The organism is Mycolicibacterium sp. XJ662 (assembly GCF_053484035.1).
Map to the genome: position 1 here is coordinate 167,985 of NZ_JBEFTL010000001.1, position 56,406 is coordinate 224,390.

At 67.8% G+C, this 56,406-nt stretch carries 57 protein-coding genes and 1 riboswitch (2 of these 58 running past the window's edge); of the genes, 36 read left to right on the forward strand and 21 right to left on the reverse strand.

All coding sequences use genetic code 11. From position 1 onward, the window contains the following. Window positions 1–75, reverse strand: partial view of a chaperonin GroEL gene (groL, locus tag ABQE93_RS00910; protein WP_448405379.1) — the start only. It extends 1,551 nt beyond the left edge of the window; 75 of the gene's 1,626 nt are visible here — the first part of the coding sequence; its start codon is at window positions 73–75; the stop codon falls past the left edge of the window. A gap of 203 nt (window positions 76–278) precedes the next feature. Here groL and ABQE93_RS00915 point away from each other — a divergent pair, with 203 nt between their 5' ends. Together ABQE93_RS00915 and ABQE93_RS00920 are read left to right on the forward strand one after the other, a co-directional pair. Continuing rightward, on the forward strand, window positions 279–545 hold the full coding sequence (locus ABQE93_RS00915) for a hypothetical protein (RefSeq protein ID WP_448405380.1): 267 nt from the start codon (window positions 279–281) through the stop codon (window positions 543–545). Between the two features lie 66 nt (window positions 546–611). Beyond that, window positions 612–2,291, forward strand: coding sequence for a DEAD/DEAH box helicase (locus ABQE93_RS00920; protein ID WP_448405381.1), 1,680 nt, complete (start codon window positions 612–614; stop codon window positions 2,289–2,291). A gap of 4 nt (window positions 2,292–2,295) precedes the next feature. Here the strand turns inward: ABQE93_RS00920 and ABQE93_RS00925 are convergent, their stop codons facing one another. The 4 genes from ABQE93_RS00925 to ABQE93_RS00940 are packed head-to-tail and all read right to left on the reverse strand — an operon-like array spanning window position 2,296 to window position 5,366. Further along, window positions 2,296–2,571, reverse strand: a complete 276-nt coding sequence (locus ABQE93_RS00925; protein WP_448405382.1) for an addiction module protein — start codon at window positions 2,569–2,571, stop codon at window positions 2,296–2,298. Beyond that, the gene (locus ABQE93_RS00930) at window positions 2,568–3,389 is read right to left on the reverse strand and encodes an HAD-IIA family hydrolase (protein WP_448405383.1); all 822 of its coding nucleotides are present in this window, start codon (window positions 3,387–3,389) and stop codon (window positions 2,568–2,570) included. The genes ABQE93_RS00925 and ABQE93_RS00930 overlap by 4 nt, the downstream gene beginning before the upstream one ends. Window positions 3,390–3,414: 25 nt before the next feature. Further along, window positions 3,415–4,887 (reverse strand): PH domain-containing protein, encoded by a 1,473-nt coding sequence (locus tag ABQE93_RS00935; RefSeq protein WP_448405384.1) that lies wholly within the window; start codon window positions 4,885–4,887, stop codon window positions 3,415–3,417. Beyond that, window positions 4,884–5,366 (reverse strand): PH domain-containing protein, encoded by a 483-nt coding sequence (locus tag ABQE93_RS00940; RefSeq protein ID WP_448405385.1) that lies wholly within the window; start codon window positions 5,364–5,366, stop codon window positions 4,884–4,886. Before ABQE93_RS00940 ends, ABQE93_RS00935 begins: the two co-directional genes overlap by 4 nt. A gap of 41 nt (window positions 5,367–5,407) precedes the next feature. On the opposite strand from ABQE93_RS00940, the gene ABQE93_RS00945 reads away from it, so the two are divergent. The 14 genes from ABQE93_RS00945 to ABQE93_RS01010 all read left to right on the forward strand — a co-directional run bounded on the left by ABQE93_RS00945 (window position 5,408) and on the right by ABQE93_RS01010 (window position 21,176). Beyond that, complete coding sequence (locus tag ABQE93_RS00945; RefSeq protein ID WP_448405386.1) at window positions 5,408–6,319, forward strand: SDR family NAD(P)-dependent oxidoreductase; 912 nt, start codon at window positions 5,408–5,410, stop codon at window positions 6,317–6,319. Beyond that, window positions 6,319–7,515, forward strand: a complete 1,197-nt coding sequence (gene moeA / locus ABQE93_RS00950; RefSeq protein WP_448405387.1) for a molybdopterin molybdotransferase MoeA — start codon at window positions 6,319–6,321, stop codon at window positions 7,513–7,515. Before ABQE93_RS00945 ends, moeA begins: the two co-directional genes overlap by 1 nt. A gap of 40 nt (window positions 7,516–7,555) precedes the next feature. Continuing rightward, a complete protein-coding gene (locus tag ABQE93_RS00955; protein ID WP_448405388.1) occupies window positions 7,556–8,254 on the forward strand; it encodes a phosphatidylserine decarboxylase in 699 nt (232 codons plus the stop codon). Continuing rightward, a complete protein-coding gene (locus ABQE93_RS00960; protein WP_448405389.1) occupies window positions 8,251–9,102 on the forward strand; it encodes a CDP-alcohol phosphatidyltransferase family protein in 852 nt (283 codons plus the stop codon). The genes ABQE93_RS00955 and ABQE93_RS00960 overlap by 4 nt, the downstream gene beginning before the upstream one ends. A gap of 1 nt (window position 9,103) precedes the next feature. Next, window positions 9,104–11,281 (forward strand): AAA family ATPase, encoded by a 2,178-nt coding sequence (locus ABQE93_RS00965; protein WP_448405390.1) that lies wholly within the window; start codon window positions 9,104–9,106, stop codon window positions 11,279–11,281. Window positions 11,282–11,417: 136 nt separating this feature from the next. Beyond that, window positions 11,418–11,855, forward strand: coding sequence for a DUF1707 domain-containing protein (locus tag ABQE93_RS00970; protein WP_448405391.1), 438 nt, complete (start codon window positions 11,418–11,420; stop codon window positions 11,853–11,855). Window positions 11,856–11,914: 59 nt separating this feature from the next. Continuing rightward, a complete protein-coding gene (locus tag ABQE93_RS00975; protein ID WP_448405392.1) occupies window positions 11,915–13,990 on the forward strand; it encodes an acyltransferase family protein in 2,076 nt (691 codons plus the stop codon). Window positions 13,991–14,151: 161 nt separating this feature from the next. Then, on the forward strand, window positions 14,152–17,046 hold the full coding sequence (locus ABQE93_RS00980; RefSeq protein ID WP_448405393.1) for a Na+/H+ antiporter subunit A: 2,895 nt from the start codon (window positions 14,152–14,154) through the stop codon (window positions 17,044–17,046). Next, window positions 17,043–17,516 (forward strand): Na(+)/H(+) antiporter subunit C, encoded by a 474-nt coding sequence (locus tag ABQE93_RS00985; RefSeq protein WP_448405395.1) that lies wholly within the window; start codon window positions 17,043–17,045, stop codon window positions 17,514–17,516. The genes ABQE93_RS00980 and ABQE93_RS00985 overlap by 4 nt, the downstream gene beginning before the upstream one ends. After that, on the forward strand, window positions 17,513–19,111 hold the full coding sequence (locus ABQE93_RS00990; protein ID WP_448405396.1) for a Na+/H+ antiporter subunit D: 1,599 nt from the start codon (window positions 17,513–17,515) through the stop codon (window positions 19,109–19,111). Before ABQE93_RS00985 ends, ABQE93_RS00990 begins: the two co-directional genes overlap by 4 nt. After that, complete coding sequence (locus ABQE93_RS00995; protein ID WP_448405397.1) at window positions 19,108–19,641, forward strand: Na+/H+ antiporter subunit E; 534 nt, start codon at window positions 19,108–19,110, stop codon at window positions 19,639–19,641. The genes ABQE93_RS00990 and ABQE93_RS00995 overlap by 4 nt, the downstream gene beginning before the upstream one ends. Next, complete coding sequence (locus ABQE93_RS01000; protein WP_448405398.1) at window positions 19,638–19,925, forward strand: monovalent cation/H+ antiporter complex subunit F; 288 nt, start codon at window positions 19,638–19,640, stop codon at window positions 19,923–19,925. Before ABQE93_RS00995 ends, ABQE93_RS01000 begins: the two co-directional genes overlap by 4 nt. Continuing rightward, entirely contained in the window at window positions 19,922–20,284 is a 363-nt protein-coding gene (gene mnhG / locus ABQE93_RS01005) for a monovalent cation/H(+) antiporter subunit G (RefSeq protein WP_448405399.1), read from the forward strand. The genes ABQE93_RS01000 and mnhG overlap by 4 nt, the downstream gene beginning before the upstream one ends. Continuing rightward, window positions 20,271–21,176: an SAM-dependent methyltransferase gene (locus tag ABQE93_RS01010; RefSeq protein WP_448405400.1), complete on the forward strand. Its 906-nt coding sequence runs from the start codon at window positions 20,271–20,273 to the stop codon at window positions 21,174–21,176. The genes mnhG and ABQE93_RS01010 overlap by 14 nt, the downstream gene beginning before the upstream one ends. Before the next feature lie 188 nt (window positions 21,177–21,364). On the opposite strand, the gene ABQE93_RS01015 is transcribed toward ABQE93_RS01010, so the two are convergent. From ABQE93_RS01015 to ABQE93_RS01035, 5 genes are read right to left on the reverse strand one after another with little or no spacing between them, the layout of a single operon-like run. Beyond that, window positions 21,365–22,003 (reverse strand): LON peptidase substrate-binding domain-containing protein, encoded by a 639-nt coding sequence (locus tag ABQE93_RS01015; protein ID WP_448405401.1) that lies wholly within the window; start codon window positions 22,001–22,003, stop codon window positions 21,365–21,367. Window positions 22,004–22,005: 2 nt separating this feature from the next. Beyond that, entirely contained in the window at window positions 22,006–23,139 is a 1,134-nt protein-coding gene (locus ABQE93_RS01020) for a glutamate--cysteine ligase (RefSeq protein WP_448405402.1), read from the reverse strand. Further along, a complete protein-coding gene (sodC, locus tag ABQE93_RS01025) occupies window positions 23,120–23,818 on the reverse strand; it encodes a superoxide dismutase[Cu-Zn] (RefSeq protein ID WP_448405404.1) in 699 nt (232 codons plus the stop codon). Before sodC ends, ABQE93_RS01020 begins: the two co-directional genes overlap by 20 nt. Window positions 23,819–23,828: 10 nt before the next feature. Next, window positions 23,829–24,293, reverse strand: a complete 465-nt coding sequence (locus ABQE93_RS01030; protein WP_448405405.1) for a LytR C-terminal domain-containing protein — start codon at window positions 24,291–24,293, stop codon at window positions 23,829–23,831. A gap of 36 nt (window positions 24,294–24,329) precedes the next feature. Beyond that, window positions 24,330–24,638 (reverse strand): nucleoid-associated protein NapA, encoded by a 309-nt coding sequence (locus tag ABQE93_RS01035; protein ID WP_448392363.1) that lies wholly within the window; start codon window positions 24,636–24,638, stop codon window positions 24,330–24,332. A gap of 135 nt (window positions 24,639–24,773) precedes the next feature. On the opposite strand from ABQE93_RS01035, the gene ABQE93_RS01040 reads away from it, so the two are divergent. Beyond that, window positions 24,774–25,367 (forward strand): peptide deformylase, encoded by a 594-nt coding sequence (locus ABQE93_RS01040; protein ID WP_448405406.1) that lies wholly within the window; start codon window positions 24,774–24,776, stop codon window positions 25,365–25,367. Next, the gene (locus ABQE93_RS01045) at window positions 25,367–26,266 is read left to right on the forward strand and encodes an N-acetylglutamate synthase, CG3035 family (protein ID WP_448405407.1); all 900 of its coding nucleotides are present in this window, start codon (window positions 25,367–25,369) and stop codon (window positions 26,264–26,266) included. Before ABQE93_RS01040 ends, ABQE93_RS01045 begins: the two co-directional genes overlap by 1 nt. Here the strand turns inward: ABQE93_RS01045 and ABQE93_RS01050 are convergent, their stop codons facing one another. Continuing rightward, window positions 26,267–26,557, reverse strand: coding sequence for a CDGP domain-containing protein (locus ABQE93_RS01050; RefSeq protein ID WP_448405408.1), 291 nt, complete (start codon window positions 26,555–26,557; stop codon window positions 26,267–26,269). Window positions 26,558–26,615: 58 nt separating this feature from the next. On the opposite strand from ABQE93_RS01050, the gene ABQE93_RS01055 reads away from it, so the two are divergent. The 8 genes from ABQE93_RS01055 (at window position 26,616) to ABQE93_RS01090 (ending at window position 34,675) form a co-directional block, all read left to right on the forward strand. Beyond that, entirely contained in the window at window positions 26,616–27,416 is an 801-nt protein-coding gene (locus ABQE93_RS01055; protein WP_448405409.1) for an exodeoxyribonuclease III, read from the forward strand. A gap of 34 nt (window positions 27,417–27,450) precedes the next feature. Then, entirely contained in the window at window positions 27,451–29,061 is a 1,611-nt protein-coding gene (locus tag ABQE93_RS01060) for an HNH endonuclease signature motif containing protein (RefSeq protein WP_448405410.1), read from the forward strand. 39 nt (window positions 29,062–29,100) lie between these two features. Then, window positions 29,101–29,210, forward strand: a riboswitch (TPP riboswitch). Beyond that, window positions 29,204–30,799, forward strand: coding sequence for a phosphomethylpyrimidine synthase ThiC (gene thiC / locus ABQE93_RS01065; protein WP_448405411.1), 1,596 nt, complete (start codon window positions 29,204–29,206; stop codon window positions 30,797–30,799). Its footprint overlaps the riboswitch before it by 7 nt. Continuing rightward, entirely contained in the window at window positions 30,796–31,638 is an 843-nt protein-coding gene (gene thiD / locus ABQE93_RS01070) for a bifunctional hydroxymethylpyrimidine kinase/phosphomethylpyrimidine kinase (protein ID WP_448405412.1), read from the forward strand. Before thiC ends, thiD begins: the two co-directional genes overlap by 4 nt. Then, a complete protein-coding gene (locus ABQE93_RS01075; RefSeq protein WP_448405413.1) occupies window positions 31,635–32,252 on the forward strand; it encodes an alpha/beta hydrolase family protein in 618 nt (205 codons plus the stop codon). Before thiD ends, ABQE93_RS01075 begins: the two co-directional genes overlap by 4 nt. After that, window positions 32,249–32,836, forward strand: a complete 588-nt coding sequence (locus ABQE93_RS01080) for a septum formation family protein (RefSeq protein WP_448405414.1) — start codon at window positions 32,249–32,251, stop codon at window positions 32,834–32,836. The genes ABQE93_RS01075 and ABQE93_RS01080 overlap by 4 nt, the downstream gene beginning before the upstream one ends. A gap of 54 nt (window positions 32,837–32,890) precedes the next feature. Continuing rightward, window positions 32,891–34,378 (forward strand): flavin-containing monooxygenase, encoded by a 1,488-nt coding sequence (locus tag ABQE93_RS01085; protein WP_448405415.1) that lies wholly within the window; start codon window positions 32,891–32,893, stop codon window positions 34,376–34,378. A gap of 18 nt (window positions 34,379–34,396) precedes the next feature. Then, window positions 34,397–34,675 (forward strand): DoxX-related protein, encoded by a 279-nt coding sequence (locus ABQE93_RS01090; RefSeq protein WP_448405416.1) that lies wholly within the window; start codon window positions 34,397–34,399, stop codon window positions 34,673–34,675. On the opposite strand, the gene ABQE93_RS01095 is transcribed toward ABQE93_RS01090, so the two are convergent. Next, window positions 34,642–35,877, reverse strand: coding sequence for a TetR/AcrR family transcriptional regulator (locus ABQE93_RS01095; protein WP_448405417.1), 1,236 nt, complete (start codon window positions 35,875–35,877; stop codon window positions 34,642–34,644). The two genes, ABQE93_RS01090 and ABQE93_RS01095, sit on opposite strands and share 34 nt — an antisense overlap. 103 nt (window positions 35,878–35,980) lie before the next feature. Here ABQE93_RS01095 and ABQE93_RS01100 point away from each other — a divergent pair, with 103 nt between their 5' ends. Genes ABQE93_RS01100 through ABQE93_RS01115 form a run of 4 tightly spaced genes read left to right on the forward strand, consistent with a single transcriptional unit; the run spans window position 35,981 to window position 39,037 of the window. Continuing rightward, a complete protein-coding gene (locus tag ABQE93_RS01100; protein ID WP_448392375.1) occupies window positions 35,981–36,205 on the forward strand; it encodes a hypothetical protein in 225 nt (74 codons plus the stop codon). A gap of 11 nt (window positions 36,206–36,216) precedes the next feature. Further along, complete coding sequence (locus tag ABQE93_RS01105) at window positions 36,217–36,558, forward strand: hypothetical protein (RefSeq protein WP_448405418.1); 342 nt, start codon at window positions 36,217–36,219, stop codon at window positions 36,556–36,558. Window positions 36,559–36,572: 14 nt separating this feature from the next. Continuing rightward, on the forward strand, window positions 36,573–37,739 hold the full coding sequence (locus ABQE93_RS01110) for an APC family permease (RefSeq protein ID WP_448405419.1): 1,167 nt from the start codon (window positions 36,573–36,575) through the stop codon (window positions 37,737–37,739). 11 nt (window positions 37,740–37,750) lie between these two features. Next, window positions 37,751–39,037 (forward strand): uracil-xanthine permease family protein, encoded by a 1,287-nt coding sequence (locus tag ABQE93_RS01115; RefSeq protein WP_448405420.1) that lies wholly within the window; start codon window positions 37,751–37,753, stop codon window positions 39,035–39,037. Here the strand turns inward: ABQE93_RS01115 and ABQE93_RS01120 are convergent. The 6 genes from ABQE93_RS01120 to thiO are packed head-to-tail and all read right to left on the reverse strand — an operon-like array spanning window position 38,991 to window position 44,759. Further along, on the reverse strand, window positions 38,991–40,448 hold the full coding sequence (locus ABQE93_RS01120; protein ID WP_448405421.1) for a M28 family peptidase: 1,458 nt from the start codon (window positions 40,446–40,448) through the stop codon (window positions 38,991–38,993). The genes ABQE93_RS01115 and ABQE93_RS01120 overlap by 47 nt on opposite strands. Then, window positions 40,445–41,953, reverse strand: coding sequence for a M28 family metallopeptidase (locus ABQE93_RS01125; RefSeq protein WP_448405422.1), 1,509 nt, complete (start codon window positions 41,951–41,953; stop codon window positions 40,445–40,447). The genes ABQE93_RS01120 and ABQE93_RS01125 overlap by 4 nt, the downstream gene beginning before the upstream one ends. A 47-nt stretch (window positions 41,954–42,000) precedes the next feature. Further along, window positions 42,001–42,762 (reverse strand): SGNH/GDSL hydrolase family protein, encoded by a 762-nt coding sequence (locus ABQE93_RS01130; protein WP_448405423.1) that lies wholly within the window; start codon window positions 42,760–42,762, stop codon window positions 42,001–42,003. After that, window positions 42,759–43,517, reverse strand: coding sequence for a thiazole synthase (gene thiG, locus ABQE93_RS01135; RefSeq protein WP_448405424.1), 759 nt, complete (start codon window positions 43,515–43,517; stop codon window positions 42,759–42,761). The genes ABQE93_RS01130 and thiG overlap by 4 nt, the downstream gene beginning before the upstream one ends. Further along, complete coding sequence (gene thiS, locus ABQE93_RS01140) at window positions 43,510–43,707, reverse strand: sulfur carrier protein ThiS (RefSeq protein WP_448400335.1); 198 nt, start codon at window positions 43,705–43,707, stop codon at window positions 43,510–43,512. Before thiS ends, thiG begins: the two co-directional genes overlap by 8 nt. Then, complete coding sequence (gene thiO, locus ABQE93_RS01145; RefSeq protein ID WP_448405425.1) at window positions 43,704–44,759, reverse strand: glycine oxidase ThiO; 1,056 nt, start codon at window positions 44,757–44,759, stop codon at window positions 43,704–43,706. Before thiO ends, thiS begins: the two co-directional genes overlap by 4 nt. A gap of 115 nt (window positions 44,760–44,874) precedes the next feature. Between thiO and thiE the strand changes: the two genes are divergently transcribed. Further along, the gene (thiE, locus tag ABQE93_RS01150; RefSeq protein ID WP_448405426.1) at window positions 44,875–45,543 is read left to right on the forward strand and encodes a thiamine phosphate synthase; all 669 of its coding nucleotides are present in this window, start codon (window positions 44,875–44,877) and stop codon (window positions 45,541–45,543) included. Here thiE and ABQE93_RS01155 read toward each other — a convergent pair. Further along, window positions 45,536–46,033: an NUDIX hydrolase gene (locus tag ABQE93_RS01155; RefSeq protein WP_448405427.1), complete on the reverse strand. Its 498-nt coding sequence runs from the start codon at window positions 46,031–46,033 to the stop codon at window positions 45,536–45,538. The two genes, thiE and ABQE93_RS01155, sit on opposite strands and share 8 nt — an antisense overlap. Window positions 46,034–46,146: 113 nt before the next feature. Here ABQE93_RS01155 and glnX point away from each other — a divergent pair, with 113 nt between their 5' ends. From glnX to ABQE93_RS01175, 4 genes are all read left to right on the forward strand, one after another. Continuing rightward, window positions 46,147–47,463 carry a protein kinase G-activating protein GlnX gene (gene glnX / locus ABQE93_RS01160; RefSeq protein WP_448405428.1) on the forward strand — a complete coding sequence of 439 codons (1,317 nt, stop codon included), beginning with the start codon at window positions 46,147–46,149 and terminating at the stop codon, window positions 47,461–47,463. 7 nt (window positions 47,464–47,470) lie between these two features. Continuing rightward, window positions 47,471–48,436, forward strand: a complete 966-nt coding sequence (locus tag ABQE93_RS01165; RefSeq protein WP_448405429.1) for a glutamate ABC transporter substrate-binding protein — start codon at window positions 47,471–47,473, stop codon at window positions 48,434–48,436. Further along, entirely contained in the window at window positions 48,436–50,730 is a 2,295-nt protein-coding gene (locus tag ABQE93_RS01170; protein WP_448405430.1) for a serine/threonine-protein kinase PknG, read from the forward strand. The genes ABQE93_RS01165 and ABQE93_RS01170 overlap by 1 nt, the downstream gene beginning before the upstream one ends. A gap of 217 nt (window positions 50,731–50,947) precedes the next feature. Beyond that, window positions 50,948–51,373: an STAS domain-containing protein gene (locus tag ABQE93_RS01175; protein WP_448405431.1), complete on the forward strand. Its 426-nt coding sequence runs from the start codon at window positions 50,948–50,950 to the stop codon at window positions 51,371–51,373. Window position 51,374: 1 nt separating this feature from the next. Here ABQE93_RS01175 and ABQE93_RS01180 read toward each other — a convergent pair whose 3' ends face one another. Continuing rightward, a complete protein-coding gene (locus ABQE93_RS01180; RefSeq protein WP_448405432.1) occupies window positions 51,375–52,586 on the reverse strand; it encodes an acetate kinase in 1,212 nt (403 codons plus the stop codon). After that, a complete protein-coding gene (pta, locus tag ABQE93_RS01185) occupies window positions 52,583–54,658 on the reverse strand; it encodes a phosphate acetyltransferase (protein WP_448405433.1) in 2,076 nt (691 codons plus the stop codon). Before pta ends, ABQE93_RS01180 begins: the two co-directional genes overlap by 4 nt. A gap of 272 nt (window positions 54,659–54,930) precedes the next feature. Here pta and ABQE93_RS01190 point away from each other — a divergent pair, with 272 nt between their 5' ends. Continuing rightward, window positions 54,931–56,406, forward strand: the 5' portion of a protein-coding gene (locus tag ABQE93_RS01190) for a TgpA N-terminal domain-containing protein (protein WP_448405434.1). The gene runs 27 nt beyond the window's last position; the window shows 1,476 of its 1,503 coding nt (coding positions 1–1,476); its start codon is at window positions 54,931–54,933; the stop codon falls past the right edge of the window.

The window sequence follows — 56,406 nt, forward strand, 5'->3', positions numbered from 1 at the left end:
CGCGTCGGCGAGGGCGTTCAGGCCCCGCTCGAGGCCGCGGCGGGCCTCTTCGTCATACGCAATTTGCTTGGCCATTGCGAAGTGTTTCCTCCGGATTGGGGATGGCACATCTGTTGGCCGGGTGCAGTGCCCGCGACGGACGGCTTGGGTGTGCTCCGCGGGGTGCGGCCCCTTGCCTCACCGTCCCGACCTAGCACTCACCGGTCGCGAGTGCCAACTGCATTCTTAGCACTCGACCAGGGAGAGTGCAAGGTCGCCGAGGGCTAGGCTCGACGCCGATGTCACTTATCGTGCCGCCCCATCCTTCGCCCCGGTACACCGAGGACGACTACGCCTCGTTCGGCCTGGTGAAATACCACTATCTGGCCCATCAGGAGGCCACCGCCGGCACGACGCCGACGCGCCGGGGTTCGCTGTTGATGTTGTTTGCTCCGGGCGCCCCGCGTGAACACTATTTCGAAGGTATCGCGCAGCTCGGGGACATGACCGAGGACGAGCGGCGCGAGTGGTTCGTTCGCAACGACAATCTCTTCGTCGACACGTGACGCGGGAAAGATGCGTACGCGTAATCCGTTGCGTTAGGCTGCTTACCGATCAGTGAGGAGTCTTGGGTGCGGGCTAATTCAGCGCCCGACACCCAGGCTTTGCGAGGCTGGCAGCGTCGGGCTTTGGTGCGGTACCTTGGCGCCCGGCCGCGCGATTTTCTGGCGGTCGCGACGCCCGGTTCCGGTAAGACGGCGTTTGCCCTGCGCGTAGCCGGTGAGCTGCTCGGCGACGGCACCGTCGAGCGCATCACCGTCGTCGTGCCGACCGATCACCTCAAGGTCCAGTGGGCACTGGCGGCCGCGAGGGTCGGCCTTGCGCTGGACCCGAAGTTCAGCAACTCGTCGGCGCAGACGTCTTCGGAGTACCACGGGGTCGTCGTCACCTACGCGCAGGTGGCCAGCCACCCGACCCGCCACCGGGTCCGCACGGAGAACTATCGCACGCTCGTGGTGTTCGACGAGATCCACCACGGCGGGGACGCCAAGAGCTGGGGCGAGGCCATGCGCGAGGCGTTCAGCGACGCCACCCGCCGGCTGGCGCTGACCGGTACGCCGTTCCGCAGCGACGACAACCCGATCCCGTTCGTCGCCTACGAGCTCGACGGAAACGGCGTGCAACGCTCGGTGGCCGACCACACCTACGGCTACGCCGAGGCGCTGGCCGACGGCGTGGTGCGGCCGGTGGTCTTCCTGGCCTACTCCGGTGAGGCGCGCTGGCGCGACAGCGCGGGCGAAGAACACTCGGCGCGCCTCGGTGAGCCGCTGACCGCCGAACACACCGCGCGCGCCTGGCGCACCGCGCTGAACCCGGCGGGCGAATGGATGCCGGCCGTCATCGCCGCCGCCGACAAACGGCTGCAGCAGAAGCGCCAGCACATGCCCGACGCCGGCGGCATGGTGATCGCCTCCGACCAGACCGCCGCGCGGGCCTACGCCGAACTGCTCACCAAGATCACCGGCGAGGCGCCGACCGTGGTGCTCTCCGACGACCCCGGCTCATCAGACCGGATCAGCCAGTTCGCCGCGGGCACCAGCCGCTGGCTGGTCGCCGTCCGGATGGTGTCCGAGGGGGTCGACGTGCCGCGGCTGGCCGTCGGCGTGTACGCCACCAGCGCGTCGACGCCGTTGTTCTTCGCCCAGGCCATCGGCCGCTTCGTGCGCTCCCGCAGACCCGGGGAGACCGCGAGCATCTTCCTGCCCTCGGTGCCCAACCTGCTGTTGCTGGCCAGCGAGATGGAGGCCGAGCGCAACCACGTGCTCGGCAAACCCCACCGCGACACCGACGGCGACGACGAGTACGTCGAGCCCCGCAAGTCCGAACCCAGCGAGCTCGACAACGGCTTCGAATCGCTGGGCGCCGACGCCGAGCTGGATCAGGTGATCTTCGACGGCTCGTCGTTCGGCACCGCGACGCCCGCAGGCAGCGACGAGGAAGCCGACTTCCTGGGGATCCCCGGGCTGCTCGATGCCGAACAGATGCGAGATCTATTGCGGCGCAGGCAAGAAGAGCAGCTGACCAAACGCACCGCAAGCGGCGAGGTGCAGCGGGTCTCGACGCACGGGCAGCTGCGTGAGCTGCGCCGCGAACTCAACGCGCTGGTGTCGATCGCGCATCACCGCACCGGTAAACCACACGGCTGGATCCACAACGAGCTGCGCCGGATCTGCGGCGGCCCGCCGGTCGCGGCGGCCACCACCGAGCAGTTGCAGGCGCGTATCGAGGCGGTCCGCACGCTCAAGGCGTGACCGGCTAGGTGAGCAGCCCGCAACCGGCCACACCGCATAGCAGCGAGCTGGCCAGCAGCGCCGGCCAGAACGCCACGGTGACCACGAGCGCCGCGATGTTGGCGAACACGGTGAACTGGGCGCTGAGCGCATGCTTGAGTTGGCCGATCAGCTCGATGTGCAACATCGCATATCCGACACCAATCACGGTGTACAACAACGCAACCCACAACACGAGTTCGAATACCGTGTTGATGCCCCGCCGTAGCAACACCTGCTGCATCCGCTCCCACACGATCATCGCCCCAGCCCGAGAAGCTCCGGCAGATCGGCCACCGAGTCGATCACGTGGTTGGGCTGCATCGCGAACTCGTCTGCGGCCCAACGGTCCAGCGTGTCCTGCCGAAACTTGCCCGTGCGCACCAACACCCCCGTCATCCCGACCACCTGCGCTGCCAGCACGTCGTTGTTGAGATCGTCACCGACCATATACATCTCGTCGGGTTCCACACCCAGACGCCCAGCGGCAGCCAGGAACCCCTCGGGGGCGGGCTTGCCGACGGCGGTCGCCTGCCGGCCGGAGGTCTGCTCCATCCCGATCAGGTACATCCCGGTGTCGATCCGCAACCCGTCGGTGGTGGTCCATGCGGTGCTGCGGTGCATGGCGACCACCGGCACACCCTGGGCCATCCAGTCATAGACCCACGACAGCGTCAGATGGCCGAACTCCGGTCCCGCGCCGCCGAGCAGCACGACGTCGGGTTTGTCGGGCGTCTCGGGTCCGCTGAACTCGCTCGAGGACACGATGTCGATCCCGGGCATGTCCTCGGCGATCTGGCCACTGTTGACCAGAAAGCACCGAGCGTCGGGGAAACGGTCGCGGACGTACTCCGCGGTCAACACCGCCGCGGTGATCACCTCGTCGGGGCGCACCACCATGCCTGCCTCGGTGAGCAGTTCGGCGATCTGCACCCGGGTGCGCGTCGTGGTGTTGGTCAGATACGAGCAGGCGACCTGGTGGTCGTTGAGCGTGCGCAGCGTCGCCGCCGCCCCCTCGATCGGTTTCCACGAGGTCACCAGGACACCATCGATGTCGAAGAGCACTCCACCGATTGCCATTGCCCGACATTAAACGGCAATCGTTTCAGCGCAACTCGGACCCCGCCCCGGCCCACTCGGTGTCGTCGAGCCACGGCGACGCCTGCGCGGCGATCGACCACGCCAACTCCGCAGGTACGTCGATCACCTGATAGTGCTTGACGCCCGCCGCCGTCGCCGCGATCAGCGTGGCCACCCCCGCGTGGCGTTGCATCAGCGTCTGCCGCACGGTCCAGGCGATGATGCCCGACGCCTCGATGCAGTCACGACGCCGCTGCAGGCTGCCGGTGCGCGCGACCAACCAGCCGTCGGTGACCCGGTGCCCCAGCGACCGGGACCGGTCGTGGGCCAGCAGCGCGCAGCACACTGCGAACATCACCCACAACACCCAGGCCCATATCGGCGCCGCGGCGACGGCCAGCACGACCGCGAGGACCACCGGGGCCACCATGGCCCGCGTCCACCGCCGTCGCGTGGCCGCCGGGCCGTGCGCGCGCAGCGGTCCGCTCACCACCTCGGGGCGCTCGATCAGATCCGACAGCACCGCCTCGGCCGTCGGCCTGGGACACGGCGGCAGTAGCAACGACGCCTCCCCCTCGCCACCGACACCGGTCATCACCGCATCCAGGCGCGCACCACCGAACAGCCGCACCAACAACGGCTCCCGCAGCGTGCCCCCGCGCAGCCGCCGCATGTCGAAGGTGTGCTCGCGCACCCGCACCAGGCCCAGCCGAAGGTGCAGCACCTCCGCGTCGCGCCGCAGAACCAGGTTCGCGTAGCTCAGCAGCGACTGCAGCACCGACAGCACCACCGATGCGATCAGCACGGCGACGACCGTCACCGCGACCGTGGCCACCACACCCCACTGCGCGACAGTGTCCAGGCCGGAGCGGGCGACCTCCGAATCCTGCAGCGCCGCACCCGCTCCCATCTGATAGATCAGGCCGGCGGCCGCCGCGATCATCGCCAGGCCGGTGAAACTCAGCGGGCTGTAGCGCAACCAGGACGGATCCCAGCGCGCCAACACCCGGCCCGCGGGCATCTGTTCCTCGTCGGCGACGGCCAACGACTCGGCCAACAGGACAGCGCGGAGCCGCGGCACCTCCTCGGCTTCGACGGCGTCGAGCGCGAACACCGTGTCGCCCCTGGCCTCCTGTCCGGTGCTCACCCGCAGCACGGTCAACCCCAGCAGCCGGTGCAGCAGCCGGGCCTCAGTGGACACCGACCGAATTCGGTTGCACGGCACCGCCAGGACCTTGCGCTGCAGTACCCCGGTGCGCAGTTGCACATCGCTGGGCCCGATGCGGTAGGTCGTGGTGAACCAGCGCGCCACGCCGAACGCGACCGTCGCCGCGACGACCATCACCACCACCGTCGGGTTGCCGGTCGCCGAGCCGAGCACCAGCGAGCCGACGATCACCGGTATCTGGCGCATCACCTCGTGCACCGGATGCACCAGCAGCATGCGCGGGCTCAGCCGGTGCCACACTTCGTTGGGGGCGGTGGGCGGCGCGCTCATGTGGCGTCCTCCGCGCCGAGCGCCGCGACGTCGGTGAGTTGGGCGACGATCAGGTCGGCCACCTCGGCGTCCAGCGCCACGATGCGCACCGCACCCGCCGACGACGCCGTCGTCACCGTGACGGTGGACAGGCCGAACAGCCGGTCCAGCGGGCCGCGCTCGGTGTCGACGGTCTGCACCCGCGATATCGGCGCGATCCGGCGCTCCTGCACCAGCCAACCCGACCGGGTGTAGACGGCTCGGCTGTCGATGTCCCACCGGTGCACCCGGTAGCGCCACAGCGGCACCACGATGACGAACACCGCAATACCCACCGCCGTGAGCACGGCCGCCAATGCGTGCAGCCACCACACCCGGAAGTCGACGATCAGCCACACCAGCTGGGCGAACGCCAGGCCCAGCCACGGAATCGCCGCGCCGATCGCCCAGACCAGAGGGGCTTTGCGGCTCGGCGGATGGGCGGGTTCAAGCAGATCCATGATTCGAGCATGACGCACGACGGGCGCAGTATGTTGATGCCATGACCGCCAAATGGACCGCAGCCGATGTGCCGGATCAGTCAGGGCGGGTGGCAATCGTCACCGGCGCCAACTCCGGATTGGGCTATGACACCGCGGCGGTGCTGGCCGACAAGGGTGCACATGTCGTGCTCGCCGTGCGCGATCTGGACAAGGGCCGCCAAGCCGTCGAGAGGATCAAGTCGGCCAGCGCCAACGCCGACGTCACGCTGCAAGAGCTCGACCTGTCGTCGCTGCGCAGCGTCCGCAAGGCCGCCGACGAGCTTCGCACGGCCCATCCCCGCATCGACCTGCTGATCAACAACGCCGGGGTGATGTACGTGCCGACGCGCGAGACCACCGAAGACGGCTTCGAGATGCAGTTCGGCACCAACCACCTCGGCCACTTCGCGCTGACCGGGCTGCTGCTGGAGAATTTGCTGTCGGTCGGCGGGTCGCGGGTCGTGACGGTCAGCAGCATGGGTCACCGGGTCATCGCCCGCATCCACTTCGAGGATCCGCACCTGCAGCGCAAGTACAACCGGGTGGAGGCCTACGGCCAGTCCAAGCTGGCCAACCTGCTGTTCACCTACGAGTTGGCGCGCCGGCTGAAGACCAAGGAGGCCCCTACCATCGCGGTGGCCGCCCACCCCGGCCTGTCGGACACCGAACTCATGCGGCACCTGCCCGACTACATCCCGAACTTCATCTGGAAGATCGTCGCCCAACCCGCCAGCATGGGTGCATTGCCGACGCTGCGCGCGGCCACCGATCCTGCCGTGCACAGCGGTCAGTACTACGGACCCGACGGCATCGGTGAATCCCGGGGACACCCGAAAGTCGTTGCGTCCAGCGCACAGTCGCAAAACCAGGACATCCAACGTCGGCTGTGGACCATGTCCGAAGAGCTGACCGGCGTCACCTTCCCCATCTGATGCGCCCGGTCGAGGAGCATCAGCGCGCCGTCGCGGACCTCATCGCGCCCCGCTTCCCGGTCGCGGTGCCGCTGGCCGACGCGCTGGGGCTGGCGCTGGCCGATGACGTCGTCGCGCCGCTGTCGTTACCGGGGTTCGACAACTCGGCCATGGACGGATACGCCGTCGTCGCCGGCGACGTCGCCGCCGCGACCCCCGAGCAGCCCGTCGTGCTGCCGGTCGCCGAGGACATCCCGGCGGGGCGGACCGACGTGCTGACGCTCAAACCCGGTACGGCACACCGGATCATGACCGGCGCGCCGGTGCCGTCCGGCGCGACGGCCGTCGTACCGGTGGAGGCGACCGACGGCGGCGTCCACACCGTCACCGTGCGCGCCAGCACGACGCCCGGCAAGCACATCCGCCGAGCGGGCGAGGACGTCACGGCGGGCACCACGGTGCTGCGCGGTGGACATGTGGTCACCCCGGCGGCGCTGGGTCTGGCGGCGGCGCTCGGATTGGGTGAGCTGACCGTGATTCCGCGGCAACGGGTGCTGGTGATGTCGACGGGCACCGAACTGGTCGCGCCGGGCACCCCGCTGCAGCCCGGCCAGATCTATGAGTCCAACGCGGTGATGCTGGTGGCCGCCCTGCGCGACGCCGGCGTCGAGGTGGTGGCCTCGGCGATGTCGGGCGACGACGTCGACTCGTTCCGTGACACGCTGGCCCGCCACGTCGGTGACGCCGATCTGATCGTCACCACCGGCGGCGTCAGCGCGGGCGCCTACGAGGTCGTCAAGGACGCGCTGGGCGGCTCCGTCGATTTCGTCAAGGTGGCGATGCAGCCGGGTATGCCGCAGGGCTGCGGGCGGGTCGACACCGGCACGCCGATCGTCACGCTGCCGGGCAACCCGGTCAGCGCGCTGGTGTCGTTCGAGGTGTTTTTGCGTGCGCCGCTGCGCGCCGCGATGGGGTTGCCGCACCCGGAGCGTCCGCGCCGCACCGCGGTGTTGACCGAGGACCTGACCTCGCCGCGCGGTAAGCGGCAGTTTCGCCGCGGCGTGTTCGATGCCGACGCCGGCACGGTCACCAGCTACGGCCCGCCGGCCTCGCACCATCTGCGCTGGCTGGCCTCGGCGAACTGTCTGCTCGAGATCGACGAGGACGTCACCGAGGTAGCTGAAGGCACGCAGGTGCGGGTCTGGGACCTGGCATAGCCGCCTTAGCCGCAGCGCCCGCCCGTAGAATCGCGGGACAATGGCCAGACGCCCCGACCTCAAATCAGGCCCCGAGCGGCTCGCGGCGCTGGTGCGCACCACGATTCCACCGATGCACCGCGCCGGGCTGCCCTTCGTGGGCACCAGCCTCGCCGTCGCTGCGCTCGGGTGGAAGAACCCGTGGCTGCGGCGCGCGGGGCTGACATCGGCCGCCGCCAACGCAGCGTTCTTCCGGCATCCGCCCCGGGTGGCGCCGACCCGCCCCGGTCTCGTCGTCGCACCCGCCGACGGTCTGATCTGCCTCATCGAGGAGAAACCGCCGCCGGCCGAACTCGGTTTACCGCCAACACCTTTGCCGCGCATCAGCATCTTCCTCTCGGTGTTCGACGCGCACGTGCAGCGCGCACCGATCGGCGGTGAGGTCACCGCGGTCGTGCACCGGCCGGGCCTGTTCGGCTCGGCCGAGCTCGAGGCGGCCAGCGAGGACAACGAACGCAACAGCATGGTGATCCGCGACCCCGAGGGGGTGGAGGTGATCGCCGTGCAGATCGCCGGGCTGATCGCGCGCCGCATCGTCTGCGACTCCAAGGTCGGCGACAAGGTATCGATGGGCCAGACCTACGGGCTGATCCGCTACGGATCGCGGCTGGACACCTACCTGCCCGCAGGCGCCAACGTCCTGGTGACCGTCGGGCAGCGGGCGCTGGCCGGCGAAACGGTATTGGCCGAGCTGCGATGATCAAACCTCGGGTCAAACCCGGCGTGGTCAGCCTGCGCATCCTGCCCAGCGGTATGACCGTGGCCGCGATCTGCCTGGGCCTGAGCGCGGTCAAGATGGCGCTGGACGACCGGCCGACCGAGGCGATGGCATTCCTCGCGGTCGCCGCGATCCTCGACGCGCTCGACGGGCGCATGGCCCGCGCGCTGAAGGCGACCTCGCGCATGGGCGAGGAGATCGACTCGCTGGCCGACGCGGTCAACTTCGGTGTGGCACCGGCGTTCATCGTGTACGCCACGCTGCTTTCAGAGTCGCGGGTCGGCTGGATGGTGGTGTTGCTCTACGCGGTGTGCATCGTGCTGCGGTTGGCCCGCTACAACGCGATGCTCGAAATCGACCAGCCCGCCTACGAAAAGAAGTACTTCGTCGGGATGCCCGCCCCGGCGGGCGCGATCGGTTCGATCGGACCGCTTGCCGCCAAGATGCAGTTCGGCGAGGGCTGGTGGACGTCGGAGTGGGCCGTGGTCATCTGGATGATCGGCGTCTCACTGCTGGTGGTCAGCACCATCCCGATGCGCAAAATCCACACGTTCTCGGTCTCGCCGAACATGGTCGCGCCGCTGCTCGCACTGCTGGCAATGGGTGTGGCGGCCGCGATCTTCTTCGGCTACCTGGTGATCCTGTTGATCATCGCCGCCTACGTCATCCACATCCCGTTCGCCGTGCGAACCAAACGGTTCCTGGCGCAGCACCCCGAGGTGTGGGACGAGCGGCCACGCCAACAGCGCGCGGCGCGCCGGGCCATCCGCCGCGCACACCCGCACCGGCGCTCGATGCTGCGACTCGGACTACGCAGGCCCGGCTCCTGACGTGGCGGACCAGCAACTCAGCCTGACCGCCCGGCTGAACACGTCGGCGCTGGACTCCCGACGCGGCGTGGTCCGGCTGCATCCAGAAGCGATCGCGGCGCTGGGCCTGCGGGAATGGGATGCGGTGTCGTTGACCGGTTCCAGGACCACCGCAGCGGTCGTGGGTGCGGCGCCGTCGGGCACCCCGGCGGGCACGGCGCTGCTCGACGACGTCACGCTGTCCAACGCCGGGTTACGCGAAGACACCACGGTGCTGGTCGCTCCGGTGACCGTCTACGGCGCACGATCGGTGACGGTGACGGGTTCCAAGCTGACGTCACAGTCGATTTCACCGCAGACGCTGCGACAAGCGTTGCTGGGCAAGGTGATGACCGTCGGCGATACGGTGTCGCTGCTGCCCCGTGAACTCGGGCCCGACATCCCGACCTCGCGGGCCACCGCGGCGCTCGCGTCATCGGTCGGCATCACCTGGACCTCGGAGTTGCTGACGGTGACCGGCACCGATCCCAGCGGACCGGTCAGCGTCCAACCGAATACGGCGGTGGCATGGGCGGTGTCGGCATCGAGGTCGACATCGGCGTCGACCCCGACGTCGCCGTCGGCGCCACCCCCGGCCCCACTCGACTCGACACCGGTGCGCAGCATCGAGGACCTCAAAGGTGCCCAACCCCAGGCCGAACGCCTCACCGAATGGCTCAAGCTCGCCCTCGATCAGCCCGAGCTGTTGGAAACACTCGGCGCCGCAGCCAATCTCGGCGTGCTGGTGTCGGGTCCCGCGGGGGTCGGCAAGGCCACCATGGTGCGCGCCGTGTGCGCCGGGCGGCGGCTCATCGAACTCGACGGACCCGACGTCGGAGCGCTGGCCGCCGAAGACCGGCTCAACCGGGTGGCGTCGGCGGTCAAGACCGTGCGCGACGGCGGCGGAGTGCTGCTGATCACCGATGTCGACGCGCTGCTACCGTCGGCGGCGGACTCGGTGGCATCGCTGATCCTGGCCGAACTGCGCAACGCCGTGGCGACCCGCGGGGTCGCGTTCATCGCCACCTCGGCGGTGCCCGAGAACCTCGACGCCCGGCTGCGCGCCCCCGATGTGTGCGACCGCGAGCTCGGGCTCACGCTGCCCGACGGTGCGATCCGCAAACAGCTGCTGGAGGTGCTGCTGCGCGACGTCCCGGCCGGCGACCTGGAGCTCGACGAAGTCGCCGGTCGCACACCGGGTTTCGTCGTCGCCGACCTCGCCGCCCTGGTCCGCGAGGCGGCGCTGCGCGCGGCGGCACGGGCCAGCGCCGAGGACGCACCGCCGCGTTTGACCCAGGAAGACCTTATCGGCGCGACGTCGGTCATCCGCCCGCTGTCACGGTCGGCCACCGAGGAGGTCTCGGTCGGTTCGGTGACGCTCGACGACGTCGGCGACATGGCCGCCACCAAGCAGGCGCTCACCGAGGCGGTGCTGTGGCCGCTGCAGCATCCCGACACGTTCGCCCGGCTCGGGGTCGCACCGCCGCGCGGCGTGCTGCTCTACGGCCCGCCCGGGTGCGGTAAGACGTTCGTGGTGCGCGCCCTGGCCAGTACGGGACGGCTGTCGGTGCATGCGGTCAAAGGCGCCGAGCTGATGGACAAATGGGTGGGCTCGTCGGAAAAGGCTGTGCGCGAACTGTTTCAACGCGCCCGCGACTCCGCCCCGTCGCTGGTGTTCCTCGACGAGATCGACGCATTGGCCCCACGGCGCGGGCAGAGCTTCGACTCCGGCGTCACCGACCGGGTGGTGGCCACGCTGCTCACCGAACTCGACGGCATCGAACCGCTGCGCGACGTGGTGGTGCTCGGCGCGACGAACCGGCCCGACCTGATCGACCCGGCGTTGTTGCGGCCCGGCCGGCTCGAGAAGCTGGTGTTCGTCGAACCACCGGACGCCGAGGCCCGCCGCGAGATCCTGCGTACCGCAGGCAAATCGGTTCCGCTGGCTGACGATGTGGACCTCGACGCGCTGGCCGACGAACTCGACGGCTACAGCGCAGCGGACTGTGTCGCGTTGCTGCGCGAGTCGGCGCTCACCGCGATGCGGCGCTCCATCGACGCCGCCGACGTGACGGCCGCCGATGTCGCCAAGGCCCGCGAAGCCGTGCGTCCGTCGCTGGACGCCGCACAGGTGCAGTCGCTGCGGGCGTTCGGCACGTGAGTTCGGCGCGCTCACGCCCCGTGAGGGTCCGAAAGCGCGCCGAAATCGCACGGGTGTCGACATCTTGACAGTGCCAAGTTCGACGGGCATAGTCGATCAATATGACTTGCCAGTGTCAAGATCGAGGAGGTCCGACATGACCGCCCCCAACACGGCCACTGTCCGCGTCGGCGACCGCGACCGGGAGAAGACCGCGGACCTGCTCGGCCAGGCGCTCACCCAGGGCTACCTGACGATGGACGAGTACGAGTCCCGGCTGCAGACCACGTTCGGCGCCGAGACCAGCACGCAACTGCGGGCGTTGACCGCCGACCTACCGGTCGCCTGGCTCAAGCGCAACGATCCCCGGCGCCAACAGGCCCGCGGACAAGCAGCGCGGCGCAGCCTGCGGTTCCACCTGGCCGGCTACCTGATGATGGTCGCGATCGTGCTCACGGTGTGGCTGGCGGTCGGCCTGACCGCAGGCTCCTGGTACTTCTGGCCAATCTGGCCGATCCTCGGCGCGGGCATCGGTGTGCTCGGCCACACGCTGTTGCCCTGCCCCCGCTGGCCTGGGGGTACGTGGCTTCGATAACTTTGAGCCACCTCCGCCCTAGCGACCGGGCGTGATGCTCGACCGTCCCTAGGATCCGCGTGCCCGCCGTTCAGTTCTATCCCGCTGCCCCGACGGTGCGCCGTCGGGTCCGCGACGATCTCAACGGGTTGCGCGGCATCGCGATCGCGCTCGTGGTCGTCTATCACATCTGGTTCGGCCGGGTCTCCGGCGGCGTCGACGTCTTCCTGGTGCTCTCCGGCTTCTTCCTCGGCGGCCGATTGCTGCGGCAGGCCTCAGAACCCGGCGCCGACGAGCCGTTACCGCGCGCGCTGATCCGGCTGGTCCGCCGGCTTTGCCCGGCGCTGGTGGTGGTGCTGGCCGCGTCTGCGGCCCTGATGGTGCTGATCCAACCGCAGACGCGCTGGGAGGCGTTCGCCGATCAGAGCCTGGCCAGCCTCGGCTACTTCCAGAACTGGTATCTGGCCGTCACGGCCAACGACTATCTGCGCGCCGGCCAGAGCGTCAGCCCGCTGCAACACATCTGGTCCATGTCGGTGCAGGGCCAGTTCCTGGTCGCGATGCTGCTTCTCGCCTGGTTGGTGATGATCGCCGCCGACAAGCGCGGCTGGGGCGCGCGGCGACGTCAGGTGTTGATCACGGTCACGGCCGCGGCCACCGTCGCCTCGTTCGCCTACGCGGTGCTCGCCCACCACCTCGACCCGGCCAGCGCCTACTACGACAGCTTCGCCCGGGCATGGCAGATGCTGGCCGGCGTGTTGGCGGCCGCGGTGATCCCCGCCGTGCGCATGCCCGGCTGGTTACGCGTCGCCACCGCGTTGGCCGGGCTGGCGATGCTCTTCAGCTGCGGCGTCCTGCTCGACGGCGCGGCGCAGTTCCCCGGACCGTGGGCACTGGTCCCCGTCGGCGCCGCGCTGCTGCTGATCTTCAGCGGCGCCGGCGCCGAGGACGGCTTGCCGTGGCCGAACCGGCTGATGGCCGCGGCACCGCTGGTCACGCTGGGCGCCATGGCCTATGCGCTGTACCTGTGGCACTGGCCGCTGCTGATCTTCGCGATGACGTTTCTGGACCGCGACACCGTCGGGTTGCGCGGCGGCATCCTGCTGTTCGCCGCCTCGCTGCTGCTGGCCTATCTGACGTTGCGGCTCGTCGAGGATCCGCTGCGTCAGGTGAGCGGTGCCCAAGACCGGAAGGCCCACCCGCTGCTGGGCGGCGTTGTCGTGCTCCTTGCCGTTACGCTGTGCGTGACGTCGTTCGGGTGGCGCAACCACATCGCCGACATCCGGGCCAACGGCAACGAGCTTGCGTCCCTGTCGCCGCGGGACTATCCCGGTGCCCGCGCACTTCTCGACCCCGTGCGCGTGCCCGACCTGCCGATGCGGCCCACCATCCTGGAGGCCGCCGAGGATCTTCCCGCGACCACGACCGACGGCTGCATCACCGACTTCGCCAGCACCGAGGTGATCCGGTGCGTGTACGGCGACGCCGGCGCGGCGCGCACAATCGCGTTGGCAGGCGGTTCGCACTCCGAACACTGGATCGCCGCCCTCGACCTGCTCGGCGTGCGCCACGGCTTCCGCGTCGTGACCTACCTCAAGATGGGCTGCCCGCTGACCACCGACGACGACCCACGCAACGCCGTCACGCATGAGCCCTATCCCGAGTGCCGGTCGTGGGTGCACGACGCCATGGCCGCCCTGGGCGCCGACCGGCCCGACTTCGTGTTCACGACCACGACGCGGCCCCATCCCGACGGGCCCGGCGACATGGTGCCCGACGGCTATCCGGGCATCTGGGACGACCTGGACGCCAACGGCATCGCGATCCTCGGCCTGCGCGACACCCCGTGGATGTTCCGCGACGGCACGCTCTTTGCGCCGGTGGACTGTCTGGCAGAGGGCGGCGACGCGGAGTCCTGCGGGCTGCCGCGCCACGAGGCGCTGGCCGAGCGCAACCCCACACTCGACTACGCCGACCGCTACCGGTCGATGGCGCTACTGGACCTCACCGACGCCGTGTGCCGGCTCGACATCTGCCGTGCCGTCGAGGGCAACGTGCTCGTCTACCACGACGCCCATCACCTCTCGTCCACCTATGTGCGGACGCTGGCCGACGAGCTGGCGCGCCAACTTTCCGACGCCACAGGGTGGTGGTGAAACGGCCCCAATACCACACCGCCCACAGCACATACGGTGCGTGGGCGCGCCATCGGCCCACGTAGAATGGCCCGGAACTTAGCCATTGACACCGGCTGACACCCCGCCTCTGCACATCGCCTGACGGCCGATGCCGACTCAGACGACCCGATCGGAGTGCCATGCTCGCCATCTTGCTGGCCCACGCGGTGGCCACCGCGTTGGCGCCGCTCTTGGTGTACCGGTGGGGGAGGCGCGCGTTCTATCCGCTGGCGATGGTGCCGGCGGTTTCGCTGATCTGGGTGGTACAGAATTGGCCTGGGCCCGGCCAGTCCAAGACGGTCGACGTGGCCTGGGTGCCCGAGCTGTCGATGGACGTGGCGCTGCGCTTCGATTCGCTGTCGGCGATCCTGAGCGTGCTGGTGCTCGGCATCGGCTCATTGATCCTGCTCTACTGCGGTCCCTACTTTCATCGCCGCGACGGCCGCATGGAGAACCGGCTACCCAGCTTCGCCGCCGAGATGGTGGCGTTCTCGGGCACCATGTTCGGCCTCGTTGTCAGCGACAACATGCTGGTGCTCTACGTGTTCTGGGAACTCACCAGCGTGCTGTCGTTCCTGCTGGTCGGCCACTACGCCGAACGGGCCACCAGCAGACGCGCGGCCACCCAGGCGCTGCTGGTCACGACGTTCGGCGGGCTGGCGATGCTGGTGGGCATCGTCGTGCTCGGCAACCTCGCGGGCACCTATCTGCTCTCGGAGCTGATCGCGGCCCCGCCGACCGGGATGGCCGCCTCGGTGGGCCTGGTGCTGATTTTGGTCGGCGCGTTGTCGAAGTCGGCCATCGTGCCGCTGCACTTCTGGCTGCCGGGCGCGATGGCCGCCCCCACCCCGGTCAGCGCCTATCTGCACGCCGCCGCAATGGTCAAAGCGGGCGTCTACCTCCTCGCGCGGATGAACCCGGGGTTCGCCGACTTCCCGATCTGGCGTCCGGTGGTGCTCACGCTCGGCCTGCTCACCATGCTGTTGGCCGGCTGGCGCGCGGTACGCGAATACGACCTCAAGCTGATCCTGGCGTTCGGCACGGTCAGCCAGCTCGGCTTCATCACCGTGATGGTCGGCGGAGGCGGCAGCGACATGATGCTGGGCGGGCTGGCGATGCTCGTCGCGCACGCGATGTTCAAGGCGTGTCTGTTCATGGTCGTCGGCGTCATCGACCACGCCACCGGCACCCGTGACATCCGGCGGCTGGCGTGGCTGGGCGATCGTGCGAAACCGTTGCTGGCCATCGCTGTCCTCGCGACCGCGAGCATGGCGGGGCTGCCGCCGTTCTTCGGGTTCGTCGCCAAGGAAGCCGATTTCGAAACCGTGCTGCACAGCCCGGCGTTGGGCGCCGCGTCGCCGTTCGTGCTGGCAGGCATCGTGCTGGGTTCGGTGTTCACCGTCATCTACAGCCTGCGGTTCCTGTTCGGCGCGTTCGGCCGCAAGGGGCAGTCCAGACCCAGCAAGCTGGTCGCCGAGATGCACCGGCCGTCGGTCACCTTCCAGATCCCGCCGGCCGTCCTCGCGGTGGCGAGCCTGGTCTTCGGGTTGTGGCCGGCACCGGTCGACAACGTTCTCGACGACTACGCCGACACGGTCCCCGGCGGGGTGGACTACGAGCTCGCGCTCTGGCACGGTTTCGGTCTGCCGCTGTTGTTGTCGGCCTTGGTGCTCGCCGTCGGCACCGCCGCCTACGTCGGGCGCGAGCAGCTGCGACGGGTGCGCGCCGCCCCGACACCGCTGGGCAACGCCGACCACATGTACGACGCGGTGATCCGCGCGCTCGACGTGCTCTCGGTGCGGGTGACGGCCATGACCCAGCGCGGATCGATTCCGGCGACCCAGTCGGCGATCTTGGCCACGCTCGTGGTGGTGCCGACGGTGGGGCTGACCCTGGGGGCGCGCGACCGCCCGACGTTCGCGATGTGGGATCTGCCGCTGAACACGGTGATCGGGTTCGTCATGCTGGCGGCCGCGATCGGTCTGACCGTGACGCGCAACCGGCTGGCGTCCGCCCTGCTGGTCGGCGTGACCGGTTACGGCTGCGGGGCGATCTTCGCGTTGTACGGCGCCCCGGATCTGGCGCTGACGCAGTTCCTGGTCGAGACGCTCACGCTGGTGGTCTTCGTCCTCGTGTTGCGGACGTTGCCCCCGGAGGCCGACCGGGCCCACGTCAACGCGCGCCGGTTGCCGCGCGCCGTGCTCGCGCTGGCGGTCGGCGCCACCGTGACCACGCTGGCGAGCTTCGCAGCCGCCGCGCGCACCGGGGTCTCGGTTTCCGAACTGCTGCCCGACGCCGCCTACTTCCGCGGCCACGGCTCCAACACCGTCAACGTGCTGTTGGTCGACATCCGCGCCTGGGACACCATGGGCGAGATCATGGTGCTCTTGGTGGCGGCCACCGGGGTGACGTCAATGGTGTTCCGGCACCGGCGTTTTGGCACCCCACCGCGCGTCGCGGACGCCGGCCAGCCCGACATCGGCCGGATCGCGTCGTTCATCAACATCAGCCCGGCCGTCGGCGACATCACCTGGCTGCGCGGCAGCGACCTGCGCGACCCGCAACACCGGTCCCTGGTGCTGGAAGTGGCGACCCGCATCATCTTCCCGCTGATCATGGTGTTGTCGGTGTACTTCTTCTTCGCGGGCCACAACACTCCCGGCGGCGGCTTCGCGGGTGGTCTGACCGCGGGCCTGGCCGTGGTGTTGCGCTACATCGCCGGTGGCCGTTACGAACTCGGCGAAACGCTGCCGTTCGACGCCGGTAGGGTCCTCGGTGCGGGCCTCACCCTGTCGGCGGGCACCGCGGTGGGCTCGCTACTGCTCGGCGCGCCCGCGTTGTCGTCCGCGTTGATCGAAATCGACGTGCCGGTGTTGGGCACCGTCAAGTTCGTCACGTCACTGTTCTTCGATGCGGGGGTCTACCTGATCGTGCTCGGCCTGGTTCTCGACGTGTTACGCAGTCTGGGCGCGCGCCTGGATGTCGAGTTGGCCGAGTCGGGTTCGGCCCGAAGCACACAGGTGCGTGTCGGATGACCACCTACATCATTCAGCTCGCGGTCATCGGCGGGGTCACCAGCGCCGGGGTGTACCTGCTGCTGGAACGCAGCCTGGTCCGGATGCTGATGGGGCTGTTGCTGATCAGCAACGCCGTCAACCTGCTCCTCCTGACCGCAGGCGGCAAGGCGGGCAGCCCGCCGATCCGCGGCGCCACCAGCAACGCCTCCGAGAACATGGCCGACCCGCTGCGGCACGCGATGATCCTGACCGCGATCGTCATCACGATGGGCATCGCGGCGTTCGTGCTGGCGCTGGCCTATCGCTCTTATCGGTTGACCACGGTCGATGAGGTCAGCGACGACCCCGAGGACACCAGGGTCTCGCAGCTTTCCGACGAGGAAGCCACCACCATCGACGCCGACCGCCCGACACCGCCCGGGGTGTACAAGGACACCGACGCGCCCGACGAAATCGACGCGTTGCCCGGACACGAGGGGTCGCGATGAACCTCGCGGGCGTACTGACGCCGTTGCCGGTGCTGATTCCCACGCTCGGCGCTGCGGCCACGCTGCTGGCCGGACGGCGGGTCCGGCTGCAGCGCGTGATCACCACCATCGCGTTGTCGGCGGTGGTGGTGGTGTGTTCGGTCTTGCTCGGGTTGTCCGACACCGGCGGCACCATGGCGCTGCACGTCGGCGGTTGGGGCCCCACGGTCGCCGGTATCGGTCCGCTGGGCATCACGCTGGTCGTCGATCGACTGTCGGCGCTGATGCTCGTCGTGTCCTCGATCGTGCTGCTGGCCGTCATGCTCTACGCGATCGGGCAGGGTATCCGCGACGGCGACGAACGCCAACCGGTGTCGATCTTCCTGCCCACCTATCTGGTGCTGTCGGCGGGCGTGTGCATGGCGTTCCTCGCCGGTGACCTGTTCAACCTGTATGTCGGCTTCGAGGTGCTGCTCGCGGCAAGCTTCGTGCTGTTGACCATCGGTGGCAGCGAAGACCGGGTACGGGCAGGCGCCTCCTACGTCATGGTGTCGATGGTCTCGTCGATGATCTTCTTGTTCGGCATCGCGTTCGTCTACGCGGCCACCGGGACGCTGAACCTGGCCGAACTGGCGGTGCGCCTCGACCATGTCAGCGGTGGTACCCGCACCGCGATGTTCGCCGTGCTGCTCGTGGCGTTCGGCATCAAAGCCGCGGTGTTCCCCCTTTCGGCATGGCTACCGGACTCCTACCCCACCGCCCCCGCACCGGTCACCGCGGTGTTCGCCGGCCTGCTGACCAAAGTCGGTGTCTACGCGATCATCCGGGCACACACGTTGCTGTTCCCCAACGGTGGCCTCGACCCGGTGCTGCTGGTAGCCGCGTTGGTGACCATGCTCGTCGGAATTCTGGGCGCGATCGCCCAGAGCGACATCAAACGACTGCTGTCGTTCACGCTCGTCAGCCACATCGGGTACATGGTGTTCGGCATCGCGCTGTCCAGTGATCTGGGCACCGCGGGTGCGATCTACTACGTCGCCCACCACATCGTCGTGCAGACGACGCTGTTCTTGGTCGTCGGCCTGATCGAGCGGCAAGGGGGCGCGTCGACACTTCAGCGGCTGGGCGGGTTGGCCGCGGCCAGCCCATTGCTCGCGTTCGTCTTCGTGGTGCCGGCACTGAATCTCGGTGGCATCCCACCGTTTTCCGGCTTCGTCGGCAAGGTCGCCCTGATGCAGGCCGGTGCGGACAACGGTTCGGTGCTGGCCTGGATACTGGTGGGTGGCAGCGTGGTCACCAGCCTGCTCACGCTGTACGTGGTGACTCGGGTGTGGACGAAGGCGTTCTGGCGGTCCCGTTCGGACGCGCCCGAGGGGCACCTGGCGGCGGCGTCGCCTGCCGTGCTGCTCGACGACTCCGAGGACATCGAGTTCGCCGACCGGCTTCACGTCGGCCGTATGCCAGTCAGCATGTTGGTGCCCACCGCAGGCCTCATCCTGGTCGGGCTGGCCTTGACCGTCTTCGCCGGCCCGATCATCGCCTACAGCGACCGCGCCGCCGACCAGGTGCTCAACCGTGACCAGTACATCTCCGCCGTGTTGGTGGTGGACCGATGAGGGCTACGCTGCTGCGGCTGAGCGTGCTGGCCGGGCTGACCCTGGTGTGGATGCTGTTGTGGGGCAGCGTTTCCGTGGCGAACTTCCTCGGCGGTCTGGCGGTCGCGCTGGTGATCACGCTGCTGTTGCCGCTGCCGGTGGTGCCGGTCGAAGGCAAACTGCACCCGTTGTCGTTGCTTCGGCTGGTGACCCAGATGGCCTATTGGTTGGTGAAGTCGTCGATCGAGGTGGCCTGGCTGTCCGTCAAGCCGGGACCACCGCTGGTCAGCTCGGTGCTGCGCGCGCAGTTCGCACTGAAGTCCGACCTGGTGCTGGCGATGGCGGTGAACCTCATCAACCTCACCCCGGGGACCATCGCACTCGAGGTCGACCAGGCCCGCCGGGTCGTCTACGTCCATGTGCTCAACGCGCACACTGAGCGAGCCGTCCACGACTTCCACGCCCAGATGGCGACGCTGGAGCGGATGCTGAAGGCGGCGCTGGAACGCGACGAGGACTGGCGTCCGGCGGCCGACAAGGAGTCCGCGTGAGCTACGTGTGGATGATCGCCGGCGTGCTGCTCAGCGCTGCCGCCGGCATCACGATGTACCGGATGCTGGCAGGTCCGAGCACCCTGGACCGGCTGGTGTCACTGGACACCCTGACGGCGGTGACGATGTGTGGCATCGGCACCTGGGCTGCGTACAGCCAGGACTCCACCGTCACCTATGCGATGGTGGCGATGGCGTTGGTCTCGTTCGTCGGCACGATCAGCGTCGCGCGTTTCCGCGTGCCAGACGTCGAGAAACCCCCCAGTGGACGGGGGTCGCGATGAACGTCACGGACGTCATCACCGCGGTGCTGATCCTCAGCGGTTCAACGCTGGCGCTGACCGCGGCCATCGGGATCGTCCGGTTCCCAGACACCTTGACGCGCATGCATTCTGCGACCAAACCCCAGACCCTTGGTCTGTTGCTGGTGCTCATAGGAGCGGTGATCCGGCTATGGGGTAACGCCGATGTCGGCATGCTGATCCTGACAGGTTTGTTCGCTGTGATCACCGCGCCGGTGATCGCGAACCGGGTGGGACAGCTGGCCTACCGCGAACACAGCTTCCGTGACGATCTGCTCTCGCGAGACGAAATGCGTGAAGCCGTCGCGGAAAGGGAACTCGACCAGAATGGCGAGAACTGACGACGATCACTGGGATGTCACCGAGAGCGTAGGCGCGACGGCGCTTGGGGTGGCGTGGTCGCGCGCCCAGGAGAACGCCTCGGAGTGCCCGCTGTTCACCGATCCGTACGCGCAGATGTTCATCGATGCCGTCGTGGCGCAGGGCTGGCAGTTGCCGCCCGCGTACGTGGTGGAGCGGATCCGCTCCATCGCGGGCTATGCGGCGTCGCGCACGAAGTGGTTCGACGAGTTCTTCATCGCCGCGGGCGCCAACGGTATCGAGCAAGTGGTGATCCTGGCCGCCGGGCTGGACTCGCGGGCGTGGCGGCTGCCATGGGTAGAAGAGACCGTCGTCTACGAGATCGATCAGCCGAAAGTCTTGGCGTTCAAAGCCGAGACGCTGCGCAACAACGATGTCCGGCCGGCCGTCCGGTATGTGCAGGTGGCTATCGATCTGCGGCGGGACTGGCCGAAGGCGTTGCGCGACGCTGGATTCGACGACACCGAACCGGCGGCCTGGGCGGTAGAGGGGCTATTGCCCTACCTACCGGCCGAGGGACAGGATCTGCTGTTCGACCGCATCCATGAACTCAGCGCGAACGGCAGCCGCATCGCCGTGGAATCATTCGGCACCGGTTTCTTCGATGCGGATTACCTGGCCGGCCGGCGTGAACAGATGCGCAAGCTACGTGAACAATCCGGTGCCGCCGACGACGAGAACGTCTTCGATACCGAGGACCTGTGGTACATCGAGGAGCGCACCGACTTGGCCAAGTGGCTGATGGAACACGGTTGGGAGGCCACGACCACCGCCGCGGCCGAACTCATGGATCGCTACGGCCGCAGCACTTCCGACGAATCACTGCAGAACACGCCGCCCACCGAGTTCATCGACGCCCGGCTGGTCTGCTGAGGGCCTCTCCCGACCGAAATTAGCGCGCGGGACGAGCGCCGCGCTGTATTGGATGGTCCGGCGCTACTGGAAGCACCCAGAGAGCCGCAACGAACAGTTCGACGTCTCTTGATCCGGCCGAACGTGAGCTTGTGCTCGATAAAATCGCAAAACTTCGCGCATAAGCTCACGTTCGGCGGACCTAGGGGCTACTCCCCCGACGACAGTTGGAACTCCACCATCGCCGTCAACGTCTCGACAGCGTCGCTTAGCGCCGCCAATCGTGCCGACGCGCTCGGTGCCGCCAGCACCGCATACCGGTCGGCCTGCCCGATCGGAAGCCGAGACGTCAACGCGTACAACCACATCCCAGCGTCACCCGACGCATCGGCGCCGACCACGATGTCACGGCCGTTGACCTCGGCACCACGGGCAGCGGCGATCCGCTCGAACAGCGCCACCATGCGATCCTCGACGTCACGGATCGCGTCGACACCGACCGGTTCACCGGGCTCGTCGGGCCACGACTCGACGGCCGCGCGCGGGTAGGGGTCGTCGGGCTGCCATTCGAGCACCCGGATCCGCTCACCCATCACGCAACGCAATCGGTAGCGCCCGTCGCCGTGGTCGGCGTACTCCGCAATGCGGGCCAACGCCCCGACGTCGCTGCGGACGTCACCGCCGCCGACCTCACGACCAGCCTCGATCAACACCACCCCGAAGGCCGGGTCATCGGTAGCCAGGCAGTCCGAAACCAGTGCGGTATAGCGCGGTTCGAAGATGCGCAGCGGCAACTCCTCGCCGGGCAGCATCGCCACCTGAAGCGGAAACATCGGCATCGCGGCCATGACTAGATATCCAACTCGGCAACCAGCGCGTCGACCACCGCACGCAGATCGCCGTCGTGCTCCTCGGCGACCCTGCGCTGGCGTTGGTAGGACGCGCCCATCTGGTAGATGTCGGCGACACGGGCCAACTCGTCGCTGCAGTGCAGCAGCCTGGCCACCGGTTCGAGCCGGTTCAGCAGCTCGTCGAGGTCCTCGGTGACCAACCGCTCATTGCTGTCGGCGTCCAAGATGATCACCGTGTCAAGCCCGTAACGCGCAGCGCGCCACTTGTTTTCCTGCACATGCCACGGCGGCATCGTCGGCAGCCGCTCGCCCGCGTCGAGGCGCCGGTCCAGGTCGACCACCAGACAATGGGTCAGCGCCACCAGTGCGCTCAGCTCACGAAGGTTGGAGACACCGTCGAAAATCCGGATCTCCACGGTTCCGATATGCGGGGAAGGCCGGATGTCCCAACGGATCTCGTTCATGTGGTCGATGATGCCGGTCTTCTTCTGGTCGTGGACGAAGCGTTCCCACTCCGCCCACGTCTGGAAGTGAAACGGCAAACCGGCGGTCGGCAGCTGCTGAAACATCATCGCCCGGTTGGATGCGTAGCCGGTGTCCTCGCCGTCCCAGAACGGCGACGACGAGGACAGCGCGAGCAGATGCGGATAGTGGTTCAGCAGTGAGGTGTTGATCGCCATCACCTTGTGCGCGGAGCGGACCCCCACGTGCACGTGCACGCCCCAGATCAGCATCTGCCTGCCCCACCACTGGGTGCGCTTGATCAGCTCCGCGTAACGCGGCGCGTCGGTCAGGCTGCCCGGCGACCATTTCGCGAACGGATGGGTGCCCGCGCAGAACAGCTCCATGCCGCGGTCGCGCACGATTCTGCGTGCAGCCACCAGTGTTTCGCGCAGGTCGTCCATCGCCTCCGGCACGGAATCACAGATGCCGGTGACGATCTCGACGGTGTTGCGCAGCAGTTCCTTGTGCACGCGCGGATTGTTCTCGCCCAGCTCCTCGATGACCTGGGTGGCCTCGTTGCTCACATCGCGGGATTCGGCGTCGACGAGCGCGAACTCCCACTCCACCCCGACCGTCGGCCGGGGGGATCCGGCAAAATCTATGTGGCTGCTAGCCGGTACCGATAACACCGCACGCCACGCGCTTTCCGGCGTCGCCGGTAGCCAAGGTGGTTTCGTCGGGCGGCGGGTTCCCGTTGACCTGCTGGTAGCGCTCCGGCGGGATGTTGGCGAAGTTGTCGGGCTGCTCGTGGATGATGATCGCGGTCTTCTCGTCCGACAGCAGGTCCTCTGCGGTGAAGGTGTCGGTGGTGGTCACCAGGAGCGCAGAACCGTCCTCGCGGACCTGCAGCGAGGTGAGGTCACCGCTGGCCGGATGTCCGGTGTGACCGGGCACCTGGAAATGTCCACCCGCGGAGTTGAAGTCTGCGGGCGCGCCGCCGGTAGGGGCGACCGAGTTCGCCTCGCACTTACCGATCGAGTGGATGTGCATACCGTGGAACCCGGGGTTCAGCTTGCCCGCTTGGGTGGTCTGCACGGTGATGGTGGCGTACCCGTTGGCGAACTCGAAGTCCGCGGTGGCCACGGTGCTGCCGTCGGCCATCTTCAGATCGGCGGTCAACGTCTCACTACCGCCTTCGCCGCCCTGACCCTGCTGCTGCGCGTCGGGCGCGGCAGTCGGTGAGGGCGAACCGGTCCAGATCGACGGCGTGGTGCCCGGCGTATCGCTGGGTTGTTCGGGTGCGGCACATGCGCTCAGAGCAAGAGCGGGAACGGCGAACAAGGCGGCGGCAGCTGCGGTCTTGAGCATGGGCAAGAGCCTAGCCGGTGACCACCACAACCACGCCCGGCGGTTGCTCAATCAGTTCAGGTAGCCGAGGTTCCACGGGCGCTTCCAACAGTTTGCCCACTTCATCGGCGGCCTCTTGTTCACCGGGCGCGTCGCTGAAATACACCGTGGTGGCCGGCACGTCCGGCAGTGCCAGGTTGCCCGTCTCCGTGACATCCCAGCCGGCGTCGCGCAGCCGGGTGGCGGTGGCTTCGGCAGCCCCTTGGACCTCTGAGATGTTGTAGACGCGCACGTCGGCCCTGGCCGCTTCCGGTGATTCCGTCGGGCTTTTCGGGGTCGTGGTGATGGTGCTCGTGGCGATCGTCGACTGCTCGGCGTCTTCGTCGTCGTCAGAACCCATCGCCTGAAAACCGACCAGAAGAAACACCACGCCGAGAAACAGCAGCACCATCACCATGGCGCGCAGCGGTAGGCGGGATGAGTTTCGCTGGTTCATTGCGCCCACTGTATCGGCCCGTCCGGCCCCTCAAGATCAGGTGACGTCAAAGCCCAGCCGACGCGCCGCACGCGCCTTCTGCCTGCTGGCCCGCAACCGGCGCAGCCGTTTGACCAGCATCGGATCGGCTGCCAGCGCCTCGGGACGGTCGACCAGCGCATTCAGCACCTGGTAGTAGCGGGTGGCCGACATCGAAAACAGCTCCTTGATGGCGTCTTCTTTGGAGCCGGCGTATTTCCACCACTGGCGCTCGAACGCCAAAATGTCGTGTTCTCGGCGGGTCAGCCCGTCACCGCGATCAGAGTCGTCCCCGGATTGCTCAGTCCGCGCGATCGCGCCGTCCATCTCGCCCTTGGACCCTTCCGACAATCGAAATTACATCGCTGTGGTTCGGCGCTCATTCAATCACGGGTTCGTAGTGTGATGCGTCAGATACGCCCGCGAGTCGGGGGTTAAGGGTCGCCGCCTTAAGCTTTCCCCGTGGCCGTCGTACCGATCCGCATCGTAGGAGATCCCGTCCTGCACACCGCTACCGAACCTGTCATCGTTCACGACGACGGTTCGCTGCCGGCCGATGTCGTGGAACTGATCCAGGATCTGTACGACACCATGGACGCCGCCAACGGCGTTGGCTTGGCGGCCAACCAGATCGGTGTCTCCAAGCGCGTATTCGTCTACGACTGCGCTGACGCACGGGGCAAGACCACCCGCCGCCGCGGTGTCGTGGTCAACCCGGTGCTGGAGACGTCGGAGGTGCCCGAGACCATGCCGGATCCGGATGACGACGACGAAGGGTGCCTCTCGGTGCCCGGCGAGTCGTTTCCGACCGGTCGCGCCGACTGGGCGCGGGTGACCGGCCTCGACGCCGACGGCAACCCGATCACCGTGGAGGGCACCGCGTTGTTCGCCCGCATGCTGCAGCACGAGACCGGCCATCTGGACGGATACTTGTATCTGGATCGGTTGGTCGGCAGGCATGCGCGCGCCGCCAAACGCGCGGTGAAGTCGAACGGTTGGGGTGTGCCGGGGCTGACGTGGATGCCCGGCGAAGATCCGGACCCGTTCGGACACTGATGCAGATTCCGCCGGTCGGCGCTCGTGTCGTGATCCGGTATCGGCTGCCTGCCGGTTCAGAGCCGCCGCTGAGCGACGTGATCGGCCATCTACTCGAGGCCGGCCCGACGCTGAGCGTGCGCACCAAAACCGGCGACGTCGTGGCTGTTCCGGCCGACGACGTGATGGTGCTTCGAGAACTGCCACCCGCAACGGTGCGCACCGCCGATATCCGCAAGCTCGAACACGCAGCCGCGATGGCGTGGCCCGGCGTCGAACAACAGTGGATCGAAGGCTGGTTCCTACGCGCGGCTGGCGGCCACACCCACCGCGGCAATTCGGCTGTGCCGCTGGGGTTCGACGCCACCGCATCGGTGCTGCCCGAGATCATCGAGTGGTACTCCGCGCGGCAACTCACGCCGTGGCTTTCGATTCCGGACCGGCTGTTCCGGCTCGCCGATGCGGAGCCGCATCTCGAAACCGTGGTGCTGGCACGCGAACTCGGCCCCGCCGAAGAACACGACCCGGCGGTTCTGCTCGCCGCGGACCCAAGCGATGAATGGCGTCGGCGCTATGAGCGCGACGTGCCCGTCGACGTACTGACCTCCATCGTGGACGGCGAGGCCGTGTTCGCCACCGTCGCCGGAGCGGCCGTCGCCCGTGCCGCGGTGACGACGACGATCGACCGCGGCCGGTGGGTGGGCATCTCGGCCCTGCGGGTGGCCGAGGTCGCGCGTCGACGCGGGCACGCCCGGCGCCTGTGCTCGACCGTGCTGTCCTGGGGCCACGACCGCGGCGCCTCCCACGCGTACGCCCAGGTGCTGGTCGACAACGCGCCCGGCAGGGCGCTGTTCGAGTCGATGGGTTTCATCGAGCACCATCGCTCGCGGTATATGCGCGCTGACGCCCTGAGGCTGTAGTCAGCCGGGAATGTGCGTCGGCGGGTCGGCGAACGCGAGGTCCGCGTGGTGCTGGCCGGGCCCCATCAGACCACAGTGCTTTACGGGCACGAGGTGGGTACTGAAGCCGCTGTGCACCACCTGGGGCACTCCGACGCAGCGTTCCCAGGTGCCGTCCGGCTGGATGGGACCGTCGCACTTGCTGATGAAGGCTCCCCCGTAGTGACAGCCGGCCGCCGCCGGCGGCGCCAACGCCATCGAGCCCGCGGCCGTCAGCACCGCGGCGACCGTGACGACGACACAGCGCTTCATAGCCACGAACGCTACCGCTGTTCGCCAGGTCTTCGCGGGCCTTTCGTAGCCTGTAGCCATGCGACTGGCGACCTGGAACGTCAACTCGATCCGTGCGCGGGTCGACCGCGTCGTGAACTGGCTCGAACACGCCAACATCGATGTGCTCGCCATGCAGGAGACCAAGTGCTCCGACGAGCAGTTCCCGGTCATGCCGTTCCTGGCCGCCGGTTACGAAGTGGTGCATTGCGGGTTCAACCAATGGAACGGCGTGGCGATCGCATCGCGCGTCGGCGTCGACGACGTGCAGGTCGGGTTCGAGGGCCAGCCGACATGGAGCGATAAACCCGACGTGGAAGCGGCCGCGGAAGCGCGTGCGCTCGGGGCGACGTGTGACGGCGTGCGGGTGTGGAGCCTGTACGTGCCCAACGGACGCGTCATCGCCTCGCCGCACTACGTCTACAAGCTGGAATGGCTTGCCGCGCTGCGCGACGCCGCAGCCGGTTGGCTGGCCGAGGACCCGACCGCTCAGATCGCGCTGACCGGGGACTGGAACATCGCGCCCACCGACGAGGATGTGTGGAGCGTCGAGTTCTACCAGGGCAGCACCCACGTCACCGAACCCGAACGGGCGGCGTTCAACGCCATCGTCGATGCCCAATTCACCGATGTAGTAAGGCCTTTCACACCCGGCCCCGGCGTTTACACCTACTGGGACTACACGCAGCTGCGGTTTCCCAAGAACCGCGGTATGCGCATCGACTTCATCCTCGGCTCACCCGCGCTGGCGCAACGCGTGGCCCACGCCGAAATCGTTCGCGAACAACGCAAGGGAAAGTCACCCAGCGACCACGCGCCGGTGCTGGTGGAGTTGTCCTGAAAACTTGTCGGTGGCTTGTGGCACCATCGGGGACATGTCGATCGAACACCTGTTCGAGCCTCCGAGTCCGGACGCCCTGCTCGGGGAGATCGAGTCGACCCATCGCGAAGAGTCGATGCTCATGGCGCGCAGGCTGGCGGCGATCGCCGAGCTGCTGGGGCAACGCATCGCCGAGGTCGAGGAGGTCGATCCCGACCCCGGCTACATGATGGTCACCGGTTTTGCCCGGACCACAGCCGAGGTGTCGGCAGCGATGAACATGTCTCCGATGGCCACCCGCGAATTGGTGGGCCAGGCCGAGGATCTGGACTCGCGTCTGCCCCGGGTCGGCAGGCTGTTGGCCGAAGGAAGAACCGACTGGCGCACCGTGCAACTGGTCATCAGCCGTACCGAATTCGTCGACAGCGACCTGATCGCCAAATTGGACAGGTCGTTGGCTCGACAAATCGGGCGATGGGAGTGCTGGTCGCGACGACGGATCATCAACGAGGTGGACGCCGCGGTGCGTGCCGTCGATCCCGAGGCCGTCAAAAACCGGCGGGTCGCTGCCTACAACGATCGCAGCATCAACGTCACCGCTCAGCCAGACGGTATGGCCAAAGTTCACGGCACGCTGCCCGCCACTGCGGCGGCGGCGTTCGACAAGCGGCTCTCCCAGTTGGCCATGTCGGTGTGCGCGAAGGATCCGCGGACGGTCAAACAGCGGCGGGCCGACGCAGTGACCGCCCTCATGGAGGGCCAGCGACTCCCGTGCGCCTGCGGTACTCCGGACTGCCCCGCAAACACCGCCGACGACGCCGCGCCTGCAGTCGCGGCCCGGCCGGTGATCAACGTGATCGCCTACGAGTCCACCCTCACCGGCGAGAGCGATCGACCCGGCTACGTGGAAGGCTTCGGCGTGATCGACGCCGATCAGGTGCGTGAACTCGCGATGGACGCAGCCTGGCGACTGGTCGACCGACCGCAAGTCACCCCCGAAGAGGCACTGCGGTATCACCCGTCCGCCGCCGTCGAGCGCTGGGTCCGCTTCCGCGATCTGACGTGCAGGTTCCCCGGCTGCGATCGTCCAGCCGCGCACTGCGACCTGGACCACACCGTCCCGTTCAACCACGACGACCCCGCCGCCGGCGGTCTGACCGTCCCGTGGAACCTGGCATGTTATTGCCGAGAACATCACCGGCTCAAGACGTTTCACTGCGGTCCGGGAGGATGGCGCGACGAACAGCTACCGGATGGCACCATCGTGTGGGCCTCGCCGACAGGCCGCACCTACCGCACGACCCCCGGCGGTGCCGACCTGTTTCCCGAGATGAGCTTGCCCTGCGAACCTCCCACGCCGCGCACACGGAACCGCTCCAAAGAACGCGCGGCGCGAATAGCGCGAGCCCGCAAGAAGCTTCAGGCGCAACGGGCGGTCAACGACGAAAATCGTCGGGTGAACCGAGCTTGCCGAGAAGAGATCAGCCAGCGCAAGTGGCGGAACAGGTCGCGGAAGTATCTCGTGCTGTTCAAGGGCGGCGAACCCAGTACCAGCCCGTGGTGCCCGTGGATCAACGAGCCGATGGAGCCCGAAGAGCTTCCGCCGGACTGGGAGCCACCGCCACCGCCGTGGTCGCAAGACCCTGACGAGCCGCCACCGTTCTAGGGGTCTCCCCTTTGGCCGACCGCTGCGATACCGTGGGCAGCGTCCATACACGGGAGTGCACGCCCAGTGCGCTGAGAGGACGGGTGGGCCCGTCGACCGTACGAACCTGACCGGGTAATGCCGGCGTAGGGAGAGGATTTCCATGGCGCTGTCGGATACTTCCGTGACTCCGTCCATCACCACCGGCCCCATCGCGGGCAGCACCAAGATCTACCGGGAACTCGAGGACGGTGCCCAGGTTCCGTTTCGCAGAGTGCACCTGTCCAACGGCGAACATTTCGACCTGTACGACACGTCGGGGCCGTACACCGATCCGGCAGCGGACCTCGACCTGCACCGGGGACTGCCACCGCGGCCGGGCGTCGTCCGCGACCGCGGCACCCAACTGCAGCGCGCCCGCGCCGGTGAGATCACCGCCGAGATGGCGTTCATCGCCGCGCGCGAAGGTGTTCCTGCCGAGTTGGTGCGCGACGAGGTGGCCCGCGGACGCGCGGTGATACCCGCCAACCACAACCATCCTGAGACCGAGCCGATGGTCATCGGCAAGGCCTTCGCGGTGAAAGTCAATGCCAACATCGGTAACTCGGCCGTGACCAGTTCGATCGCCGAAGAGGTCGACAAGATGGTGTGGGCCACCCGCTGGGGCGCCGACACCATCATGGACCTGTCCACCGGCCGCGACATCCACACCACGCGCGAGTGGATCCTGCGCAACTCCCCGGTGCCGGTCGGCACCGTGCCGATCTACCAGGCGTTGGAGAAGGTCAACGGCGACCCGACCGCGCTGACGTGGGAGCTGTACCGCGACACCGTGATCGAGCAGTGTGAACAGGGCGTCGACTACATGACCGTGCACGCCGGTGTGCTGCTGCGCTACGTTCCGCTGACCGCCGAACGGGTCACCGGCATCGTCAGTCGCGGCGGCTCGATCATGGCCGCCTGGTGTCTGGCCCATCATCGGGAATCATTCCTCTACACCCACTTCGAAGAACTGTGCGAGATCCTGGCCCGCTACGACGTGACGTTCTCGCTCGGCGACGGGCTGCGCCCCGGGTCGATCGCCGACGCCAACGACGCCGCCCAGTTCGCCGAACTGCGCACGCTCGGTGAACTGACGAAGATCGCGAAATCCCATGGCGTGCAGGTGATGATCGAGGGACCCGGCCACGTGCCGATGCACAAGATCGTCGAGAACGTGCGGCTGGAAGAGGAACTGTGCGAGGAGGCGCCGTTCTATACGCTGGGTCCGTTGGCCACCGACATCGCACCGGCCTACGACCACATCACCTCGGCCATCGGCGCGGCGATCATCGCGCAGGCCGGCACCGCGATGCTGTGCTACGTCACGCCCAAGGAGCATCTGGGCCTGCCCGACCGCAAGGACGTCAAGGACGGCGTCATCGCCTACAAGATCGCCGCCCACGCCGCGGATCTCGCCAAGGGCCATCCGCATGCGCAGGACCGCGACGACGCCCTGTCGCGCGCACGGTTCGAGTTCCGGTGGAACGACCAGTTCGCGTTGTCGCTCGATCCGGACACCGCGCGGGAGTTCCACGACGAGACGCTGCCTGCCGAACCGGCCAAGACCGCCCACTTCTGTTCGATGTGCGGTCCGAAGTTCTGCTCCATGCGCATCAGCCAGGACGTCCGCGAGTACGCCGCCATGCAAGCCGGCATGGCCGAGAAGTCCAAGGAGTTCGCCGAGCGCGGCAACCGGGTCTATCTTCCACTGGCATGAACCAGCCGTTTCTGCCCGTACCGAAACCCGGCGCCACCCCGGTGCGGGTGATGACGATCGCGGGGTCCGACTCCGGCGGCGGCGCCGGCATCCAGGCCGACATGCGCACATTCGCCCTGTTGGGCGTGCACGGTCTGGTTGCCGTCACCGCCGTGACCGTGCAGAACTCGGTGGGCGTCAAGGGCTTTCACGAGGTTCCCCTCGACGTGATCGCAGGTCAGATCGAAGCGGTGGCCTCCGACATCGGGGTGCAGGCTGCCAAGACCGGCATGCTGGCGTCGTCGGCGATTATCGACACCGTCGCCGACACCTGGCGCCGGCAGGGCCTCGCCGGCAATGTCCCGTTGGTGGTCGACCCGGTGTGCGCATCGATGCACGGCGACCCGCTGCTGCATCCCAGTGCGTTGGATTCCCTTAGGCAGCAACTATTTCCGCTGGCTACATTGGTGACACCCAACCTCGACGAGGTTCGGCTGCTCACCGAGATCGAGGTCGTCGACGCCGATACCCAGCACGACGCCGCGCGTGCGCTGCACGCGCTCGGACCGCACTGGGCGCTGGTCAAGGGCGGCCATCTGCGGACGTCATCGCACAGCCCGGACCTGCTGTTCAACGGCACGGACTTCTTCGAGTTCGATGCCACGCGCATCGACACCGGCCACGACCACGGGGCGGGTGACACGCTGGCCGCCGCGACCGCCAGCGCGCTGGCCCACGGCTACTCGGTGCCCGATGCCGTCGCGTTCGCTAAGCGCTGGGTCACCGAATGTCTCAACGCGGCCTACCCGTTGGGACAAGGCCACGGCCCGGTCTCACCGCTGTTTCGACTCACCAGATGAACCTCGATCAGATCGCAGGCATCGCCCACGAACCCGATACGGCGCCGACGGGGGTGGTCGTACTCACCCACGGCGCCGGTGGCAGCAGGGACTCACCGCTGCTGACGCGGATCTGCGAGCAGTGGGCGCGACGCGGTTGGCTGGCGGTGCGCTACAACCTGCCCTACCGGCGGCGCCGGCCCAAGGGCCCTCCGTCCGGATCGGCCACCGCGGATCAAGCCGGCGTCGCAGAGGCCATCGCGGTGGCCCGCACGCTGGCCGACGGCCCGGTGGTCGCAGGAGGGCATTCGTACGGCGGCCGGATGACCTCGATGGTGGTCGCCGACCAGGCGGTCGACATCGACGTGCTGACGCTGTTCTCCTATCCGCTGCACCCTCCCGGCAAACCGGAGCGCCTGCGCACCGAGCACCTGCCACGCATCACCACGCCGACGGTGTTCACCCACGGCACCTCTGACCCGTTCGGCACCATCGCCGAGCTGGGCGCCGCGGCGGCACTCGTCGCCGCGCGCACCGAGATCGTCGAGGTCACAGGAGCCCGCCATGACCTGGGGTCCAAGTCGCTCGATGTATCCGCCATGGCGGTCGATGCCGCACTACGCTTGCTCGCGTGACCACCCCGCCGGGCCAACCGCCGCCGTATGGACCGCCGCCGTACGGTGGGCAGCAGTACCCGCCGCCTCCTCCCCCGCCGTACTCGGCGCCGCCGCCGGGTGGTTACTACTACCCGCCCCCGCAGAAGCCGAAGTCAAACCGCACCAAGGTGCTGTTGATCGTGCTCGGCGTCATCGTCGGGGTCATCGTGCTCGTCGTCGGCGCCATCATCGCGTTGTTCCTGATCGTGGGTAAGGACACCGTCACCGCGACAGACGTGAAGGTCGGCGACTGCCTCAAGGAGATTCCCAGCGGTACCCGGGTGCTGACGGTGCAGACCACCGGATGCGACGAACCGCATGCCGGTGAGGTGTTCGCCGTGTTGCTGATGCCCGACGGCGATTTCCCGGGCCAGGATGCCATTGACGACTACGCGGACAAATGCGGTCCCGAATTGGCCAGTTATTCGCCTGCCGCAATGGAAGACGACACCATTCAGATGTATGTGCTCTATCCCACTGCCGAAACTTGGGCCGAGGGCGACCGGGCCGTGACCTGCGTCGCAACCCTCGATCCGCCGCGCACAGGCACCATAAAGGGATGATCACGACGCCGAGGCGCGCGTAGAATTCGTCGGTACCTGGGGTACCTTTTTCACATGCTTTCCGAGCAGTTCGATGCCGTCATCGTCGGCGCTGGTTTCGCCGGAATCGGTGCGGCTATTCAACTCAAGCGCTTGGGCTACGAGAACTTCCTCATCGTCGACCGTGAAGACGATCTGGGCGGCACCTGGCATGTCAACCGCTATCCCGGGCTGGCCGTCGACGTCCCGACGACCACATACTCCTACTTCTTCGAGCCGAACCCGAACTGGTCGCGGCTGTTCTCCACCGGTGACGAGATCAAGCAGTACGCCAATGACGTCGCCGACAAATACGACGTGCGCAGACACATGCGCTTCCGCACCTCCGTGGAAGGCGCGCGCTGGGACGAAGAAGCCGAGGTCTGGCGGATCGCGCTGACCGGCGGTGAGACGCTGACCGCGCGCTATCTGATCACCGCCACGGGGTTTCTCTCCCAGCCGAATACTCCGGACATCCCAGGCCTCGGCGGCTTTACCGGCAAGGTCATCCACAGCACCGCTTGGGACGACGGTTACGAGCTGGACGGTAAACGGGTCGCGATCATCGGCACCGGCGCCACCGCGGTACAGCTGATACCCGAGCTCGCCAAGAAGGCGGCCGATCTGACCGTCTACCAGCGGACCCCGATCTGGGTGGTGCCCAAGGTCGACCTCCGGTTCTCACCGCGTGCGAAGCGGCTGTTCGCCCGGGTCCCGTTGGTGCAGCGTGCTCTTCGCGCGGTCACCGACTCGCTCTACGAGTTCTTCATCTACGTCGTGCTCCATCACCGGCAGTTGCTGTTCCGTCGTCTCAACGTCGCGGCATCCGATCTGGCCAAGATGCACCGGTTCTTCTCGGTGCGCGATCCCGAGTTGCGCAAGAAGCTGACGCCGGATTACGACTTCGGTTGCAAGCGGCCGTCCTTCTCCAACGACTACTACCGGATCTTCACCAAACCGCATGTGCACCTGCAGGCCGAGGGCATCGAACACATCGAGGCCGACGGCATCGTCGCCAACGACGGCACCAAGACCGTCATCGACACGTTGGTACTGGCCACCGGATTCGACCTGTGGGAGTCCAACTTCCCCGCGATCGAGATTGTCGGGCGCTATGGGCGGAACCTCGGAAAGTGGTGGCGCGACAATCGGTTCCAGGCCTACCAGGGCATGGCGGTACCGTGTTTCCCCAACTATCTGAGCCTCGCCAGCCCCTACGCATTCCTCGGGTTGAACTTCTTCAACACGATGGAATACCAGATGCGGCACATGGATCGACTGTTCGGGGAGATGAAGCGCCGCAACGCGAAAACGTTCGAAGTCACCGAACATGCCAACACCCGATACCTGGACCGGATGACCGAACTCATCGGGGATTCGGTGCTCACGCTCGGTAACTGCGCGCCGTCGCGCTCCTACTACTTCGACCCCGCTGGGGAGGCGTCACTGCTCCGGCCGACGTCGACGCGCGCCGCGCTCAAAGAGGCGGCACAGTTTCCGTTGAGCGACTACCAGATTGTGTGATCAGAGAGGACACCCGCTGTGCCCCAGGACGAATCAGGCAGCAACTCGCGTGCCGCAACCCTTGCCGGCCTAGCTCTCGCTGGGACCGGGTTGGCACACTTCGCCAAGCCTGAGCTGTTCGAGTCGATCACCGAACAGGCATTCGCGACCAAAAGCCGCCAGCAGATCTACATCAACGGTGGCATCGAGACCGCGCTTGGCCTCGGCCTGGCCGCCCGCAAGACCCGCAAGCTGGCCGTCGTCGGCACGGTCGGCTACCTGGTCTACCTCGCGGGCAACGTCGCCCGTAACCGGTAGCGGCCCAACAACGTCAGATCCAGCACCCGCTGCATCACCAGGTGGCTCTGCGGCGAATTGTCGTAGCGGGTCAGCCTGCCCAGATCGATCACCAACGACATCGCGGCGTGTACGGCGAACCGCGCCTGGCCGGGCGTCCATTCCGGGCGCACCGCGACCACCAGGTCCACCCACGCCTCCACGGTGGCGCGCTGCATGTTGCGCAGGATCTTCTGGTCGGCGGCGGTCATGTTGAGCCGCTCGGCGTAGTAGACGTAGTCCAGCTCGGGCTGGTTGAAGGACCGCTCGACGTAGGCGTCGATGACCGCGGTCAGCGCGTCCTCAGGGTCGGAGATGGTGCTGGTGATCGTCGCCAGCTCGGCCGACAGCCGGTCGGCTGCGCGCCGGAACGCGGCGGCGAGGATGTCGCTCTTACCTGAGAAGTACCGGTAGATGCCGGACGCGGGCATGCCCACCGCCGCCGCGATGTCCTCCATGCTGGTCTCGCGGTAGCCGTTGATGTGGAACAACCACATCGACTCGGTCAACAGCGCCTCGTACTTCGACGAGTCGGCGGGGGTGCGCACCCGCGGCGCAGGTTCGGGCTCGGCGAGGTCGGGCAGCTCGGTGGTGAGCACCGCCCCTGCCAGGTCGGCCAGCAGCGCGCGGACCTGGACGGCGGGCAGCTTGGCCCGGTGATCGACGATGCTGCCGATCACCGACAGCACCGCACTGGACAGCGTCCATCGCTGCCGCGAGGTCAGGCTCGGACGAATTGCGCTCAGCGGCCGTTGGATTCGGTGGTTGACGACGCGCATCTGCGCGATCAGTGACGCCTGATCGTCACCGCGTAGATACCGGCCCTCCCACCGATACAGCCCGCCGGATGTCCGGTTGCGCATCCCGGTGTCGACGAGCGCCGCGACCAACTGGTCGAGCAGGGTTTGCGGATCGTCGAGTTCGACGCCGTCGGCGAACGCCGTACAGTCCACCAACTGCTGGCCCAGGCTCAGCACCGCATCGCGGAACAGTTCGTACTTGCTCGCGTAATGTCGGTACAGGGCGGCCGCGGAGATGCCGACGCGCGACGCGATAGCCTCCATGCTCACGCCGTAATATCCGACCGCGCTGAAGGCCTCGGCCGACGCCTGCGCAATCTGGGCCTTGCGGTCCTTCGGCCGACGTCGCACCTGGTCCGGGTTGGCTGGCCCGCTGGGCGACATGGCATTCACGATAACGGACCTTATGGACACATATCGGCCGGGTTCGCCTTTAGATCATGAGCAAATCTTTGGCAGTCGGAAGAATAGTCATTAACATAGTGGGGTGTTGGGCGCGCTGCGGAAGGTCCTGGGCTTCCGGGTGACGGTCGGCGAGTTGATCGTGCTCGCGCTGGTCATCGGCACCCCCTACCTGGTTATCGGGGTCTTCTGGTCCAGCACGCACACCGAGCATCTGCAGCACATGAGCGGCATCGACCTGGCGGTTTCCTATCTCGGATCGATCGCATCGTGGCCCGTGCTGCTCTTCTCGGACGTTTGTATGACGTGAAGGGGGGACACATGAGCCGACGGCATCACCGCCTTGCCTACACCGGAATCGTGGCCGCCATTCTCTTGGGCGTCGCCCTGCTCGCGATGAACTTCCCGGTCTACCTCGACACCTATGACCAGTGGGGGTTCCAGATCAAATGCGGCACCGGCTACATCTCGGATCTGACCCAGGCCGCCGAAGCGGTCGGGGACTCCGACTACGTCGACGAGTGCCACAGCGCGCTGCTATCCCGCCGCCTGTGGACCATTCCGCTGGCGGTGCTCTCCGGTCTCGTGCTGCTGGCCGTCGTCCTCGCATCGGCGACGACGTCGGTGCGTGAATCGCTGGTGCGGCACGGCGACGCAGGCTGACCTAGCATTTCGGCGTGAGCACGCCGGAGCGTCCCGGACTGGATCGGCGGCTGGGAACCTTCGACGCCGTCATCATCGGGCTGGGCTCGATGATGGGCGCCGGCGTCTTCGTCGCGTTCGCTCCCGCGGCCGCCGCGGCGGGTTCCGGCCTGCTGGTCGGGTTGGTGATCGCCGCCTTCGTCGCCTATTGCAACGCGACCTCGTCGGCTCGCCTGGCCGCGCTGTACCCGCAGTCCGGCGGCACCTACGTCTACGCCAAGGAGCGGCTCAGCTCGTTTTGGGGCAACGTCGCCGGCTGGAGCTTCATCGGCGGTAAGACCGCGTCGTGCGCTGCGATGGCGTTGACGGTTGGCTACTACGTGTGGCCGGGCGCGGCGCACGCCGTGGCGGTCGGGGCGGTCGTGGTGCTCACGGCGGTGAACTACGCGGGCATCCAGAAGTCGGCGCTGCTGACGCGCGCCCTGGTCGCGGTGGTGCTCGCGGTGTTGGCGGCGGTGGTGGTGGCCGTGCTGGGCTTCGGCGGCGTCGACGCGGCGCGGCTGACGTTCGGCGATGACGTCTCGGTGGGCGGTGTGCTGCAGGCGGCCGGGCTGCTGTTCTTCGCGTTCGCCGGCTATGCGCGGATCGCCACGCTCGGCGAGGAGGTGCGCGAACCCGCAAGGACGATCCCGCGTGCCATCCCGATCGCCCTGGCGATCACGTTGGTGGTGTACGCCGCGGTCGCGGTCACCGTGCTGTCCGAATTGGGCAGCCAGACACTGGCTTCGGCGACGGCACCGGTGGCCGATGCGGTGGCGGCGGCCGGTTTTGGCGGGTTCGAACCGGTGGTGCGTGCGGGTGCGGCGGTGGCGGCGCTCGGTTCGCTGCTGGCGCTGATCCTCGGGGTCTCCCGTACGACGTTGGCGATGGCGCGTGACGGGGTATTGCCCCGCACCCTCGCCGCGGTGCACCCGCGCTTCGGCGGCCCGCACCGCGCCGAGGTCGCCGTCGGCGCCGTGGTGGCCGTGCTGGCGGCGGTGGTCGATGTGCGTGGCGCGATCGGCGTGTCCTCGTTCGCCGTGCTGGTGTATTACGCGATCGCCAACGCCGCGGCGTTCACGCTGGGCCGCAGGGCGATTCCGACCGCGGGAATCATCGGTTGTCTGGTGTTGGCGCTCTCACTTGTAGCTTCGCTGGCATAGCGTCTTACACCATGAATCTGACGTGGACGCCGGTGCAGGCCCCACCCGACAGTGACTTCGTCGTCGCACCCGGCGAGCGGCTGAGTTGGACCCGAACAATCGGCATCGGCGCCCAGCACGTCGTGGCGATGTTCGGCGCCACCTTCCTGGTCCCGGTGCTGACCGGGTTCCCGCCGGCGACCACGCTGCTGTTCTCCGGCGTCGGCACGGTGTTGTTCCTGCTGATCACAGGCAACCGCCTGCCCAGCTACCTGGGCTCGAGTTTCGCGGTGATCGCCCCGGTGACCGCGGCGGTGGCCGCACAGGGAACCGGCAGCGCGTTGGGTGGTCTGGTCGCGGTCGGCGTCGCGCTCATCGTGATCGGGATGGTCGTGCACGTCGTCGGCACCCACTGGATCGACGTGACGTTGCCCCCGGTGGTCACCGGAGCGGTCGTCGCGCTGATCGGTTTCAACCTCGCGCCGGCGGCCAAGGCGAACTTCGAGCAGGGTCCGCTGGTGGGCCTCGTCACGCTGGTACTGCTGGTGGCGACGCTGGCGTTCTTCCGCGGCATCGTCGGGCGCATGGCGATCTTCGTCGCGGTGGTCGCCGGATATGTCCTGGCGTTGCTCACGGGCGAGGTCGACACGTCGGCGATCAAGGCGGCGCCGTGGTTGGGTCTACCCGAATTCCAGTCGCCCACATTCACGTTGGCTGTGCTGCCGATGTTTCTGCCCGCGGTGATCGCGCTGGTCGCCGAGAACATCGGACACGTCAAGTCGGTCGGCCAGATGACCGAGACCGACCTCGATCCGGTGATGGGCCGCGCGATCGCCGCCGACGGGGTGGCCACCACGCTGGCCGGGTTCGGCGGCGGTTCGGCGACCACCACCTACGCCGAGAACATCGGCGTGATGGCGGCCACCCGCGTCTACTCGACGGCCGCCTACTGGGTGGCGGCGGCCGTCGCCATCGCACTGGCGCTGTGCCCCAAGGTGGGTGCGACGATCTCGGCGATCCCGGCGGGCGTTCTCGGCGGCGCCACGGTGGTGCTGTACGGGCTCGTCGGCGTGATCGGGGTGCGCATCTGGTTGACCAACCACGTCGACTTCTCCAAGCCGATCAACCAGATGACCGCCGCCATACCGTTGGTCGTGGGTATCGCCGACTTCACCTGGCACGCCGGCGGTTTGACGTTCACCGGCATCGCGCTCGGCTCGATCGCCGCGCTGTTGGTGTACCACGGGATGCGGCTGCTCGGGTTTCGCAACGCTAGCGCGCGCCGCGATTTCGCTGCGCCAGAGCCGGAACCCCGTTGACCCCTTCGATGGACTGCGCGTAGGTCGCGACCGCGAACGCAGCCGCCGAACCCATCACCGAAAGCGCATCGCGGTTGATGTTGTCGATGGTGTCGCGTCGGGTGTGGTAGTTCGGATCGAACGCGACACCGGCCTGCCCACCCCAAAGACGCGCCTGTGCTTCGGATTTGCGTTGCGAGGATCCTGCGGTCAAGCCGCCGATCGGCACACCCACGGTCAGAAATGCGTTGTAGTCGGTGATCCGGCTCAGCGGCATGTCGGCGGGCCGCGCACCCGCCGAGTAGAGATATCCGGCGAGCGTGCGCTCGATCGCAGCCGACCCTTCCGGTACGGAGTCCACCGGGATATCGGGGTTGAGTTGCGCCGACTGATCGCCGTCGAAGGTGAAGTAGCCGGCGTTTGACGACCCGAGCATGTCGAAGTCGAGGTACAGCGCGATCTGGTTGAGTTGTTCGGCGGACAGCCCCCGCAGGTAGCTCGTCGCGCCCGCCAGCCCGTTCTTCTCCGATCCCCAGAACGCGAACCGCACCGCGTTGGCCGCCCGCGGTTGGGCTCCCAGTGCCGACGCCGTCTCCAACAGCGCGGCGACCCCCGAGCCGTTGTCGTTGATGCCGGGGCTGGCCGCCGAGCTGTCCAGGTGCGCCCCGGCCACCACGATGTTGTCGGTGTTGCCGGTCTTGGTCTGCGCCACCACGTTTCGGCCCTTAGCCATCACCGGTTTGCTGTCGAGCACCAGCGTCACCCATGCGGTGGTGCGACGCAGCGCGGCGTTGGTGCCCGTGTCGATGATCCCCACGGGGACGGTCAGCTCTCGGTAGTAGCCCGCGGGGAACAGGGTGGGCGGGCTGCCGCGCTGACCCGGGTCGCTGACGACGAGCAGCCCGACCGCGCCCTCCGAGACCGCCACGTTCTGCTTGTCGACCACCGAGCACCCGGCGTCGTCGACAACCGAAATCGCCCCCTTGACCGAGACCCCGTCGTAGTCGGCGGTACGGCACCCGGAAGGTTTCCCGGGTCGCAGGGTGACGGCTTTGAGACCGCCCGGCGGCGTGGTGATCAGCAGCGAGGCTTGATCGACGCTGTGTTCACGACCGTTGACCGTCATCGACGGGTCACCGCCTGCCATCCGGTCGAGCCGCTCGTACTCCGGGGTTTCGACGTCAAAACCCTTGTCCCGCAGAAACTGCGCAACGTAGTCCACACTGGCCTGCAGACCCGTGCTGCCCTGTCCCCGGTTGCCGTCGTTGGCGTCGGCGATCTCCTGCAGTTTCTGCAGGTGGGTGTACATTCCGTCGGCGGTGACCGCTTCGGCCAACTCGCGGGCGAACTGCGGCGAGGACGCCTGGTCGTCGGCCGTCGAGCACGACATCAGCACCGCGGCCACCGCGAGGAATGCCGCCCGCCTCATCATGATTCGAGGGCGTGCCGGGTGCGGTCTTCACGGATCGGCACACCGTTGCGGCCACCCTGGTCCTGCGCATAGATCCCGACGGCGTACGCGACGCCTTTTCCGTTGATCTCCAGCGCCATCCGGTTGACGTTCTCCAGCGTGTCGGATGCCTTGTGGTAGTTGGGGTCGAAGGGTTCGTCCGCTTGGCCGCCCCACTTCTTAGCCTGCTCGGCGGACTTCTCGGCTTCCGCACCGGTGAAAAGGCCGCCCGCCGGAATGCCGGCGATGGTGAAGCTGCTGTAGTCCGAGCGGCCTTCGAAGTTGATGTCGGCAGGCGGTTTTCCGGCGTTCTCCAGATACGACACCAGCGTGCGCTCGATACCCGCCGAACCCTCGGGCACCCGGGGGACGGGTTGGCTGGGGTCGGGTGGCGCGGACTGATCGCCGTCGATGGTGAAGTAGCCCGGGTTGGGTGAAGCGATCATGTCGAAGTTCAGGTACAGCGCAATGTTTTTGAGCTCGTCGACGCTCAACGTCGACACGTAGTCGCTGGATCCGAGCAGGCCGAGTTCCTCAGCACCCCAGAACCCGAACCGCACGGCGTAGTTCACGTCCGGCGAGCTGCCCAGCTGCAGCGCGGTTTCCAGCACCGCCGACACCCCGGAACCGTTGTCGTTGATCCCGGGGCCCTCCGGGACGCTGTCCAAGTGGGCGCCGAGCATCACGACGTTGTCGGTGGAGCCGGTCTCGGTCTGGGCGATGACGTTGCGGGTGCGTTCGGTGCGCACGCCGGCGTCGAGCTTGATCGTCGTGGGGCCCGGGTCGGCGCGCAGCCGCTCACCGGAGGCCTTGGTGATGCTGATGACCGGGATCTTCACCTCGGTGTGCTCGCCGAGCGTGCCGCCCATCTCGTCACCGTCCTCGTTGTTGGCGACGATCAAGGCCACCGCACCCCGCTCCGCGGCGGCGCTCTCCTTCTCGGAGAACGGGCAGGTGCCGCGGTCGACGAGCACGACGGCACCGGCGACGGGTAGCCCGTCGTAGTCAGAGGGAGTGCACCCCGGCGACTCCTCGACGCGGGCGGGTACGAGCGGCCCGGCGACGCCGTCCGGCGGGGTGCCGATGGTGAAGTTCAGCGGTTTGGCGGCGATGGTGGCGCCGCCCACGGTGAGCGCCGGTTCCTCAGCGAACGGGATGCGCACCTCGAACTCGGGGGTCTCTACTTCGAAACCCTTGTCCCGCAGCGCGTTCACCACATAGTCCACGCTGGCGTCGTAACCGGGGGTGCCCAACGCCCGGTTGCCGTCGTGCTCGTCGGCGATTTCCTGAAGCTTGACCAGGTGCGCCGAAAGCGCATCACCCGTCACCCGCTGCCTCAGGGTCTCCGCGAAGTCGGTGGCGGCCTTGCTGGGCCCGGGCGGTGTGGACGGCGCCGGGTCCTCGGGCGCTTCGCGGCCGCAACCGGCCAACACCAGAAGGGCTGCAGCGGCCAGCGCGACCAGTTTCGACGACATTGTGTGCTTCATCGACGACCACGTTAGCGGCAAGTTGACGTGCCGCGCCGCCGCCGATGTCAGGCCACGTGCGCGGCGATGAGTTCGGCGACCACGCGCATACCGGTTGCATTGGGATGCAGTGGAGCCGGGCGACCGGGCCAGGGCAGCCCGAACTTGGTCGTCCACGGGTCGGCCGACCACGCGTGGTGCTCGCGGCTGTACTCGGCGACACGGACCAGCCCGCATCCGGTGGCCGCCGCCGCCTCGGCGGTGAGGCGCTCGAGTTCGTCGGCGATGTGCCGCCCGGTCGCGACGTCCGAATCCGTCAGCGGCGGCGCCGAGGTTCCCGGCGGCGGCAGCAGCGTGAGGTAGTCGACGAAAAGCACGTCGGCGCGCGGTGACCGCTGCCGTAGGGTGCGTCCCACTTCCTTCAACGCGTCGCCGACCTCTGCCAGCGCACGATCACGGGCACGGCGGTCGAGCTTGGCCCGCACCGCACCGCCGAGTACCGGCACCTTGCGTACCGGGTGTGGCAGGCCTGCGGCGAACAGCAACGGCACGTAGCCCACGTCGTTGCCGCCGATCGTCACCGTGACAAGCTGTTCGGAACCGTCGAGCGCCTCGATCTGCGGGCGCGCACCGAGCTGTCCGGTGCGAAGCAGGTTCGCCGTCGTCGCACCGGAATAGGTCACGTCGACGAGGTCGAGACCGAGCCGCTCGGCAACCAGGTGCGGATAGTTGCGCGCCGATCGGCCCGCCGTGAACGGGCTGCCCGTGGCTCTCGGACGGATTCCCGGACCCGCCGCCATCGAACTACCCAGCGCCACATACCGACTCATATCGACGGGCTGGACGCCCGCGCCCAGAACCGCTTCGGGATCCGCCCAGCCTGCCGGGCGAGGTATCCGGCGGTGATCGCCGACGCCATCGCGGCCGCCATGGTGGGCGGGTCGTCGGCGCGGGTGACCGCGGACGCCAAAAGCACAGCGTCACAGCCGAGTTCCATCGCCAGCGCCGCATCGCTCGCCGTGCCGATGCCGGCGTCGAGTATCACCGGCACCGAAGCGGCCTCGACGATCATCTCGATGTTGTGCGGGTTGGCGATCCCCAACCCGGTGCCGATGGGCGAACCCAGCGGCATCACCGCCGCGCAGCCGGTGTCCTCGAGCCGGCGAGCCAGCACCGGATCGTCGTTGGTGTAGGGCAGCACGATGAAACCGTCGTCGACCAGTTGTTCTGCGGCCTTGACCAATTCGACGGCGTCGGGAAGCAGCGTGCGCTCGTCGGCGATCACCTCGAGCTTGACCCAGTCGGTCTGCAGCGCTTCGCGGCCAAGCTGTGCGGTCATCACCGCTTCGGCTGCGCCGCGGCAGCCCGCGGTGTTGGGCAGCGGCGAAATACCAAGCCGGTTCAGCAGATCCAACACACCCGTGCCGCCCTCGGCGTCGACGCGGCGCATCGCCACCGTGGTCAGCTCGGTGCCGGAGGCGACGAGCGCCTGTTCCAGCACCGCGAGGTTGGCCGCACCGCCGGTGCCCAGAATCAGCCGTGATCCGAACTCCCGCCCGGCAATTGTCAGCTTCGAATCAGCCACCTTGCACCGCCGTCACCACATCGAGGCGCGCACCGTCGGCCAGCGTGGTGTCCCACTGCGACCGCGGCAGCACCGACCAGTCCACCGCCACCGCGATGCCCTTCTCGGGGAAGCCGAGGCGCGACAACAGCGCCGCGATGGTCGTATCCGCGTCGACCTCGACCGCTTCATCGTTGACGATGACCTTCATTGATTTGCTCCAAGACTTGCTCCAACCAGGACATCGAGTTCCGCCGCGATCTTCTGCGCTGTCCACGGCGCCAACAGGAATCCGTTGCGGCCGTGCCCCGCTGCCACCAGCGTGCGCTCGTCGAGCCGCTCCACGATCGGCAACCCGTCCGGCGTCATCGGCCGCAGACCGGCCGAGATCTCGGCCAGCTCGTACTCCCCGAGCGCAGGCATCACCGCGCACGCATCGTCGAGCAGTTCGCGCACCCCGGTGACCGACGGCGCGGTGTCGCGGCCGTGCTCGTACTGCGTCGCGCCGACGACGACGCCGTCGGCGCGGGGCACCAGGTACACCTGCCTGCCGTGCACGCGGGCCCGGATCACCCGCTGCGGCGCCGGCATGCAGCCACGCCGCCAGCGCAGCCGCAGCACTTCGCCTTTCACCGGGCGGATCGGCAGGCCGGGCCAAAGCGCAGGCGCGTCAATCCCGTTCGCGATCACCACCGCGTCGCCCTGCGCCTCGCTGAGCTGCTGCACCGGTGGCGCCCACTGCACCCCGAGCCGCTCACAGTGCGCTTCCAGCGCCGCGACGACGGCCCGGTTATCCACGGCCAGTTCGGTTTCGGCCCGCAGCCCGTGGCGGATGCTCTGTGCGAGCAGGGGTTCGACATCGCGTGCGGAGGAGATCACAGTCACCGGATGCCCCTGGGCGGCCAACCACTCGCCGACCCGCTTCAGGTCGGCGACGTCGGCCCGGTCCACCGCGACCACCAACGACTCGCGCGCGGTGACGACGTCGTCGGGCAGGCCGTCGAGGAAGCCGTCGAGCCACAAAGCCAGCGACTCCAGGCCCAGCCGCAGCAACGCGTCCTCACCGGGCCAGGCCTCGCTGTGCGGGGCCAACATCCCGCCGGCGACCCATGAGGCGCCGCGCTCGTCGCTGCGATGCACCCGGACCGCCCAGCCGTCCAGCGCGGCGCGCCGGGCGACGGACAGCCCGATGACGCCGCCGCCGATGACGGCCAGCGACCTGCCGGTCCTTCCTGAGTCCAAGATCCCTCCCTTCGCCGGCATGACCCGGATCAGGTGTGACGGTAAGGGCTGGGCGGGCCCACTCTCAGCCCCCGTTCCCGGGACTCCCGTGTAGCGCCACCCAGCCTACTCGGGCGAAAGCGCTACGGTTCGCCGTGTGAACATCCGTGACCGCCTGGCGACCGCAACGCTGTACCTGTGCACTGACGCCCGACGTGAGCGCGGCGATCTCGCCGAGTTCGCGGACGCGGCGCTGGCCGGCGGGGTCGACATCATCCAGCTACGCGACAAGGGTTCACCGGGTGAGCAGCAGTTCGGCCCGTTGGAGGCCCGTCAGGAACTCGACGCGCTGGCCACGCTCGCTGATGCGGCGCGGCGCCACGGCGCGCTGCTGGCGGTCAACGACCGCGCCGACATCGCGTTGGCGACCGGCGCCGACGTGCTGCACCTCGGCCAGGACGATCTGCCGCTGGCCGTCGCGCGAGACGTCATCGGCCCCGAGCCGCTGATCGGCCGGTCCACCCACGACGCCGAGCAGGTCAGCGCCGCCGTCACCGAAGCCGTCGACTACTTCTGCGTCGGCCCGTGCTGGCCGACGCCGACCAAACCGGGCCGGCCCGCCCCCGGCCTGCCCCTCGTCCGCGCGGCCGCCGAACTGCGCACGGACAAACCGTGGTTCGCGATCGGCGGAATCGACGCGCAGCGGCTGCCCGAGGTGCTCGACGCGGGTGCGCGCCGCATCGTGGTGGTGCGGGCGATCACCGCCGCCGACGATCCGCGCGCCGCGGCGCAACACCTGAAGGCGGCGCTGCGGTCCGCTAGTTGATCAGCAGCGGAATCGACGCGGTCAGCGAGTGCAGCCGCTCCCAGCTCGCGGCGAACCCCGGATGCAGCGGCAGATCGGTGACCTGCTCGACGGGGACCCACCGCAGCTCGGCGCTCTCCCGGTTCGGGATGGTCTCCAGCTGTTCGGGGGCGTCGGCGATGACGGTGGTGTAGGTCCAGTGGGCGCCGCCCGGACCGGATACCTCCGCGGTGACGACGGTGGTGCGCACCGTGAGCCGTTCGGCGGCCAGCCCGGCCTCTTCCTGCGCCTCGCGCACGGCGGCCTCCTCGGCGGATTCGTGGCTGTCGCGGGCACCGCCGGGCAACCCCCAGGTGCCGCCCTGATGACTCCACACCGCACGGTGCTGCAGGAGCACCGCAGCCGTCCCGCTCGGGTCCGGCGCGCGCAGCAGCAAGCCCGCCGCGCCGAACCTGCCCCAGAAAGCGGCCCCGGTGTCCGCCACCACCCAGCCGTCACCGTCGCCACGCACGGCATCAGAATACGGACGCGCGCGCGTCCCGAACCTCTTAGACTTTTTTTATAGAGTGAGAGCGGTCGGAACGACAGCCGGAAAGCACCGAGTTAGATGAGGTCCGCGCGCACGTGACTGTGGAGTTGGCGCACCCGTCGACGGAGCCGCTCGCGTCGCGGTCGCCGACACCTGCCCACCCGCGCTGGTGGTTCTTCTGGACGACGCCCGGCCGGATCCTGAGCATCGGGTTCGTGTTGTCCGCGCTCGTGATCGCCAGCGCGTTCGCGACGTCGACGACGATCAACGACCGCCAGCAGGTGCTGACCAGGGTGCTCAACCACACCGAGCCGTTGGCGTTCGCCGCCGGGCAGCTCTACACCACGCTGTCGGTCGCCGACGCCGCCGCGGCCACCGCGTTCATCGCCGGCGCCGAACCCCGCGATGTGCGGCAACGCTACGAACAGGCCATCACCGACGCCTCGGTCGCGGTCACCCGCGCGTCCAGCGGGTTGACCGACGAGGACATGATCCAACTGCTCGGCCGCATCAACGCCCAGCTGTCCGTCTACACCGGTCTGGTCGAGACCGCACGCACCAACAACCGGTCCGGAAACCCGGTCGGCTCGTCGTACCTGTCGGAGGCGTCGGCGTTGATGCAGACCCAGATGCTGCCCAACGCCCAAGAGCTGTATGAGCAGACCTCGGGGCTGGTGGACGCCGAGACGTCGGCGTCCACGCGGATTCCGGGTCCGGTGATCCTGGTGGTGCTCGCAACGTTGTTGTTCGGGGTGTTCGCCAACCGCTGGCTGGCGCGCCGGACCCGACGGCGCATCAACATCGGCTTCGTGGCCGGCGGGTTGGCCGTGTCGATCATGTTGATCTGGGTCGGCACCGCGCTGGTGCTCTCGACCGCCGACAGCCGCAGTGCGAAAGACACTGCGGCGCAATCGCTCAAGACCGTCACGAACCTGGCGATCAGCGCGCAACAGGCCCGCGCCGACGAAATTCTGTCGCTGATCCGGCGTGGTGATGAAACCGTGCGTAAGCAGTCCTACTATCAGCGCATCGACATGATGGCCGAGCAGCTGTCGGAGTACCTGGCCCGCGACGACGCAGTCGACAAGACCGACCTCGTCGACGCCGAGCAGTTACTTGCGCGCTGGCGGGCGGCCGACGACCGCATCAACGCCTACATCAGCGTGGGCAACTACCAGGCCGCCACCCAGGTAGCGCTGGGTACGCGTGAGGACGACTCCACCCCGGCGTTCAACCAGCTCGACGCGGCGTTGAGCAAGGGGATCGAGGAGAGCCGCAGCCAACTGCGCAACAACATCGTCAACGCCTACCGGGTGCTGTCCGGAGCGACGGTTGGCGCCGCGGTGCTGAGCATCGTCGCCGCGATTTCGGTGGCGCTGGGGTTGTGGCCGAGGCTTAGCGAGTACAGGTGATTTTCCGGTGATTGGGAAGAAGTTGGGCGCTCTGCTGGCCGCGACGGCGTTGTTGTCCGGTTGCGGCCAGACCACGCCGACGACGATGACACCGGGGGTCACGTTGGCCCCGCCCACGCCGGCGGGCATGGCTGAATTGCCACCGCAGCCGGCGCAGGTGCCAGACGAGGACGACGACGACTGCGACCGCACGGAAAGCCTTCGACCGTTTCCCACCAAGGCCGAGGCGGACGCCGCGGTGGCTGACATCCGCGCGCGCGGCCGGTTGATCGTCGGCCTCGACATCGGCAGCAACTTGTTTTCCTTCCGCGATCCGATCACGGGCCAGATCACCGGTTTCGACGTCGACATCGCCGGCGAGATCGCGCGCGACATCTTCGGTTCCCCGTCACAGGTGGAGTACCGGATCCTGTCCTCAGCCGACCGGATCGCCGGATTGGAGAACAACGAGGTCGACGTCGTCGTCAAGACCATGACGATCACCTGCCAACGCAAGAAGCTGGTCAACTTCTCCACGGTGTATCTCAACGCCAACCAGCGGATCATGGCGCCGCGGGATTCGACGATCGCGCAGCCGTCGGACCTGTCCGGTAAGCGGGTGTGCGTGGCGAAGGGTACGACGTCGTTGCGGCGGATCCAGGAGATCACGCCGCCGCCGGTCATCGTCGGCGTGGTCGCGTGGGCGGACTGCCTGGTCGCGCTCCAGCAGCGGCAGGTCGACGCGGTCAGCACCGACGACACCATCCTGGCCGGCCTGGTGGCACAGGATCCCTACCTGCACATCGTGGGGCCCAGCCTCAGCCAGCAGCCCTACGGAATCGGCATCAACAAGGAGAAGACCGGGCTGGTGCGCTTCGTCAACGGAACGTTGGAGCGCATTCGCCGCGATGGCACGTGGTACACGTTGTATCGCAAGTGGCTGACGGTGCTCGGCCCGGCGCCGGCGCCCCCGGTCGCGAGGTATTCGGACTGATGGCCGACAACCGAGACGACGACTTCGACGAGGACCGCGCCGGCGCGGACGAGCCGATGGTCGGTACGCAACCGGCCAGCTTCGACGACATGGGCATGGATTCGGCGTCGACGGTGCGCCCAATGGCCACCCAGGCGGTGTTCCGTCCGCAGTTCGACGATGACGACGACGACGACATCGGCGACACCGAACCCCACGAACACACGACGGTGACCAGGGCGCTCTCCCCCACCCGCCGGCTCGGGGGCGGGTTGGTGGAGATACCGCGGGTGCGGGCCAAGGACCCGCTCGCGGCGTTGATGCGCAACCCGGTGGTCGCGGAGTCCAAACGGTTCTGCTGGAACTGCGGACGTCCCGTCGGCCGCGCCACAGCCGACAGCCCCGCACAGTCGGAGGGCTGGTGCCCGTACTGCGGCAGTTCGTATTCCTTTCTGCCGCAGCTCAACCCGGGTGACATGGTCGCCGACCAGTATGAGATCAAGGGTTGTATCGCCCACGGTGGTCTCGGCTGGGTGTATCTGGCGCTGGACCACAACGTCAACGAGCGACCGGTAGTGCTCAAGGGTCTGGTGCATTCCGGTGACGCCGAAGCCCAGAAGATGGCGATGGCCGAACGCCGGTTCCTCGCCGAGGTGACCCATCCGGGGATCGTCAAGATCTACAACTTCGTCGAGCACGCGGACAAGCACGGTAACCCGGTCGGCTACATCGTGATGGAGTACGTCGGCGGCACGTCGCTCAAACCGGCGCGGGGAGAGAAGCTTCCGGTCGACCAAGCCATCGGTTACATGCTCGAGATCCTGCCGGCGCTGGGCTACCTGCACTCGATCGGGCTGGCCTACAACGACCTCAAACCCGAGAACATCATGATCACCGAGGAGCAGCTCAAGCTGATCGACCTCGGCGCGGTCTCGACCCTCAACTCGTTCGGCTACCTCTACGGCACACCGGGTTACCAGGCACCCGAGATCGTGCGCACCGGCCCCACCGTGGCCACCGACATCTACACCGTCGGGCGCACGCTGGCGGCGTTGACGTTGAAGCTGCGCACCCGCAAGGGTCGTTACGTCGACGGGCTACCCGAAGACGATCCCGTTCTCGCCGAATACGATTCGTTCGGCCGACTGTTGCGCCGCGCCATCGACCCGGATCCGCGGCGCAGGTTCGCAAGCGCCGACGAGATGTCGAGCCAGTTGCTCGGCGTGCTGCGCGAGGTGGTCGCCCGCAACACCGGCACCCCGCGCCCCGGCCTGTCCACGGTGTTCTCCCCCGCCCGGTCGACGTTCGGCATCGATCTGCTGGTGGCCCACACCGACGTGTACCTCGACGGCCAGGTGCACTCGGAGAAGCTGACCGCCCAGGAGATCGTCAAGGCGCTGCCGGTACCGCTGGTTGACCCGACCGACGTGGGTGCGCCGGTGCTGTCGGCCAGCGTGCTGAGCCAGCCCATCCAGACGCTGGACCAGCTGCGCGCGGCTCGGCACGGTGCGCTGGACTCGGAGGGTATCGACGTGTCGGAGTCCGTCGAACTGCCGTTGATGGAGGTGCGCGCCCTGCTGGACCTCGGCGACGTCGCCAAGGCCACCCGCAAGCTCGACGACCTGACCGGCCGGGTGGGTTGGCGGTGGCGGCTGGTGTGGTTCCGTGCCGTGGCCGCGCTGCTGACGGCTGACTACGTTGCCGCCACAAAGCATTTCACCGAAGTGCTGGACACCCTTCCCGGTGAGCTGGCGCCCAAGCTCGCGCTGGCCGCCACCGCCGAGTTGGCCGGCTCCAACATCGAAGAGTCGGCGGAGCGCAAGTTCTACAACACCGTGTGGTCCACCGACAACGGCATCATCTCGGCCGCGTTCGGGTTGGCCCGCGCGCAAGCGGCAGCCGGTGACCGCGACGCCGCGGTGAAGACGTTGGACCAGGTGCCCGCGATGTCGCGGCACTTCACCACCGCCCGGTTGACGAGCGCGGTCACGCTGCTGTCGGGACGCTCGATGAGCGAGATCACCGAACAACACATCCGCAATGCCGCCCGCCGCGTCGAGGCGCTGCCCGACACCGAACCGCGCGTGCTGCAGATCCGCGCGCTGGTGCTGGGCACCGCGATGGACTGGCTGGCCGACAACGCCGACCACACCGCGAGCACCAACCACATCCTCGGCTTCCCGTTCACCCAGCACGGTCTTCAGCTGGGCGTCGAGGCGTCGCTGCGGGCCCTGGCGCGCGCCGCACCGACCCAGGCGCACCGCTATGCGCTGGTGGATCTGGCCAACAGCGTGCGCCCGACAAGCACCTTTTAGCTTGCTGAACCGGGCTACGGAATCGGTTGTCGCAGGCCCGCCCCATATTGCTTTGACCAGTGTTTTCGCTCGCAGACAGATCATGGTCAAGCAACGGATTTCGTAGTAATCTCCGATCAGGTTGAGTTAACAGCTGACTGGTGACGTCATCGGTGAAGGCCCGACCCCTGGCGGCACCCACAGTACGAATCGTGAATTTCGGCTGAGGGAGTCCATCGTGTCTGCTGCAGTAGGAACTTTGCGGGTATTCCGTCCGGACCCTGAGGCGCTGGACCGGCGCGAACACCACCACCGCGCTCAGTTCTGCGCGTCCCATCGAGGCTCTGATGTCGTCGTCACGGTGGAGGGTGAGGTCGACGCGACCAACAGCCGCGCCATGGTGACGTATGTGGAAGCGCAGTTGCTCGGTGCCTCGCATCTGGTGATGGACCTTCGGCTGGTCGACTTCTTCGGTACCTCCGGGTTCGCCGCGCTGCACAACATCAACGTGATCTGCTCCCGCAACGGCGTCACCTGGCAGCTGCGCTGCGGCAGGCAGGTCCGCCGCCTGCTGGCGGTCTGCAATCCCGACGCCACCTTGCCCCTAGAAGAGCCGCAGTCGCTGCTCGACGACCTGCAGGCCGGGGACCGCGCGCTCGTCTGAGCTACCGCCCGGCGGCAAGCACCGCGACGCAGTCGCGGGCGATCGCCAGCTCCTCGTTGGTCGGGACCACGAGCACCGTCGTCGGTAAATTGTCGGCCGAGATGCGGCGCGCGGTCTTGCCCGGGCTGGCGTTGAGGTGCTCGTCGAGCTCGACACCCAACCCCGCGAGTCCCGTCAGCGCGTCGCGGCGCACCGTGGCGTCGTTCTCCCCCACCCCGGCGGTGAACACGATGACGTCGGTGTTGCCGAGCAGCGCCATGTATGCGCCGATGTACTTACGCAGCCGGTGGATGTACACGTCGTACGCCAATTGCGCTGTGGCGTCCCCGTTTTCGATCTGCTCGTGAAGCTCCCGAAAGTCGATCTCGCCGCCAAGGCCGAAGACCCCCGAGCGCCGGTTGAGCATCTCGTCGACCTCGTCGAGGCTCATCTTCGCGGTGCGCATGAGGTAGAAGATGACGCCGGCGTCGATGTCACCGGGCCGGGTGCCCATCACCAGCCCCTCCAGCGGGGTCAGGCCCATCGACGTGTCGACCGGTCGCCCACCGGCAATGGCCGATGCGGACGCGCCGTTGCCGAGATGCAGCACGATCTGGTTCAGCGATGCCAGCGGCACCTCGAGGAACGCCGCCGCCTGCTCGCTGACGTACTGATGGGAAGTGCCGTGAAACCCGTACCGGCGGATGTACCACTCGTGTGCGATGTCGCGGTCGATTGCGTAGGTTGCCGCGGCCGCGGGAAGGTCATGGAAGAAGCCGGTGTCGAAGACGGCGACGTGGGGCAGGTCCGGCAGGATCTTGCGGGCCACCTCCATGCCGAGCACACTGGGCGGATTGTGCAGTGGCGCAAGCGGAGCCAGCTCGCGCATCTTGGCGATCAACTCATCGGTCACCAGCGTCGGCGCATAGAAGCTGTGGCCGCCGTGGACCGCGCGGTGGCCGACGGCGACCAGGTTGACCGTGTCCAGACTGGCGCCTGCCTCGTCGAGCAGGTCGAACGCGGTGCGCAGCGCCGCCTCGTGATCGGCGATGGCCGGACCGTCGCGGCGGACTTCGCGCTGCCCGACGGTGACCCCCGCCAGTGCCGAGTCTTCGCCGATGCGTTCCACGGTGCCGTCTGCCAGCGATGCGCCCGAATCCGGGTCGATGAGTTGGCATTTCAGCGACGACGAGCCCGAGTTGACGACCAGGACCGTCCGGGCCGGTGCGGTCATGACGGTTGCCCTTGGGCTTGAATCGCCGTGATCGCGACGGTGTTGACGATGTCCTCGACCAGCGCACCCCGGGACAGGTCGTTCACCGGCTTGTTCAGGCCCTGCAGTACGGGCCCGATCGCGATGGCGCCCGCGCTGCGCTGCACCGCCTTGTAGGTGTTGTTGCCTGTGTTGAGGTCCGGGAAGATCAACACCGTCGCGCGGCCGGCGACCTTGGAGTCGGGCATCTTCGATGCGGCGACGGAGGGTTCCACCGCCGCGTCGTACTGGATCGGCCCGTCGACAAGCAGTTCGGGTGCGCGTTCTTGTACGAGTTCGGTTGCCAGCCTGACCTTTTCTACGTCGGCGCCAGAGCCGCTGCTGCCCGTCGAGTACGACAGCATGGCGACCCGTGGTTCGATGCCGAACCGGGCCGCGGTACTTGCCGAGGAGATCGCGATGTCGGCCAGTTGCTCTGATGTCGGGTCCGGCACGATCGCACAGTCCCCGTATGCCAGCACCCGATCGGCCAGGCACATGAGGAAGATGCTCGACACGGTGGAGACCCCGGGTGAGGTTTTGATGATCTCGAAGGCGGGCCGCACCGTGTGGGCGGTGGTGTGCCTGGCCCCCGAAACCATGCCGTCGACCATGTCGTTGTGCACCAGCATGGTGCCGAAATACGAGACGTCGTGGATGATCTCGCGGGCCTGCTCGACGGTGACGCCTTTGTGTTTGCGCAGTTCGGCGTACTGCTCGGCGAACTTGTCGCACAGGTCGCTGGTCTGCGGGTCGAGCACGGTCACCGAGGACAGGTCGATTCCGAGTTCTGCTGCGCGGAAACGGATCTGGGACTCGTCGCCGAGGATGGTGAGGTCGGCGACGTGGCGGCGCAACAACCGGCCTGCGGCCCGCAGGATGCGGTCGTCGTCGCCTTCGGGCAGCACGATGTGTTTGCGGTCCGACCGGGCCTGGTCCAGCAGTTGGTAGGTGAACATCTGCGGGGTGACGACGTCGGGGATCGGAATGGCAAGCTGGGCGAGCAGTTCGGCGGTGTCGACGTGGGTCTCCATCAACTGCAGCGCGGTGTCGATCTTGCGCTGCGACGTGGTGGTCACCCGGCCCCGGGTCGCCGCAACCCTGCTCGCGGTTTCGAACGTGCGCAGCCCTGTGGCGAGGATGGGTAGCCGCAGGCCGAGACCCGAAACCAGGGCCGCGATCGAGGGATGCAGTTGCAGGCCGCCGTTGAGGATGATGCATGACAACGACGGAAAACCCTCGGCGGCATGCGCGCTCGACAACGCCAGCACGACATCGGAGCGGTCGCCGGCGGCGATGACGCCCACGCCCTCGGTCAGCCGTTCCAACACGTGTTCGGCGGTCATGCCGGCCACCATCATGCTCGTCACCTCGCGGTTGAGCAGGACCGGATCGCCGATGACCATCGACCCGTCCACCGCCTTCTGCAACTCCGCAACCGTCGGCGCCACCAACAGCGGCGCCTCGGGCAGCACATAACAGTTCGGCGTGAAGGATTCGAGCGCCGCGGCGACCTCCGCCATCTGGTCGGGGTCACAGCGGTTGGCGACCACCGCGGCGGTGTGGGCATGCTGTGCGGCCACCTCGTCAAGACACATGTCGACGAGCTTGGCAACCTGGTCGGGGGTGCGGTCCTTGGCTTTCACCGCCAGTACCACCGGCGCCTTGAGGTTGGCGGCGATGCGCGCGTTCGTCGACAGCTCGCTGGGCGTGGCGACGTCGGTGTAGTCGCTGCCCACGATGAGCACCGCGTCGCACTGCTCGGCGACCTGGTGATAGCGGTCCACGATGTCGGCGATCGCCGCGTCCCGGTCGTCGTGGAGCTGCTGGTAGCCGACCCCCACACAGTCCTCGTAGGCCAGGTCCGCCGTCGCGTGGGCGAGCAGCAATTCGAGGATGTAGTCGCGGTGCTCCCCGAGGCGGGTGATGGGCCGGAAGACGCCGACCTTGGCGACCGTGGCGGTCAGCCGGTGCAGGATGCCGAGCGCGATCGTCGACTTACCGGTATCGCCCTCGGGTGAGGCGACGTAGATCCCATATGGATCAGCGGGCACGCACGCCAGCCTAAGGCAATCGCCTTGCGGCGGTGGGCCGGGAACCGCCCGGCCGGACCGCGACGGTCCGCTGAGTTTCCGCCGCGCGGGAAAAAACACCTGTGATATTCGCCTCAGGAAAGATGACTAAATTTGCGCTCGCGTTACAAAATGACGTATCAACATGTCAGAACAACTAACTATCTGGTAAATTACTTGCGAGCGTAAAGCTAGCAAACTCCTTGCAACGTCGCGGGAGTGTTTTGGTAGCCCCCGGCCCAGTTGCGAGGACCATGACCGACACCGCAGTTCAACCCGATCTGAGGACCCGCTCGACGTCCCTTCGCGTGCTGCCCGCACAACCGCCGGTCGTCACCGCCCCGCGTCGGCGCACAGGCGTCGCCGAGCTGCCGTTCTCCGCACGGCTCGGCATCGCCGCGACGCTGGGCCTGGTCGGCTACTTCGGGGTGTTCGGCCAGGCTGTCGCAGATGCCGCGGCCGGCTCGCGCACGGTCGTTCTGGCAATCACCCCGCTTCTCATGGTGCTGATCGCGACCGGCTACCGCCGCCCGTCACGCGGCGTCGGCGATTCGGAGTCCGACTGGATCATCGCCGCATTCGTGGGAATCTCGTGCTTCACGGCGATCCATTTGCTCACCGAACGCATGTCGGCGCTGTCCTCGCTCTGGCGCCTACAGTCGTTGGGTTTCGTCGTGTGGTTCGCATGCCTGCTGGTGATTCTGTTCGGTGCCCGCCACGTGGTACGCATGTGGAAGCTGTGGGTGTTCGCGGTCTGCTGTGCAACGCCGCTTCCCTTCTTGCTGGCCACCGCCGCACTCGGCGGCTCCGACGACGCCGCGGCCGTGCTGGCCGCCGGTATCGGTGCCGTAGCGGTGTACCTCGCGGCGGCAACCGCCCGGTTACGGCACCGACTGATCGCGACCGCGGGGTGCTTCGTCCTGGCCGCCGTCGTGGTGACGTTCCTCAATGCGTATATCGGCCTGCCCGCCGCGGTCGTCATCGGTGCAGCCGCCTTCCCGGTGCTGAGCGTCCTCGTATTGCACCGCATGACACGGTCGACGAGCGACGAACCGCAGCGCTCCGACGCGCGTCTCCCGCGCCTCTCGCCGGTATCGCTGGCCACGCTCACGGTCATCGCAATCGCGCTCGCCGTCGTGAACTTTCCGTCCTCCCGTCAGGCCGACGCGCCCTCGGTTCCGGCTGACTGGACCGCCCGCGCCGGCCTCACCGCGCCGGAGGCGTTCCCGTTCGTCACCCGATCCCTCGGCGCGGACGCGACCCTGGTGCGTTACGCACTTCCCGGAAGCGCGACGATGCCTGCGGCCGCAGTCGATGTGATGACCAGCCCCAGCCGCGCGGCGCAGGACGATTTCGCGGGCGCGGTGTGGTATCCGAGCGTCAGCCCAGTGGAATACCGGCCTGCTCCGCCGTCGCCCGGACTTCCGGAAGGCGCCAGGATCGTGCACACCAACGCCGATGCCGCGATGTACGGCAGCGATCAGCACTGGTACGCCGTCACCTGGAACTGGCACGCGGGCAGCGCATACCAAACCGTCACCGTGATCGTCAGCCAGTCATTCGACGGGCGCGACATGCCCCCGGACCCCGCACCGCTGTCGCTGTTGGACACCTCGGTCAAACCGGCGCTGTGGACCACACGACAGCAGCCCCATGTCGACGGTGAGGTGGACCCGTCGGTTCTCAGCCGCGCCGACCACCTGACGCGTGATCTCGTCAAGTCGGCCGAG

Bases quoted from the DNA above. Each gene is read 5' to 3' on its own strand.
- ABQE93_RS00915 (WP_448405380.1), top strand. From the start codon at position 279: ATGTCACTTATCGTGCCGCCCCATCCTTCGCCCCGGTACACCGAGGAC.
- ABQE93_RS00925 (WP_448405382.1), bottom strand. From the start codon at position 2,571: ATGATCGTGTGGGAGCGGATGCAGCAGGTGTTGCTACGGCGGGGCATC.
- ABQE93_RS00930 (WP_448405383.1), bottom strand. From the start codon at position 3,389: ATGGCAATCGGTGGAGTGCTCTTCGACATCGATGGTGTCCTGGTGACC.
- ABQE93_RS00935 (WP_448405384.1), bottom strand. From the start codon at position 4,887: ATGAGCGCGCCGCCCACCGCCCCCAACGAAGTGTGGCACCGGCTGAGC.
- ABQE93_RS00940 (WP_448405385.1), bottom strand. From the start codon at position 5,366: ATGGATCTGCTTGAACCCGCCCATCCGCCGAGCCGCAAAGCCCCTCTG.
- ABQE93_RS00945 (WP_448405386.1), top strand. From the start codon at position 5,408: ATGACCGCCAAATGGACCGCAGCCGATGTGCCGGATCAGTCAGGGCGG.
- moeA (WP_448405387.1), top strand. From the start codon at position 6,319: ATGCGCCCGGTCGAGGAGCATCAGCGCGCCGTCGCGGACCTCATCGCG.
- ABQE93_RS00955 (WP_448405388.1), top strand. From the start codon at position 7,556: ATGGCCAGACGCCCCGACCTCAAATCAGGCCCCGAGCGGCTCGCGGCG.
- ABQE93_RS00960 (WP_448405389.1), top strand. From the start codon at position 8,251: ATGATCAAACCTCGGGTCAAACCCGGCGTGGTCAGCCTGCGCATCCTG.
- ABQE93_RS00970 (WP_448405391.1), top strand. From the start codon at position 11,418: ATGACCGCCCCCAACACGGCCACTGTCCGCGTCGGCGACCGCGACCGG.
- ABQE93_RS00980 (WP_448405393.1), top strand. From the start codon at position 14,152: ATGCTCGCCATCTTGCTGGCCCACGCGGTGGCCACCGCGTTGGCGCCG.
- ABQE93_RS00985 (WP_448405395.1), top strand. From the start codon at position 17,043: ATGACCACCTACATCATTCAGCTCGCGGTCATCGGCGGGGTCACCAGC.
- ABQE93_RS00990 (WP_448405396.1), top strand. From the start codon at position 17,513: ATGAACCTCGCGGGCGTACTGACGCCGTTGCCGGTGCTGATTCCCACG.
- ABQE93_RS00995 (WP_448405397.1), top strand. From the start codon at position 19,108: ATGAGGGCTACGCTGCTGCGGCTGAGCGTGCTGGCCGGGCTGACCCTG.
- mnhG (WP_448405399.1), top strand. From the start codon at position 19,922: ATGAACGTCACGGACGTCATCACCGCGGTGCTGATCCTCAGCGGTTCA.
- ABQE93_RS01010 (WP_448405400.1), top strand. From the start codon at position 20,271: ATGGCGAGAACTGACGACGATCACTGGGATGTCACCGAGAGCGTAGGC.
- ABQE93_RS01015 (WP_448405401.1), bottom strand. From the start codon at position 22,003: ATGGCCGCGATGCCGATGTTTCCGCTTCAGGTGGCGATGCTGCCCGGC.
- sodC (WP_448405404.1), bottom strand. From the start codon at position 23,818: ATGCTCAAGACCGCAGCTGCCGCCGCCTTGTTCGCCGTTCCCGCTCTT.
- ABQE93_RS01030 (WP_448405405.1), bottom strand. From the start codon at position 24,293: ATGAACCAGCGAAACTCATCCCGCCTACCGCTGCGCGCCATGGTGATG.
- ABQE93_RS01035 (WP_448392363.1), bottom strand. From the start codon at position 24,638: ATGGACGGCGCGATCGCGCGGACTGAGCAATCCGGGGACGACTCTGAT.
- ABQE93_RS01045 (WP_448405407.1), top strand. From the start codon at position 25,367: ATGCAGATTCCGCCGGTCGGCGCTCGTGTCGTGATCCGGTATCGGCTG.
- ABQE93_RS01050 (WP_448405408.1), bottom strand. From the start codon at position 26,557: ATGAAGCGCTGTGTCGTCGTCACGGTCGCCGCGGTGCTGACGGCCGCG.
- ABQE93_RS01055 (WP_448405409.1), top strand. From the start codon at position 26,616: ATGCGACTGGCGACCTGGAACGTCAACTCGATCCGTGCGCGGGTCGAC.
- ABQE93_RS01060 (WP_448405410.1), top strand. From the start codon at position 27,451: ATGTCGATCGAACACCTGTTCGAGCCTCCGAGTCCGGACGCCCTGCTC.
- thiC (WP_448405411.1), top strand. From the start codon at position 29,204: ATGGCGCTGTCGGATACTTCCGTGACTCCGTCCATCACCACCGGCCCC.
- thiD (WP_448405412.1), top strand. From the start codon at position 30,796: ATGAACCAGCCGTTTCTGCCCGTACCGAAACCCGGCGCCACCCCGGTG.
- ABQE93_RS01075 (WP_448405413.1), top strand. From the start codon at position 31,635: ATGAACCTCGATCAGATCGCAGGCATCGCCCACGAACCCGATACGGCG.
- ABQE93_RS01085 (WP_448405415.1), top strand. From the start codon at position 32,891: ATGCTTTCCGAGCAGTTCGATGCCGTCATCGTCGGCGCTGGTTTCGCC.
- ABQE93_RS01095 (WP_448405417.1), bottom strand. From the start codon at position 35,877: ATGTCGCCCAGCGGGCCAGCCAACCCGGACCAGGTGCGACGTCGGCCG.
- ABQE93_RS01105 (WP_448405418.1), top strand. From the start codon at position 36,217: ATGAGCCGACGGCATCACCGCCTTGCCTACACCGGAATCGTGGCCGCC.
- ABQE93_RS01115 (WP_448405420.1), top strand. From the start codon at position 37,751: ATGAATCTGACGTGGACGCCGGTGCAGGCCCCACCCGACAGTGACTTC.
- ABQE93_RS01120 (WP_448405421.1), bottom strand. From the start codon at position 40,448: ATGATGAGGCGGGCGGCATTCCTCGCGGTGGCCGCGGTGCTGATGTCG.
- ABQE93_RS01125 (WP_448405422.1), bottom strand. From the start codon at position 41,953: ATGAAGCACACAATGTCGTCGAAACTGGTCGCGCTGGCCGCTGCAGCC.
- ABQE93_RS01130 (WP_448405423.1), bottom strand. From the start codon at position 42,762: ATGAGTCGGTATGTGGCGCTGGGTAGTTCGATGGCGGCGGGTCCGGGA.
- thiS (WP_448400335.1), bottom strand. From the start codon at position 43,707: ATGAAGGTCATCGTCAACGATGAAGCGGTCGAGGTCGACGCGGATACG.
- thiO (WP_448405425.1), bottom strand. From the start codon at position 44,759: ATGCCGGCGAAGGGAGGGATCTTGGACTCAGGAAGGACCGGCAGGTCG.
- ABQE93_RS01170 (WP_448405430.1), top strand. From the start codon at position 48,436: ATGGCCGACAACCGAGACGACGACTTCGACGAGGACCGCGCCGGCGCG.
- ABQE93_RS01180 (WP_448405432.1), bottom strand. From the start codon at position 52,586: ATGACCGCACCGGCCCGGACGGTCCTGGTCGTCAACTCGGGCTCGTCG.